The organism is Uniformispora flossi, assembly GCF_049534875.1.
GTDB classification, from domain to species: domain Bacteria; phylum Actinomycetota; class Actinomycetes; order Streptomycetales; family Streptomycetaceae; genus Yinghuangia; species Yinghuangia aomiensis.
The window spans coordinates 855,957-912,332 of sequence record NZ_JBMULZ010000001.1 but is presented as its reverse complement, the minus strand read 5'-3'; the positions used below and the strand labels follow the sequence as shown (position 1 = coordinate 912,332).

Here is a 56,376-nt window from a genome sequence, read left to right as displayed (position 1 = left end):
GCAATCGACTGGCTATGGCCATGGGCGAGCGGCTCCAGGGGTTCGTGCGGAACGTACGGCGGCTGCGGAGGCGGAGGCGCACGAACCGAATCCCGGGTGCGTACCTGCGCGTCGGTCCGCAACGCCGCGGGCCCTGCGGGAAATTCCCGCAGGGCCCGGTCGGCCGGTGAAATGTGCGCCGGGTCACGCGTGCGCCGCGCGATCCGGATACGCCCCGGACGCTGTCTAGTGCTCGCCCTCCTGGCGCGGCTCCACGCCGAGCTTGGCGCATGCCTCCTGGTAGAGCCGGACGACCTCGACGCGCACCTCGCGGCGCTCGGTGAGCGGCCTCGACCAGGGCACCCGCACCTCGGCCTCGGCGCCGCCGACGGCCGCGGCGAAGTCCGCGCCGTCGCCGTCCAGGCCGGTCATCCGCGCCGACGCGGCATCGTCCGGGCCGCCGAAGGCGCGCACGATGAGCAGGTTGTCCTCGGGGTGGTCGACGTTCATGTGCGTGCAGATCGCCGTGACGACGTCGGGCGGGAAGGGGTTCGCGGTCATGGTCGCCTCCGGGGTCCTGGCAAGACGGGCAAGACGGGCAAGACAGGCAGGATGGGCAGGATGGGCAGGTCGGGCAAGGGCGGTCGGGATCTGCGGTTCAGCTCGCGCCGCGGCGGCGGAAGAAGAACACCCCGGCGCCGCCGGCGACCACGACCACACCCGCCACCACGCCGATGATCAGCCCGGTGTTCGAGTCGGAGTCGTCGTCGGACGACGCGGCGGCGTTGTCGGCCGGAGCCGACGCGGCCGCGGAGGGTGCGGCGGCCGCCGGGGCGCTCGCGGCGCCGGCCGGTGCGGTGGCACCCGGCGCGCCCGCGTTCTCCTGCGGCTTGCTCGGCAGCGTCGGCGCGACACCGCCGGTGAAGCCGATCGCCGCCAAGGCCTCCTGGGTGCGGTCCTTGCCGTTGCCCATCCGGCTGGTCTGCACGGCGCACGGCGTGGCGGTGCAGTCGGTCTGGCCGAACTTGGCCACCAGCTTCACGTCCGCGACGAAGCCGCCGCCCGCATCGACGGTGGCCATCTTGTAGTTGGCCATGTCACACGCCTTGCCGGCCGGCTGCGCCGGGTCGCACACCGCGACGAACACCTGGATGCCCGGCGCGAAGCCCTTGCCGGTCACCGTCACGTTCTCGCCGGCGGGATCCAGACCGGTCGACTTGGACACCGTGAGCGCGGCGCCTTCCGCGCGCGCGGGGGCCGCGCCCAGCACGAGGGCGGCGGCGAGGCACGCCACCGTGAAGGACAAGAAGGCGAAGATCCCCGCGGCGCCGCGGCGCGCGGACAGGATTGTGGTCACGGTGCTAACTCCCAGGTCAACGGCCTGTACTCCGGCGTACGTTCGTTGCAGAGGTTAGGCTACCCTCATCTCCATGGCGAGCTTCCCCGGGGGCCTCGTGCGAGGTCTCCCGATGCCCCAGGATGCACCGCCGACATCATTCCGACAAGATGTCGGCAAGTTCTTGACGGCACCGTACGGACCCGAACAGACTGCGGAGCGGCAGCTTGTCGCACCGAGGCTGTTTCGCGCCTTTTGTGCCGTTCCAAGGGGACTCACCATGACCACGACCGAAACCACCGAGCAGACCGCCGAGACGTTCTCCGCGGCCATTCGCAGGCGTTCCTGGGCGGGCCACCAGAGCGCCGAGGGCGAGGGCTTCCTCGAGGTCCTGATGAAGGGTCAGCTGACGCGCGACGGCTACACGGCCATGGTCGCGCAGCACTACTGGGCCTACGAGGTCCTGGAAGAGGCCGCCGCGGTCATGCGCGGCAACGCGGTCGCCGCGCCGTTCTGCCCGCCGGTGCTGGACCGCATGGCGGCGCTGGACGCCGACATGGCGCACCTGGCCGGCGACGGCTGGCAGGAGATGTTCCCGGCGAGCCCGTCCACGGAGCGCTACATCGCCCGCATACGGGAGACGTGCTTCGACTGGCCCGGCGGCTTCGTCGCGCACCACTACACGCGCTACCTCGGCGACATGTCGGGCGGCCAGCACATCGCCAAGCTCATGCGCCGGCACTTCGGCCTGGAAGGCAACCAGGGCACCGCGTTCTACGACTTCGAGGCGGTCGGCGACCTCGACGCCTTCAAGAACGACTACCGCGCCGCGCTCGACAGCGCCCCGTGGGACGACGACGAAAAGGAACGGATCATCCAGGAAGTGCTGTACGCCTACGAGGTCAACGGCGCCGTGCTGCGCGACCTGGGCGACGAAATGGAACAGTGGCGCAAGACGGGCTGACCCCCGTCGTCCGCGCGCACTGGCCGTGGGGTGGGATACCGGAGTAGACCGGTACCCCGCCCCACACGGTGACCGGGCCCCGTCCCCGGTGCGGAAGCGGCAGACAACAGGAGCGGAACATGGGCACGTACATCCTGCGGCGCGCACTCGGCGTGCTCGTGGTGATGTTCGCCGTCGTCACCGGCATGTTCCTGCTGCTGCACGCATCGCCGGTCTCGCCCGTCAACCAGCTCGCCCCGCAGGTCGCCGCGGACCCCGTCGCGCGCGCCGCGGTCGAGCACCGGATGGGCCTCGACCGGCCGCTGCTCGTGCAGTACGGCGACTACCTCGGCGGACTCCTCACCGGAGACATGGGCGAATCCCTGTACGACGGCTCCTCGGTCGCCGACCAGGTCGGCCGCGCCCTGCCGGTCTCCCTCGAACTCGGCTTCCTGGCCACCGTCCTGGCCGGCATACCCGCGCTGCTCCTCGGCACCTGGTCGGCCCTGCGCCAAGGACGCGCGGTGGACCGCGCCACCCGGGTCCTCACCGTCCTGGCGATGTCGCTGCCCGGCTACTGGCTGGCGGTCGTCCTCATGGTGATGGTCGACGACCCCGACTTCCTGCCCGGTGCGGGCGGGTTCGTGCACTTCACCGACGACCCCGCGCGCAACCTGCAAGTCCTCTTGCTCCCCGCGCTGGTCCTGGGCCTCGCCGCCTTCGCGATGGTGACCCGGTCGCTGCGCGGCGGACTCGTCGAGGCGTACGCCTCCGACCACGTGGCGTTCGCCCGCGCGATGGGCTCCTCCCGCCTCGACGTGCTGCGACGCGTCGCGCTGCGCGGCGCCGTCGTGCCGACGCTCACCGTCGCGGGCGTGCTGATCGGCGGCCTGCTCTCCGGCACCGTGCTCGTCGAGAACGTGTTCCAGATCCCCGGGCTCGGCCAGCTCATGGTCACCGCCTTCCAACGCCAGGACTACCAGCTCGCGCTCGGCGGGTGCGTCGCGACCGCGGCGATCTTCCTCCTGCTCAACCTGGTCGTCGACCTGCTGTACCTGGTCGTGGACCCGCGCACCCGACAGGGGCTGGCCCGTGCCTGACCGAACCCCGCACCCGCGCCGCACCCCCCGCGACACCCCGCGCGCGGCCTCCGGCGCGGCCGCACACCTGCGGCGGCTCGGCGTCTCCGGCTGGACCGGCCTCGTCCTGGTCCTCGGCTACCTGCTGATCGCCACCGTCGGCCGGCTGCACGGCAGCCCCACCGAACTCGTCACGCTCGGCCCGGAAGCACCCTCGTCGGCGCACCCGTTCGGCACCGACCACCTGGGCCGCGACCTGCTGGCGCGCACCGCGGAGGGCGCCTGGACGTCGCTGTGGATCTGCGTCACGTCGATCGGCTTCGCGCTGGTCGTCGGCACCGCGATCGGGGTCCTCGCGGGCTACCGGTACGGGGGCCGCCTCGACGGCCTGCTCATGCGCAGCGTGGAAACCGTGCAGGCACTCCCGCAGTTCATCTTCGTGATGTTCGTCATCGGCCTCATGGGCACCGGCGACATGCACTTCGGGCCGGTGACGGTCGGCAACGGGCTGCGCATCGCGCTGGCGATCGGCGTCGGCTTCGTGCCGTACTTCGCCCGCGTCGCCCGCGCCGCCACGGTCGTGGAGATGCGCGAGGACTACGTGGTCAACCTGCGCGGCCTCGGCGTCCCGCCGCGCGAGATCCTCTTCCGCGAGGTGCTCGTCAACGTCCTGCCGCCGGTCCTCGGCCAGGCGTTCCTGGCGATGGCCATCGCGGTGTTCGCGGAAGGCGGCCTGAGCTTCCTCGGCCTCGGCGTCCCCGCGCCGCACGCCACGCTCGGCAACCTCGTCGCGGACGCCGGCGGGCAGATCCTCGGCGACGCGTGGTGGTACGCCACGCTGCCCGGCGCGGTGCTCGTCCTCGGCATCCTCGGCTTCAACCTGCTCGGCGAGGCGTACGGCGAACGCGGCCGGAACCGGAAGGTCCGGCCCGCACGTTCGACCGGCACGCCCGGACAGCCCGGCAACACCGGCGAGACCGGACAACCCGGCAAGCCCGGCAAGCCCGGCAAGCCCGGCGACACCAGCACGATCGGCGGCCGGTCCGCCACGTACGCGACGGAGGAGACCACGTGACGCGGGCCCGCACCAGCACCGCCGGACCCGGCCCCGAAGCCGGTCCCAGCCGCCGCGGATTCCTCGGCCTGGGCGCCGCCCTCGCGGTGGGCGGCACCGGCTTCCTGACCGCGTGCTCGAAAGAGGACTCGGCGGGCCGGGTCGCCGACCGGCACAAGGACGGCGTCCTGCGCATCGGCGTCGCCGCCGCGCCCAGCAGCCTCAACCCGCTCGACTCGGGCGCCGAGGTCACGCGGTGGATCGCCGAGCCGGTGATGGAGAGCCTGTACGCGTACGACAGCCGACTCGACTCGGCGCCGCTGCTCGCCGAGGGCGAACCGGAGATCTCCGCCGACAAGCTCACCTGGACGATCCGCCTCAAGCAGGGCGTCCTCTGGCACAACGGCGACCCGTTCACCGCCGACGACGTGGTCGCCACGCTCGCCCACATGCTCGACACGTCCGCGGGCAGCGAGTGGATCACCTACATGCTCGGCTACGTGCAGCGGTTCGAGAAGGCCGACCCGCAGACCGTCCGCATCATCCTCGCCAAGCCCTACGGCCTGCTGCGCTCGCACCTGACGAACCTGCCGGTCACCCACAAAAACTTCGTGGACCGCAAGGACACCATGATGGGGACCGGGCCCTACAAGCTCGACTCCTACGTGGCCGGGCAGAGCTTCACCATGTCGAAGTTCGACCGCTACCACGGCGGCCAGTACCGCGCGCCGTTCGCCGACATGCCCGGCGGCGCGGCGTTCGGCGGCATCCAGTACACGGTCTTCACCGACGCCAACACCCGCGCGGTTAGCCTCAAGCAGGGCAAGGTCGACCTGGTCACCGCCCCGGCCAACACCACGCTGCCGGTCCTCGCCAAGGAGAAGGGGCTCACCCTCGTCTCCACGGTCGCGCCGCTGGACGTGCTGACGTACGTGATGCTCCAGCGCGCGCCGTTCGACAACGCCGACTTCCGCAAGGCCGTCGCCTACTCGATGGACCGCGACGGCGTGCTCCAGCGCGTGTACGGCGGCAAGGGCAGCATCGGCCAAGGCCCGATCGGCCCCGGTGAGGCGGGCTACCAGCCGCTGAGCGTCTTCCCGGCGACGCCCGACCTGGCCAAGGCGAAGGCGTTCCTCGACAAGTCCGGCATCGCCAAGCCGTCGTTCACGCTCACCGTCGGCGCGAGCCAGACCGTCCGCGACATCGCGCAGGTCCTGGTCGCCGGATGGGCGAAGATCGGCATCGACGTCCGCATCGAGCAGCTGCCCGGCGGGCCTTGGTCCAACAAGTGGCTGTCGCGCGACTACGACATGCTCATGAACACCTTCATGTCCGGCTTCACGTCGGGCCCGGCGAACTACCTGACGCTGGCCCCCGCCTCCTCGACGAACGTGCTCGCCTGCGGGTACACCAATCCCGAGGTGGACAAGGCCATCGACACCGTGTGGCAGACCGCCGACCAGAACGAGCGCGTGCAAGCCCTCGCCACCGTCGACCGGGCCCTCGCCGAGGACGCGGTCATCTTCCCGCCGGTCTACCCCGAACTCGTCGTCGCCCAGCGCAACGAACTCAGCCCGCTCAACCGCGACCTGCTCAAGGTCTGCCGCCTCTCGCCGCAGACGCTGCGCTTCACCGGCTGACCGGCCCGAACCGGAGGACCACCCCGCAGTTCACCGGCACCCGAACGCACTCGCCGCACCCCCGCCGACGGACGGATCCACCCATGGCCACGACACTCGGACCGGGCACGCCGCCCGCCGCGGCCGCCCACCCGGACGACGCCGCGCGCCCCGCGCCGCCCGAACCCCTGCTGCGCGTCCGCGACCTCTCCGTCACCTATCCCTCCGCGAGGGGGCCGGTGACCGCCGTCCGCGACGTCTCCTTCGCCGTCCGCCCCGGCGAAATCCTGGGCCTGGTAGGGGAGTCCGGCAGCGGCAAGAGCAGCGTGTGCACGGCCGTCATGGGCCTCCTCCCGGACGGCACCCGCCGCGACGCCGCCGAGATCGCCTTCGAAGGCCGCGACCTCGCCCGGCTCCGCGACCGCGACATGCGGCGCCTCCGCGGCCGCCGCATCGCCCTCGTCCCCCAGCAGCCCATGACCTCGCTCTCGCCCACCACCCCGGTCGGCCGGCAACTGCGCTGGTACCTTGGCGGCCGGCTCGACGACCCCGCGGTGCGCGGTCTGCTCGCCGAGATCGGCCTCGGCCCGGTCCTCGACCGCCCCCGCGACCTGCCCGGCGCGTTCTCCGGCGGCCAGCTCCAACGCCTGGTCATCGCCGTGGCCGCACTGTCCCACCGCCCGGCGCTGCTGCTCGCCGACGAGCCGACCACCACCCTGGACGCCACCGTGCAGGCGCAGGTCCTCAAGCTCCTGCTGACGCTGCGCGAACAGCTCGGCCTGGCAATGCTCTACGTCTCCCACGACCTCGCCGTGGTCGGCCAGATCTGCGATCGCGTCGGCGTGATGTACGGCGGCCGCCTCGTGGAAACCGCCCCCGTCGCCGAGCTGTTCGCGAACCCGCGGCACCCCTACACGCGCGCCTTGGTCGCGTCGATGCCGTCGACCACCCCGGCGGACGAGCCGCTGCGCCCGATCCCGGGCACCGCCGAAGGCGCGAACGCGCTCGCCGGCTGCCCGTTCGCGCCGCGCTGCCCGGACGTCGTGGACGCGTGCCGGACGGCGATGCCGGCCACCCGCCGGATCGGTGCGGGAACGGTGGCGTGCCACACGGCGGACTACGAGGACGAGGACGAGGCGACATGACCGGCATCGCACAGCCGCGCAAGGAGCAGGCCGCCCCCGGCCGCACCCCGCTGCTCGCCGCCACGGGCCTGCGGCGCTACTTCCCGGTGCCGCGCGGACTCGGCAAGCGCGGTCCCGCCGCGCAGGTGCACGCCGTCGAGGACGTGTCGTTCGACGTCGCCGCGGGCGAAATCCTGGCCGTGGTGGGGGAGTCCGGGTGCGGCAAGTCGACGGTGGCACGCATGCTCGCCGGGCTCTCCGAGCCGACCGGCGGCACCGTCGCCCTCGACGGCCGCGACTTGCCCGCCCGGCGCGGCGCCGCCGACCAGCGCCTCGTGCAGCTGGTGACGCAGAACCCGCGCGCCGCCTTCAACCGCCGCCGCGGCATCCGCCACGCGCTCCACCAGCCGTTGCGTGTTCACGGTCTGGCCGCGGGCAAGGACGAGCGGGAGAAGGCGGCGCTGGACGCGATCCGCCGGGTGGGCCTGTCCGAGGAGCACCTCGACCGCATGCCGAGCGACCTGAGCGGCGGCGAGCTGGCCCGTCTGGTGCTCGCCCGTGCGCTGCTGGTGGGCCCGCGCGTGCTGGTGCTCGACGAGCCCACCGCGAGCCTGGACGCGAGCGTGAAGGCCACCGTCGTCAACCTGCTGCTGCGGCTGCGCGACGAGCTGGGCCTGGCGATCGTGCTGATCACCCACGAGATCGACATCGCCCGGCGGCTCGCCGACCGGGCGGCCGTGATGTACCTGGGCCGGATCGCCGAGATCGGGCCCGCCGCGGAAGTCCTGCACGAGCCCACACACCCCTACGCCCGCATGCTGCTCGCCAGCGTCCCCGAACCGGACCTGACCCGCACCGGTCCCGCCCGGGCCGCCGACGCCGTGGCGGGGGCGACGGGGGAGGTGCCCTCGGCCGTGGAGCCGCCGCCGGGCTGCGCCTTCCACCCGCGCTGCCCGCTGGCGACCGCGGAGTGCGCCGTGGACGTCCCGGAGCCGCGGCTGCTGGGCGGGGTGACGGCGGCTTGCCACCACGCGGCGGACAATGCGGTTGTGGAGGGTTAGGAGGGCTGCGCCCACCGCCGCCCGGTTGAGTGGGCCTCAGCGGTGCACGAGCCGGGCGGGATCGATGTCGAAGGCAAACGGCTCGGTGGCGGCGGTGGTTTCGCCGGCCTGCACGAGGCGGTCGGCGTAGGTACCGCGGTCGAGGCTTCCGAGGTAGAGGCGGGGTGCGGGTTCGAGCTCAAGGCGCCAGTAATGCGGGATGCCCGCCGCCGCGTACAGCGCGGGCTTCATTTTCCGGTCGGCGACCCGGGTCGACGGAGAAGCGATCTCGACGACCAGCACGACGTCGGCAGCGTGCAGGGTGGCACCGGCGGCTGCGGCGGCCTCCTCGTCGGCGACCACCAGGTCGGGGATGAGCAGGCCGTCCGGGATGACGACGTTGACCGCGTCGAGCACTTCGAGGGGCGCCGAGGCGGCCTCGATGGCGGCGTCCAGGAGGAGGTGGAGGCGATGACCGGCTCGTTGGTGCGGGACGCCGGGGCTGGGGCTCATCAGGAGGGCTCCCCCGACCAACTCGATGCGGTTCCGGGGGTCTTCGGGCAGGGCCAGGACGTCGTCCAGCGTCCACGGTCCGTGATGCTCGGCTGCTGTACCACTCACCGGTCTCCTTCACCTCCTTGGGTGCTGCCCGCCAGTGTCGCTCTTCGAAGGGGGCGTTGTCGCCTCGGTCACACGTTCGTGTGGCCCGCGCCCGGCGCAGATCTCCGGACGCCCGGCTAGTACCCCACCCGCCGCCCCGTCACGATCTCCGCCTCCACCCGGAAGAGGACCGCTTCGGGGCCCCAGGGGCGGGGCAGAAGGCCGTCGAGGCGGGTGATCTCCGCCACGTTGTCGACGCGCGTCGCGTGGCCGGTGACGGTCGCCGTCCAGCCGGTGCCGTCGACGGCGTCGTACTCGTCGGCCTCGAAGGCGACCACGGTGTTGTGCAATGCGGCGGCCAATCGTTGGTCGGCCACGATGCGGAACACCACGTCGGCGCCGTCGAAGAGGAAATGCACCGGGCGAATGGCCGGCAGCGCGCCTTCGGTGAATACCACGCGCCCGACCGGCACGCCGGCCATCAGCCGGAGCGCCTCGACGGCGGTGAGCTGTTCGACGGTCGGCGCAGATGCCGACACGGGTGTGGTCCTCATGTGTTCCAGCATGGCCTCGCGTGCGGTTCGGCAATTAGGGGCGAAGGTCCCGCTTTGCCGATGGCGAGTTTCCCGAATGGCCGTTTGTTGCCCCCGTCGGAATTAACGGAATCCCAACCTCCGGTTGGCCGACGGGCGTGTGCGTCGCACCGTCGCGCGGAAAACCGCGGAAAATCGCAATGCCCCGGTGAAACCGCCGCCGAGGCCCCCGCGTCCTGACTGCCAAGGGGGTGACTACGCGCCCGCGCAGCTGTGGATAGCGGGATCCGATGCCGTGGATTTCGGTGGCGTTTCGGTCGGAATGGTGCGTGGAATCGTACTGACACGCGTCAGCCCGGTGCTTGATCGGCCCATCGCTGATCAGGCAAGCTGAACCGTCAGACCGACCGGGACACGCCGAGTTCCTGGCCAACTGTCGTGTTGGAGCCGTTGCCGTCCGCTGCCGTCCGCAGCCGCCGGGGACGCGGTTCACAGCAGTCCAGGGAGAGAGATGGAGCGCAATTCCGGCGTTCATGCAGGTTGCGATGACACCGGAGGCGACCCGGCGGCGGCTGCCGTCGTGCCCGACCGGGCGGTCGTCGACCCGGCGGTGGTCATGGCCCAGGCCAAGGACGAGAACTTCCCCGTCGCCTCGCGCGTGCTGCGCCCCGAGCACCGCCGCCACCTGCTCGCGGTGTACGGCTTCGCGCGGCTCGTCGACGACATCGGCGACGAGGCCCAGGGGGACCGGCTCGCCCAGCTCGATGCGGTCGAGGACGACGTGCGCCGGATCTACGCGGGGAGCGACCCGCGGCTGGACGTGCTGCGCCCGCTGCGCGGCACGGTCGAAGCCGTCGGCCTGCCCGCCGACCCGCTGGTCGCGCTGATCGAGGCGAACCGCCAGGACCAGCGCGTGGCGCGTTACGAGACGTTCGACGACCTGGTCGCCTACTGCAAGCTCTCCGCCGACCCCGTCGGCCGGATCGTCCTGTACGTCTTCGGCAAGGCGGACGACTGGCGCTTCGCCCGCAGCGACGAGATCTGCACCGCACTGCAGATCGCCGAGCACCTGCAGGACGTCGGCGAGGACTTCGGCAAGGGCCGGATCTACCTGCCGGCCGAGGACATGACCCGGTTCGGAGTCGCGGAAAGCGATCTGAAAGCCTCTACCGCAGGTCCCGACCTGCGAAAACTGGTTGCGTTCGAGGCCGCACGCGCGGCTAACCTGCTCCGCGCCGGTGCCCCGCTGGTCCATTCGCTGCGCGGGCGCGAACGCCTCGCGGTCGCGGGGTTCACGGCCGGGGGACGAGCGGCATTGGCGGCCATCGCCGCCGCGGACCACGACGTACTGGGGCAGCGCCCCAGACCCGGCAAGGCCGGCCTGCTGCGGGAAGTCGTCCGCGTGCTGGCCCGGAAACGGTGAAGGAGCGATATGGATGTAGACGCCTCGTACGCCTACTGCGAGCGGCTTACCCGTAACCAGGCGCGCAACTTCTACTACGGCATCCGGCTGCTGCCCGAACCCAAACGCCTGGCGCTCAGCGCCGTCTACGCGTTCGCCCGCGAAGTTGACGACATCGGCGACGGCGACCTGCCGCTGGAGACCAAGATCTCCGAACTCGCGCGGATGCGCGCTCAGCTCCAGGACCTCGACGCGTACCGGGACCCGGTCTGCGCGGCCCTCGGCGACGCCGCCCGCCGCTACCCCATCCCGCTGTCCGCGCTCGACGAGCTGATCGACGGCGTCGAGATGGACCTGAAAGAGACGCAGTACCACACGTTCGACCAATTGGTCGTGTACTGCCGCTGCGTCGCGGGCGCGGTCGGCCGGCTGTCGCTGGCCATCTTCGGGTCCGCCGATCCGGAGCGCGCCCCCGAACTGGCCGACACGCTCGGCCTGGCCCTCCAGGTGACCAACATCCTCCGCGACATCAAGGAGGACAAGGAGAACGGCCGGGTCTACCTGCCGCGCGAGGACCTCGCCAAGTTCGGCCTGGAAGACGCCTGGGAGGCCGACGGAACGTTCGTGCCCGGCGCCGCCTTCGACGACCTGGTGCGCTTCGAGGGCGAGCGCGCTCGCCGGCTGTTCGACGAGGGCCTGCGCCTGCTCCCGCTGCTCGACCGGCGCAGTGCCGCGTGCACGGGTGCGATGGCGGGCATCTACCGGCGCCTGCTGACCCGCATCGTGGCCGAGCCGTCCCTGGTTCTGGAAGGCCGCCAGTCGCTGCCCGGCTGGGAGAAAGCGGAGATCGCGGTACGCGGTTTGTCCGGTTTGCCGGTGGGTGAGCGATCCGCTTTCCAGAAAATTCATCGCGTGGGGAACACGAACCGGGGAAAAACCATTCAAGGGTGAGTAGGCCGAGTGATCATCTGGGTACGTGAGGGCTCATGACACGTCGTCTGATCGTGGTGGGAGGGGGACTCGCCGGCATCACCGCCGCGCTGGCCGCGGCTGATGCGGGCATGTCGGTGACCCTGCTGGAAGGCCGCCCCAGACTCGGCGGGGCCACCTTCTCGTTCCGCCGCGACGGCCGCTGGCTGGACAACGGGCAGCACGTGTTCCTGCGCTGCTGCACCGCGTACCGCAGCTTCCTCGACCGGATCGGCACCGCCCACCTCGTCGAACTCCAGGACCGGCTGGACGTCCCGGTGCTGACCCCGTGGGGCACGACCGGACGGCTGCACCGCTCCGGGCTGCCGTCGCCCCTGCACCTGTCCGCCGCGCTCTCCCGCTACCCGTTCCTCACCCTCGCCGGACGCGCCCGGGTCGGCGTCGCCGCGATGGCCCTCAAACGCCTCGACCCGGACGACCCCAAGCTCGACGAGACCACGTTCGGCGCCTGGCTGGACCGCTTCGGCGTCACCGACCGCGAACGCGCCGCGATGTGGGACCTGGTCGGCGTCGCCACCCTCAACCTCACCGCCGAGCACGCCTCGCTCGCGATGGCCGTCAAGGTCTTCCGCACCGGGCTGCTCGACACCAACGACGGCGCGGACATCGGCTGGAGCCGCGTCCCCCTGCAGCAGCTGCACGGCGACGCCGCGCAGCGCGCGCTGGAGGATGCCAAGGTCGACGTCCGGCTCCGCACCCGCGTCTCGGCGCTCGACGTGCTGCCCGACGGCGGCTTCACCGTCGCGGCCGACGGCGCCACGGTGTCCGGCGACGCGGTCGTGCTGGCCGTCCCGCACGAGGACGCCGCCCGCCTGCTGCCGCCCGGCGCCCTCCTCCTCGGCGACCGGCCCGCCGACCCGACCGTGCTGGCCGGGCTGGGCAGTTCGCCCATCGTCAACCTGCACGTCGTCTACGACCGGCCGGTCTTCGACCACGAGTTCGCCGCCGGGCTCGCCAGCCCGGTGCAGTGGGTCTTCGACCGCAGTGCCAACCTCGGCCTGCCGCGCGGCCGCTACCTCGCGGTCTCCAACTCCGCGGCGGACGCCGAGATCGACATGACGCACCAGCAACTGCGCGAGCGGTACCTGCCCGCGCTCGAACGCCTGCTCCCCGCCGCTCGCGACGCGCGCGTCGAGGAGTTCGTCGTGACCAAAGAACGCACGGCGACCTTCCGTGCCGCCCCGGGCTCCGGACGGCTGCGGCCGTACGCGCACACGGCTGTCCCGGGCCTCGCCCTGGCCGGCGCGTGGACCGCCACCGGCTGGCCCGCGACGATGGAAGGCGCCGTCCGCAGCGGCCTGGCCGCTGCCGAAGCCACGATTCCCGGGCGTGTTCTGCCGACGACCCCGCCAGGTGCTTTCCCGGAGAGGACGACGACACCGTGACCGTAGCCGACAGCTCCCTCGCGCCCGTTGTACTGGACCGCGCCCGAGAGGCCACGCAGCCCGCGCTGCGCGCGGCCGTGGCGCGGCTCGAACCGCCGCTCGCCAAGGTGAGCGCGTACCACATGGGCTGGGTGGACGTGCAAGGCCGCCCGGTGCCCGGCAACGGCGGAAAGGCCCTGCGCCCCGCCCTCGCCCTGCTGTCCGCGGAAGCGGTCGGCGCGCCGGTCGAGTTGGGCGTGCCCGGCGCGGTCGGCGTCGAACTCGTGCACAACTTCTCGCTGTTGCACGACGACCTGATGGACGGCGACGAGGAACGCAGACATCGCCCCACGGCCTGGAAGGCGTTCGGGCCCGGCCTCGCGGTGCTGGCCGGCGACGGCCTGCTCGTGCTGGCCGAGCAGGTGCTGATGGAGTCCGCCGGGCAGGGCGCCCGCGCCGCCAAGCTGCTCACCGACGCGACCGCGGCGCTCATCGACGGCCAGTCGCAGGACCTGTCGTTCGAGACGCGGATGGACGTCACCGTCGACGAGTGCCTCGCCATGGCGGGCAACAAGACCGGTGCGCTGCTCGCCGCGGCCAGCGCGATCGGCGCCGCGCTCGCGGGCACGGACCAGACCGTGGTCGACAAGCTCTACGGCTTCGGCCACAACCTCGGCATCGCGTTCCAGGCGGTCGACGACCTGCTCGGCATCTGGGGCCGCCCCGAGGTGACCGGCAAGTCCGCGTGGAACGACCTGCGGCAGCGGAAGAAGTCCGTCCCGGTCGTCGCCGCCCTCAACTCCGGCCATGCGGAAGCCGGCCGACTTGCCGAACTGTACGTCTCCCCCGGCGAACTGACTGAGAGTCAGCTCGACGCCGCGGCCCGGCTCATCGAAGACGCCGGCGGCCGCGAGCGCACCGAGGCGGAGGCGCAGCGGCACCTGGAACTTGCCCTTGGTTGCCTCGACGGACTCGGTATCCCGGAGGTGACGCGTACCGACCTGGCGGCCTTGGCGGCATTCACTACGACTCGGGAGTTGTGATCATGACGGTGACCGTCCGGACCGAAGCCGGTCACGTCCCGGACCAGGCGAAGGACACGCTGGACCGGGCCGTGGCGCACTTGCTCTCCGTGCAGAGCGACGTGGGCTGGTGGAAGGGCGAGCTGGAAACCAACGTCACGATGGACGCCGAGGACTTGCTGTTCCGCGAGTTCCTCGGCATCCGCTCCGCCGAGCAGACCGAGCAGACCGCCCGCTGGATCCGGTCGAACCAGCGCGAGGACGGGACGTGGGCGTCGTTCCGCGGCGGGCCCGCGGAACTGTCCACGACCGTCGAGGCGTACGTCGCCCTCAAGCTCGCCGGGGACTCCCCCGACGCCGAGCACATGCAGCGCGCCGCCGCGTTCATCCGCGAACACGGCGGTGTGCCGCACACCCGGGTCTTCACCCGGATCTGGCTGGCCCTCTTCGGCTGGGCCTCGTGGGACGAACTCCCGGTCATGCCACCGGAGTTGATCTACTTCCCCAAGTGGTTCCCGCTCAACGTCTACGACTTCGCGTGCTGGGCGCGGCAGACCATCGTGCCGCTCACGATCGTGAACGCGTTCCGCCCGGTGCGGAAGTCGCCCTTCCCGCTGGACGAGTTGGCGCCGACCGGGTTCGTGCCGCCCAAGCCGATCGACACCGACCCGTGGTCGAAGTTCTTCCGCACGGCCGACAAGGCGCTGCACGTCTACAGCAAGAAGCCGGTGCAGCCGCTGCGCCGCAACGCGATGCGCCGCGCGACGCAGTGGATCATCCAGCGGCAGGAAGCCGACGGCGGGTGGGGCGGCATCCAGCCGCCGTGGGTGTACTCGCTGATGGCGCTGCACCTGATGGGCTACCCGCTGAACCACCCGGTGATGGCGCAGGGCATCAAGGGTCTGGACGGGTTCACCATCTGGGAGGACACGCCCGAGGGCACCGTGCGCCGGTTCGAGGCGTGCCAGTCGCCGGTGTGGGACACCGGCCTGTCCTTGGTGGCGCTGCGTGACGCGGGTCTCCCGCGGGACCATCCGCAGGTGGTCAAGGCCGCCGACTGGCTGCTGGGCGAGGAGATCCGCGAGCGCGGGGACTGGGCGGTGCGCCGTCCGAACCTCGAACCGGGCGGCTGGGCCTTCGAGTTCGCCAACGACTACTACCCGGACACGGACGACACCGCCGAGGTGGTCATGGGGCTGCGCTACGCGGAGCACCCGGACCCCGAGCGCAAGGCCGCCGTTCTGGGACGCGCCGAGGTGTGGACCGCGGGCATGCGCAGCAAGGACGGCGGCTGGGGCGCGTTCGACGCGGACAACACCAGCATGCTGCCGTTGAAGCTGCCGTTCTGCGACTTCGGCGCGGTCATCGACCCGCCGTCGGCGGACGTGACGGCGCACATCGTCGAGATGTTCGCCGAGTCCGGGCCGGAGTACCGCGACCAGGTCGTCGAGGGCGTCCGCTGGCTGCTGCGCAACCAGGAGCCGGACGGGTCGTGGTTCGGCCGCTGGGGCGCGAACTACATCTACGGCACCGGCGCGGTCGTTCCGGCCTTGGTGCTCGCCGGTGTCGATCCGCGGCACAGCGCGATCCGGCGCGCGGTGCGGTGGCTGTACAAGGTGCAGAACGAAGACGGCGGCTGGGGCGAGGACTTGCGGTCGTACGTCGACAAGTCCTGGGCGGGCAAGGGTGATTCGACCGCCTCGCAGACCGCCTGGGCACTGATGGCGCTGCTCGCAGCCGGCGAGCGGGGCCCGGCGGTGGACCGCGGCGCGGCCTGGCTGGCGACCCGGCAGAACGCCGAAGGCGGTTGGGACGAGCCGCAGTTCACCGGCACGGGCTTCCCCGGCGACTTCTACATCAAGTACCACATGTACCGGATCGTTTTTCCGATCATGGCGCTCGGCCGCTACGTGAAGACGGCCGCGTGACCGACGCGGGGGATCGGCGGGACGCGCAGGGCCGAGGGGTCGTCGCCGCCCCGCTGCGGATCGAGGCACACGCCCTCGGCCGCGGCGGGGCGGTCCCCGTGGTGCGCACCGGCATGGGGGAGCGCAAGTCGCGCAATGCCGCGGTGCGGCTGCGGTCGGTGCCCGCGCTGGTGATCGCGGGCATGGGCGCGGGGATGCGCGGGCTCAAGCCCGGCGAGGTGGTCGTGGCCACCGAGGTACGCGATCCGTCCGGCCACGTGCGGGTCTGCCCGTGGGCCGACGAGGTGGCGGCGGCGCTGCGCGAGGCCGCGGCGTCGGCGTCGCTGGGGCCGGTGGTGCATACGGGGCCGGTGGCGACGGTGCGCAAGCTGGTGCGGCCGGCCGAGCGGGAGGCGCTCGCCGCGCGGGGCGTGGTGGCGGCGGACATGGAGTCGTCGTTCCTGCTCGGCGGGAGTGCCGAGGACCGGCCGTGGGCGGTCGTGCGGGTGGTGTCGGATGCGCCGGGGCACGAGCTGCTGCGGCCGGGGATCGTGCGCAACGGGCTCAAGGCCTACACGTCGCTGAAGGTGGTCGCCCCGGTACTGTCCGCGTGGCTGCGCGGCCCGCATCCGGCGGCGGCGCCCGACGAAACCGCGGACCCGGCGGTGTCGTCCGCACCGGACGGGCGGAACGAGGCAGACTTGACCCGGACGCCCAAGGCGCCTGGGGCACAGGCACCCCAAGCCCAGGGACCCCGGGCACCCGAGGCACCCCAGGCACCCCAGGCACCCGGCATGGTGAGCGAACAGGACGGTGGCGATGACGTTCGACCTCGGCGAGACGCTTGAGCAGTACCGCGGGCAGGAATTCGAGCTGACCGCGAAGCATCTGAACCCGCAGCTGCCGCGCGTCCTGCAGACCATCGGTTTCCACCGCGACTACGTGCGTGCCGAAGGCCCGTACCTGTACGACGAGACCGGCGCCGAATACCTCGACTTCCTGTCCGGCTTCGGCACCTACGGGGTCGGCCGCCACCACCCGGTGGTGCGCAAGGCGATGCAGGACGTGATCGCGCTCGACCTGCCGGACATCGTGCACTTCGCGACGCCGACGCTCGCCGTCGCGCTCGCGGACCGGCTGCTCAAGACGACGCCGCACCTGGACCGCGTGTACTTCTGCAACAGCGGCACCGAAGCGGTCGAGGCGGCGCTGAAGTTCGCCCGCTTCGCGACGGGCCGCAAGCGGATCGTGTACGTCGACCACGCGTTCCACGGCCTGACCACGGGTTCGCTGTCGGTCAACGGCGCGAAGGAGTTCCGCAAGGGCTTCGAACCGCTGCTGCCGGACTCCGCGATCAAGCTGGGCGACCTGGACGCGCTGGAGCGCGAGCTGAAGCGCGGCGACGTCGCGGCGTTCATCATGGAGCCGATCCAGGGCAAGGGCGTGCTGATCCCGCCGCCCGGCTTCATGGCGGCCGCGCAGAAGCTGCTGCGGCAGCACGGCGCGCTGCTGATCGCCGACGAGGTGCAGGTCGGCATGGGCCGCACCGGCAAGTTCTGGGCGTACGAGTGGGAGGACGGTGTCGAGCCGGACATCGTCACGGTCGCCAAGGCGCTGTCCGGCGGCTACGTGCCGATCGGCGCGACGATCACCAAGGACTGGATCTTCAAGAAGGTCTACTCGACGATGGACCGCGTCCTGGTCCACGACTGCACGTTCGGCGGCAACAACCAGGCGATGGCGGCCGGCCTCGCGACGCTCGCGGTCCTGGAGGACGAGGACCTGGTGGGCAACTGCCAACGTATGGGCGACGCGTTCCAGGCGGCGCTGAAGCCGCTGCAGGACAAGTACGAGCTGTTCGCCGACGTGCGCGGCCGCGGCCTCATGGTGGGCCTGGAGTTCGGCAAGCCGCGCTCGCTCAAGCTGCGGGCCGGCTGGTCCACGCTGAAGGCGGCGCGGACGGGCTTGTTCGCCCAGATGGTGGTCGTGCCGCTGTTCCAGCGCCACCGGATGCTCACCCAGGTCGCGGGCGACCACATGGACGTCATCAAGCTGCTTCCGCCGTATGTGATCGGGCAGCACGACGTGGACAACTTCACGGCCGCGTTCGTGGACGTGATGGACGACGCGCACAAGGGCACCGGTCTGATGTGGGACTTCGGGCGGACGCTGATCAAGCAGGCGCTGACCCGCTGACCGGCTGACCGGCTGACCGGCTGACCAGTCCTGCGGGGAGATGCGTGCGGCCCCGGCCTTCCAGGCCGGGGCCGCACGCGCGTCCGCCGTGGCGGAGCCGGTCGAGGTCAGCGGTGGGCCGGAGGGCTGGAAGCGGGCGGGTGTGAACCCGACGTCAGCGGCGGCAGGTCTATCGTTGCCGGGGGGCTCGGGACCCGGGTCGGGGCGCCCGTCGGTGCCGGGGGCAGCGGAACGTATGCGGTCAGCAGCGGCCGCCACGCGTCGCTGGTGACGATGCCGATGCCCTGCTCGTCGGTGAGCGGCAGCTGCGGCTGAGTGGGCGTGGCGTTGTCGGAGATCGTGCCGTTCGCATAGCTGAGCGTGACCATCGTGCCGCCGGACACGGCCTCGAAGCGCCGGTTCTGCAGCCCGGTCTTGGCGCTGGTTCCGCCGTAGGTGCCGACGAGCGTGCCGTTGGTCAGCACGCACTGCCCGTAGTTGCCCTCCACCGGCGTGGGCCTACCGTTGACCAGTTCGCAGCCGAACCACTGCTTGCCGACCAAGCCGACGACGACCTCGACGAGCCCCTGTCCGGTCTGCCAGTCCACCGTGGCGTAGATGCCGCCGTCGCGGCCCGTGTACACCCGGGTGGTCTTCGTGCCGCCGGGAAGCAACTGCTCGATGGCCGGGCGGAGTTGCGCGGCCAGGGGGTTGTCGGAGACCGGCTGTTCCGGGAACCGCGGGTCTCCTTGGAGGGTGGCCTCCTGCGGTGTCGCGGAAGCCGAGGGCCCCGCGGCGGGCCCGGCGACCGACGCCCCACTCGGGCCCAGCGCCGACACCACGGTGATGCCGCCCGCGAGGATCCCGACGGCGAGCGCGGTGCCCGCCGCCGCGGCGGCCCTGCGGCGCCGGGCCCGGCGGCGGCCGCCCGCCGCGGCGCGGTCCGCGATGCCGGGCATCGGCGGGCCGGGGGAGGCGTCGAGTTCGGCGTTCAGCAGGTCTTTGAAGCGGTCTTCGGTCAGCATGCCGGTTTCTCTTCTCGCGCTCGTCACGACGTCGACAGGGAAGGCAGGTCGGTACCCAGCAGGTCACGCAACTGCGCGAGGCCGCGCGGACCCGCGCTCTTGACCGCGGACACCGACATGCCGAGCAACTCGGCGGTGCTCTCCAGGCTTTGGTCCTCCCAATAGCGCAGGATCAGCACTGCTCGGGTGCGCGGTGGAAGCCTCATGAGCGCCGCGCGCAAGGTCAGCCGCAACTCGGCACTGCCGCCGTCGACGGCGGGCCGGTCGAGTTCGCGGACGTCCAGGCCGGTGACTTCCCCGGAGCTGCGCAATCGCCGTCTGTCCAGATAGGCGTTGAGGACGATGCGTTTCGCGTACGCCTCCGGGTTGTCGGCGCGTTCCACGCGTCGCCACGCCACGTAGACCTTCTCCAGCGCGGTCTGCGTCAGGTCCTCCGCGAGATGCCAGTCGCCGCACACCAGGTACGCGGTCTGGCGCAGACGCGGCGCGGCGGCCTCGGCGAATTCGGTGAAGCCCTCGCGGGTGCTCCTGCGCATTGCTGCTCCTTCGTGGTGGCCTTCCACAGACGAGACGGGTCGGGCGCCCCGAGAGGTCGCAGACGGAGTCGTGAAGGTTCTGCACGCAGTCTGCACATGTTGTGTGACCAGGGGCTTTACCGGCCCGGAGGGGTTGTCCGGCGGGTCTAGCGTCCGGTGCCATGACCACCCACGCGATATCCCCCGCGCACCACATGAGACGCATACGTGTCTGGCTCGCCGTTTTCCTGGCCGGCCTCGTCGTCAGCGGACTGACCGCGTTCCCGCTGGAGACCGAGACGGCTTGGCTGGCCGACCTCGCGCACCGCGCGAGCTGGCTGCCGTCCGACGTCGTGGCCTGGATCGACCGGACGCGCGAAGGCGTCGCGGTGACGAACGCGCACTATCCGTTCCTGGCGTACGGCACCGACTGGCTGGCCTTCGCCCACCTGATGATCGCCGCCGCCTTCTGGGGCCCGCTGCGCGATCCCGTGCGCAACGTGTGGGTGGTGCAGTGGGGCCTGATCGCGTGCGCGGCGCTCGTCCCGTTGGCGCTGGTCTGCGGGCCGGTGCGCGGCATCCCCGTCTACTGGTCGTTGATCGACATGTCCTTCGGGTTCTTCGGGGCCATTCCGCTGCTGTTCGCCCTGCGCCACATCCGGGCCCTGGAGCGGGCCGCCGGAGCGCCCGCACAGCAAGGCCCGGCAACCTCTCCCGCGGCCAATAGGTTGACAGAGTCAATCAACTAAGTAGAGTGAAACATGTCCCAGTAGCGGCCTGAAACCCAGGCCGGCCAAGGAGGTTTCGCGTGCCCGGTTTCCCCGCCGACGTCGGCGCTGTCGACCTGATGATCGGATTCCCGAGCGCCCAGGCACGCAGCCACTACGACTTCCTCAAGCCGCAGCTCAAGGACGCGGACAGCGCCGGCATGGAGTTCCCCGCCGAGTACATGTTCAAGGGCGTGCCCAACCAGCTCGCCGACGACGAGGACCCGATCGCCACCACCGTCGCCAAGATGGACGCGTGCGGCGTCGCGATCGGCCTCGTCGGCCTGAGCGAGACCGCCCTGAAGGCCGCCGAGCGCCACCCGGGCCGGTTCCGCTTCAGCATCGAGGTCGACCCGAACGACATCACCGCCGCGGTCCGCCGCATCCGCACCGCGCACGCCGAGCACGGCATCGCCGCGGTCACCACGTTCCCGGCCGGCTGCAACCCGCAGGTGCCGGTCAGCGACCGCCGCTACTACGCGGTCTACCAGACCTGCATCGACCTGGACATCCCGATCATCTCCAACGCCGGGATCCCCGGGCCGCGCGTGCCCGCCGCCTGCCAGGACGTCATGCACTTCGACCAGGTCTGCTACGACTTCCCCGAGCTGCGCATCGTGATGCGCCACGGCGCCGAGCCGTGGGAGGACTTGGCCGTCAAGCTCATGCTCAAGTGGCCCGGCCTCTACTACATGACCTCCGCCTTCGCCCCGAAGTACTACCCCAAGGCGATCGTCGACTACGCGAACACCCGCGGCGCCGACAAGATCATGTACGCGGGCTACTACCCCATGGGCCTCTCCCTGGACCGCATCTTCCGCGAACTGCCCGACGTGCCGTTCAAGGCCGACGTGTGGCCCAAGTTCCTGCGCGACAACGCGATGCGCGTCTTCAACCTCGACCCGAAGGCCGCCGAGGCCGCGGGGCAGCCCGACAAGAAGGAGGCGGCGCGATGACCGACCGCTACACCGTCATCTCCGCCGACGGCCACGCCGGCGCGAACATGGAGACCTACCGCAACTACCTCGACTCCGCGTGGCACGAGGAGTTCGACGCCTGGCGCGGCAAGTACCGCAACCCGTTCCGCGACCTGCAGGACGACGGCCGCACCCGCAACTGGGACGACGCCCGCCGCATCGCCGAGATGGAAGCCGACGGCGTCGTCGCCGAGGTCGTCTTCCCCAACACCGTGCCGCCGTTCTTCCCGACCGGCCAGCTCATCGCCCGTCCGCCGTCCGCCGAGTCGTACGCCCGCCGCCTCGCAGGCATCCGCGCGCACAACCGCTGGCTCGCCGAGTGGTGCGGCGGCGAGCACAAGCACCGCCGGGCCGGCCTCGCGCAGATCTTCCTCAACGACATCGACGACGCGATCGCCGAAGCCAAGTGGGCCAAGGAGCAAGGCCTCGCCGGCATCCTCGTGCCGACCACCCCGCCGGACGCGGTCGGCATCACGCCCATCTACGCCCCCGACTGGGACCGGCTGTGGGAGGTCTGCCAGGACCTCGACCTCGTCGTCGTCAACCACGGCGGATCCGGCTCGCCCGACTACGGGCCCTACCCGGCCTCGAAGTTCCTGTGGATCGCCGAAGCCGCGACGTTCTTCCGCCGTCCGCTCACCCACATGCTGGTGTCCGGCGCGTTCGAGCGTTTCCCGCGCCTGAAGTTCGTCATCACCGAGCAGGGCGCCTCGTGGATCCCGCCGCTGCTGCGCCAACTCGACGCCTACCACGCGCAGATGTCGTCCGGCCGGATCGGCGAACTCGCCTACGGCGACGCCGACCGGCTGCCGCTCAAGCCGTCCGAGTACTTCGCCCGCAACGTCTGGGTCGGCGTCAGCTTCCCCAGCCCCGTCGAAGCGGACAGCCGCCACGAGATCGGCATCGACCGGTTCCTGTGGGGCAGCGACTACCCGCACGACGAAGGCACCTACCCGTACACCCGCGAGGCCCTGCGCCGCGCCTTCCCCGGCACCGACCCGGCCGACCTGCGCCGCATGCTCGCCGGGAACGCCGCCGAGGTGTACGGCTTCGACCTCGACGTCCTGGACCGCTACGCCGCCGCCTGCGGGCCCACCTACGACGAGATCGCCACCCCGCTCGGCAGCCTGCCCGCGGACAGCAACAGCCCCGCCTTCACCCGCCCCTGAGGAGCCGACCCATGTCCGAGAAGCGGTTCGCCGGACGCCGCGCCCTGGTCACCGGGGCCAGCCGCGGCATCGGCGCCTCCCTCGCCCGGCGCCTCGCCGCGGAAGGCGCGGACGTCGCCATCACCGCCCGCAGCCTCGACACCTCGGCGAAGCTGCCCGGCACCCTCGCCGAAGTCGGCGAACGCATCGCCGCGCACGGCGGCAAGGTCGCGCTGATCGGCGCCGACCTGGCCAACGAGGACGACCGCGAGCGGATCGTCCCGGAAGCCGCCGAAGCCCTCGGCGGGCCGATCGACATCCTGGTCAACAACGCCGCCATGGGCGTGTACGCGGCCGTCGCGGACTATCCGCTGCGCCGCGCCCGCCTGCACTACGAGATCAACGTCATCGCCCCGCTGCACCTGGCGCAGGCGGCGATCCCGGGGATGCGCGAGCGCGGCGAGGGCTGGATCGTCAACGTCTCCAGCGCGACCGCGAAGCCGTGGCCCGGCCCGCCGTTCGTGCTCGGCGGCACCGGTACCGGCACGACCGTCTACGGCTCGTCCAAGGCGGCCCTCAACCGGCTGACCAACGGCCTCGCCGCGGAACTGCACGGCGCGGGCATCCGGGTGAACACGGTCGAACCGCGCGCCGCGGTGATGAGCGAGGGCGCGCAGGAGCTGGTCGGGCACATTGTGCGGCCGGACCAGATCGAGACCATGGAGCAGATGGTCGAAGGGGCGCTCGCGCTGTGCGACTGCCCGGCCGACTACACCGGGCGGGTGGGCGTAAGCCTGCACCTGATCGAGGAGTTCGGGCGCACGGTGCGCTCGCTCGACGGGGTCTGACCGGCGCGTGCCGGGGCTCCCGGCACGCGTCACACACCCATTGCATTGCAAGGTCAAGTTTCGGTGATTACGCTCCCCGACATGTCGACGGATCAGCGCAACGAAGAGTTCATCGAGCCCAGCCCGGACGAGATCGTGGCCTTCACGAAGGAACACGTCAAGGGCATGGAAGGCTCGGACGAGAACGAGTGGTGGGACGTCGCGGGGATGCTCCACGTCCTCATCCAGACGGTCGGCCGCAAGACGGGCAACGTCCACAAGGTCGCGCTCCCGTACTGGGTCGACAAGGACGGCCACCGCATCGTCGTCGCGTCGTTCGCGGGCGCGGACAAGAACCCGTCGTGGTTCGTCAACCTCGCGGACAAGAAGGCCAACCCGCAGATCCTGGTGCGCGTCCAGCGGGCGACGTACTGGAGCGATGCGGAGGTCCTCGACGGCGACGACTACACCGAGACGTGGGCCGGCCTGACCGCCGACCGCGCCTACTACAACGACTACCAGACCCGTTGCACCCGCCGCATCCCGCTGGTCCGCCTCCCGGAGACCAACCTGGTGGCGACCCGCGACTGACGTGCCGGCGCGCCCCTCGGCCCGGCCCCCGCTCAGGGGGCCGGGCCGAAGTGCGTGCGTGCCCGGCAGCCGGGGGAACCGCGGGCGGGCGGCCAGGCGTCCCTGTGGCCACGGAGCCATGTCCGTTCGGGGGCAGTCCATGGTCTTGGTCTTCGCGGTGTGGGGCTTCCTCGCCGTCTTCATGGTCGTGTCGGGGTTCGCGGTGCGGCGCGCGAAACGGGCGGCTGCGCTGCGCATGGCCGAGTTCCACGTGTACGCGCAGGCAACAGGCTGGCGCACGCTGCCGCTCGACCACCCTCTCGGCCCCGCGGGCGACGGCCCGAGAGGCGCCCGTCGCGTGCTGTGCCTGGAACGCCGCACCGGCACACGCACGGTCCGGGTGGTGTGCCACCACTGGTGGGAGACCACCAGCGACGGGACCGTCACCAGTTCCACGCCGCGTTTTGCCGCCCACTATCTGGTGCCCCTGGTCGGTGGCCCCTTCCCGGACGTGGCCTTCCGGGTCCGGACCCGGCTCGGCGGCGCGGTGGTCCCCGTGCGCGGTCCCGGCACCGGCGACGCCGGCTTCGACCGGCGATTCCTGGTGGTCGGGCCCGGTGGCGTCGCGCTCGCGAGGCTGCTCCCGCCGCCGATGCGGCACGCGATGCTGACCGGTGCGGTTCCGCCTTGGTCGATCGTGTCCGGTGTGCTGGTCACCCTCTTCCCGAGCCACCCGGCCGTCGCCGACCTGAATCCGCGTGCCGAGGCAGCCGTCAGGCTCGCCGCGCTCGTCGAGGGCGACGTTCCGTGGGCATGATGCCGGAAGGTCAGCGGCCACGCTTGCGGCTCACGAGCGTGCCCGTCACATACGGCAGTTCCACCGGATCCGGAAGCTTCGGCAGGTACGCCCGCACCCGCCCGAACAGGGCTGTCCGTTCGTGCTCAGGCATGGCCACCACGTAGCTGAACGTACCGACGCGTTCGAGCAGTTGCTCGTGTGTCAGCCGGTCCGTCCAGTGGAAGTCGCGGCGCACCGCGGGTTCGTAGCGGCCATTCGCGTCGAGGTCCGTGCCCAGATCCCGGTCGACCAGGTAGGGCCGGAACCCCTCCCAGCGCGTCGCCGCGCCCAACTCGGCCGCCCACGGCTCGCTTTGGTCGCGTTCGTTCCACAGCACCGCGAGGGCGCCGCCCGGCCGCAGCACCCGGGCGATCTCGCGCAGCGCGGCCGGCGCGTCGAACCAGTGGAACGCCTGCGCCACAACGACGGCGTCGAACTGGGCGTCACCGGCCGGGATCTGCTCCGCGGTGCCGTCCACGAGCCGCACGTCGGGCAGTTCGGCGACGAAGGTCTCGCGCATCGCGGGCGCGGGCTCGACGGCCGTCACGTCGGTCCCCAGCGCGACGAGTTCGCGGGTCATGCGGCCGGTGCCGGCGGCCAGGTCGAGCACGTGGGCGTCCGGGACCAGACCCGCGGCCTCGGCCACATAGGCGAGTACCTCGGGGCGGTAGGCGGGGCGGGCGCGGTGGTAGACGTCGGTTCCGGTGGCGAAGCCGCGGCGGGCCAGATCCTCGTTCGTCATACCGGCATCTTGCCCGATCCGTTTCGTTGGCACCGGAACTCGGCTCGGGCGCTGGGCCGTTCGCGCCCCGGGCGCGTACCCCCGGACGATCACTCGGCCGCGCGGCGCAGTAGCCCCTCCATGGCCTCGGGGAAGTCCTCGGTGATCATCGGCCCGACCTCCGGACCGGCGGCGTCGGCGCCGGGGCCGTCGATCTCCAGCCGGTGCACGACCCGGGTGCCGCCGGCCGGCAGCGCGACGAGGGTGTGGCTGAAGCGCAGGGTGAGGCCGTTGAACTCGGTCTCGTCCGCGTAGCGCTCGTTCTCCGTGATCTCGCTGATCGTCGACACGATCGCGTCCTGCCCGATCGGTGTCATCGACAGCTGCGAACCGACCGCGAACGGGCCGAGCAGTGCGACGGACTCCATCGACGTGTCCCAGCGGGCCCAGTTGTCGATGTCGGCGAGGACCTTCCAGATCGCCTCGCGGGTCAGCGGTGTTTCGGCGGTGTGCTCGTGCGTCCACATGGTGCGGTCTCCGTTCGGGGGAGTGCGTGCGGCCCGTCATTTGCTATGCGCGCATACTATCTCGCGGGACGGCCGGTCATCCAGCGCTGACTTGGCAAGCGCCGAGCAGGCGCGCGGAATGGCGGACCGATGAGTTTCCGGCGCCGGCGGAGTCGGTACAGGTGACACGTCGACCGCACCCGGAGGGCAGCATGGGTCCGAACCTCTTCGCGGGCGTTCCCGTCGCCGGTTACGCCGCGGCGCTGCCGTGGTACGAGCGGTTCTTCGGCAGCCCCCCGGCGTTTCTCCCGAACGACACCGAGGCGGTGTGGGAAGTGGCCGAGCACCGCTACGTCTACATCGTCGAGGACCCGGTAAGGGCGGGGAACGCCCTGGTGCTGACGTTCGTCGACGACCTCGACGAGCGGGTGGCCGCGATCGGCCGGCGGGGCATCGAGCCGGCGCGACGCGAGACATACGACGGCGGCGTGACCAAGGTGGTCTACCGGGACCCGGACGGCAACGAGATCGGCGTCGGCGGCAGCACGGGCTGACGCCGACGGGCCGCTCAGGCTTGCAGCTGCTTCTTCTGCACCTTGCCCATCGCGTTGCGGGGGAGGGCGTCGACGAGCAGGACGCGGCGCGGGCGCTTGTGCACGGACAGCGAGCGCGCCACGAAGTCCGCGAGCTCCGGCCCGGTGACACCCTCCGCCACCACGAACGCCACGATCTCCTGGCCCAGGTCGTCGTGCGGGACGCCCACCACGGCCGCCTCGCGCACCGCGTCGTGCGCCAGCAGCGCGCCCTCGACCTCGCCCGCGCCGATGCGGTAGCCGCCGGACTTGATGAGGTCGGTGGAGGCGCGGCCGACGATACGGTGCCAGCCGTCCGGGCCGACGTTGGCGACGTCGCCGGTGCGGAACCAGCCGTCGGACGTGAGGGCTTCGGCGGTGGCGTCGGGGCGGTTGAGGTAGCCGGCGAAGAGCGTCGCGCCGCGGACCTGGAGTTCGCCGACCGTCTCGCCGTCGTACGGAACCGCCGCGCCGTCCTCGCCGACCAGCCGCGTCTCCACGCCGTCGAGGGGGAGGCCGACGAAGCCCGGGCGGCGTTCGCCGTCCGCGCGGGTGCTCACCGTGATCAGGGTCTCCGTCATGCCGTACCGCTCGACCGGCGCATGCCCGGTCAGCGCGGCCAGCCGGTCGAACACCGGGACCGGCAGCGGGGCGCTGCCCGACACGAGCAGCCGGGCCCCGGCCAGCGCGGCCGCCGCGGCCGGGTCCTCGGCGACACGCGACCACACCGTGGGCACGCCGAAGTACAGGCTCCCGCCCGCTTTCGCGTAGGCCTCGGGCGTCGGCCGCCCGGTGTGCACCAGTCGCGACCCGGTGCGCAGCGCGCCCAGCACGCCGAGCACCAGTCCGTGCACGTGGAACAGCGGCAGCCCGTGTACCAGCACGTCGTCCGGCGTCCACGCCCAGGCGTCCGCGAGCGCGTCGAGGTCGGCCGCGAGCGCGCCGCGGGAGAGAAGAACTCCCTTGGGTGCCCCGGTCGTTCCGCTGGTGTAGAGGACGAACGCGGTGCTGTCCGGAGCGGGCTCCGGGTAGCTGCTCGCCGCGCGGGCCGCGGTGGCGACCGGGACGACGGGGAGCGTGATGTCGTCCCATGCACCCGGACCGCCGGGTTCCAGCAGCAGGGCCGCCCCGGAGTCGCCGAGGATGTGCGTGCGCTCGACCGGGCCGGAGTCCGGCGGTACCGGGACGACCGGCACCCCGGCGGTGAGCCCGGCGAGCGTCGCCACGACCGTGCCCAGGCTCGCGGTCGCGCGCACGGCGACCGCCGGGCTGCCCGCGATCTCGTCGGCGAGCGCGGCGGCCGCGCCGAAGAGGTCCTCGCGGCTCACCGACTCCCCGGCGACGGCCACCGCATCGGCGCGATCGGGCCCCCCGCCCGCGGACGGCGTCACAAGCGCGGACACAGCAGACCTCCCGGAGACATCCAACGGCGTGCCGCGAGCCTAGGGCGTGTCTGGTGGATCTTCACACCCCGCACGCCGCCTGGCACCGCATCCGGGCCTGGCGGCCCTCCCAGGCCGCGTTGCAGGCCCTTGCGAGTACGGACGAGTACGAGCTGCGGGCCTGCGCCTTGCGATGCACGGCACCAGACGACGTGAGGGGCGCGAATATCCACCAGACACGCCCTAACCGCGTATCGGCACGGCCAGGCCCGCGGCACCCCCGGCGCTGCTCAGGCCGCCACCGGCCGGGTGTCCGCCACCGGCCCGGACTGCTCGACGGGCTGCTCGGCCCGCGGCTCCGGGCGCATCAGCCAGGCGACCACCGCGGCCGAGAGGGCGAGCACCGCCGCGCCGGTCCACAGCGCCAGGTGCAGGCCGTCCACGAACGCCGTCTCGGACGCGTGCCGCACCACCGGCGGCGCCTGTCCGAGGTGTCCGACGCCCCCGCCGCCACCCGCGGTCACCGCGTCGACCGTGTGCCGCACGTCCGCCGCGGGCAGTCCCGCCGCGCCGAGCCGGTCGGTCAGGCTGTCCGACAGCCGGGCGGTGAGGACCGCGCCGAGCACCGCGATGCCGAACACACCGCCGAGTTCGCGCGCGGTGTTGCCGGTGGCCGACGCCATCCCGGCGCGCGCCGGGGCGACCCGGGACATGACGGTGATCGACACCGGCGACATCGCCAGCCCCATGCCGGCGCCGAGCACGGGAAGCACCCAGAAGTACGCGGCGTACGACGCGCCGACGCCGTACAGCGACAGCCCGCCCAACGCCACCGCGCACAGCGCGAGCCCGGCGACCAGCGGCACCCGCGGGTGGTAGCGCGCGGACAGCCGTCCGGCGACCGGCGCGGCCGCCATCAGCGCGACCGTCGCGGGCAGCCCGGTGTATCCGGAGCCGGCCGCCGACCAGCCGTAGATGTCCTGCATGAGCAGGCCGATGAAGAACAGCGCGCCGAACATGCCGAAGCTCACCGCGAATCCGCCCCACACCGCGGCGGCCACGAAGCGGTCGCGGAAGAACGCCAGGTCGAGCATCGGTGTCGCCACCCGCAGTTCGACGACGGCGAACAGCACGAACGCGACCGCGGACACCGACGCCGCGGCGAGCACCGGAGTCGACGACCAGCCGCGCGCGGGGCCTTCGACCAGCGCGTACACCAGCGAGCCGATGGCGATCACGCCCAGCACCAGGCCGGCCACGTCCAGACGGCCGCGGCGTTCGGCGAACTCCGGCAGGAACACCGCACCCAGCACGACGCCCGCGATGCCGATCGGCACGTTGATCCAGAAGATGCTCGCCCACCCGAACGCGTCGACCATCGGCCCGCCGACGACCGGCCCGAGCGCGAGCCCCGCGCCGGACACCCCGGACCACAGGCCGATCGCCCGGGCCCGCTCCGCGTCGTCGGTGAAGACGTGCCGGATGATCGCCATCGTCCCGGGCATCAGCAGCGCCCCGCCGAGGCCCTGCACGACGCGGCCGCCGATGAGCACGCCGAGCGAACCGGACAGCGCGCACAGCGCCGAGCCCGCGGTGAACAGGCTCAGGCCGACGAGGAACACCCGGCGGCGCCCGTAGCGGTCGCCGAGCGTACCGCCGGTGAGCAGGAACGCCGCGAACACCAGGCTGTACGCCTCCATGACCCACTGCAGGCCGCTGACTCCCGCGCCGAGATCGCGGTCGATGGTCGGCAGCGCGTTCGACACCACGACGTTGTCGAGCATCGCGATGAACAGCGCCACGCACAGGACGCCCAGGATCACGCCCTTGCGCGGCTCGCCGGGCGGTCGCGCCCCGTCCGGCCGGGGTCGTACTTCGGTGGCCACGGCCACTCTCCCTTACAGCGTTAGGGAACACTCTAACGCCGTTAGAGTGGCGGAGGGCGACCGATCCGGCAAGTAGATTTCAGGCGATGACACAGCCCCGGGAAGTGAAGAGCGCCGAGCGCGGCTCGGTGACCCGCGACGCGCTGGCCCGCGCCGGACTGGCCGTGCTCCAGCGCGACGGCCTCGACGCGCTGTCGATGCGGGCCGTCGCCGCGGAGCTGGGCGTCCGCGCGCCGTCGCTGTACTGGCACGTGCGCAGCAAGGAAGAACTCCTCGACCTGCTCGGCGACGCGCTGATGCTCGCCGCCGCGCCGGACCTCCCGGTGCGGTCCGGGGACTGGCGCACCGACCTGGGCGCGATCGCGTGGGGCTTCCGGGAGTTCCTGCGCGTCCGCCGCGACGCGGTGCGGGTGCTCGCCGGCCGCTTCCTGCACGGGCCCGGCATGTGGACCGTCATGGAGCAGCAGCTCGAAGTGCTGCACGACGCCGGATTCAGCCGCCAGGACGCCACGTTGGCGAGCTACACACTGGGGATCACCGTCACCGGCTTCATGCTCAACGAGCAGGCCGCGGTGTCCGCGGCCGAAGCCGAGGGGCGCCTCGGGCGGAGGGCCGCCGTCGACGAGATCGCCGATCTCATCGAGGGGTTGCCGGCCGACCGGTATCCGCACCTCGTGGCGTCCGCGCGGGCGATGGCCGGTCCCGATATGGACGAACGCTTCCGCTTTGTCGTGGACCGGTTTTTGGACGGACTGGAAGCACTGCCGCGCACCCTGCCAACGTGATCGTTTTTCTCCATGGCGCACGTCGGCGCCCCGGCGTACGCTTCCGCACGGCACGTCGGGTGGGGCGTGCGTGAACAGCGGGGGAGAGCGGTTTTCCATGGGTGCACAGCGGGTCGGTGGCCCGGTCATACGCACGGTCGCGGTCGCGGTGACGGGGGTCGCGCTGCTCACGTCGTGCGGGCGGTTGCAGGCCAAACAGCATCCGTTCCCGGAGGCGGTAGGCCAGTCGTCGGCATCGCCCGGCCCGTCGGCCACGGCGACGCCGCGCGGCAGCGCGTCCCCGATACCGACGGGATCGCTGCCGCCGGACCGGCTGGCGGAGCTGCCGGCCGACGAACTGCTCAAGCGGGCGCGGAAGGCCGCCGGGTCCACGCCGACCGTCCGGGTCGCGCTGCGGGCCTCCGGCGAGGGCGAGACCGTCGCCTACGACATGCTCGTCGACCTGAACACCGGTGACTTCCAAGGCAGCATGAGCCTCGGCTCCGCACACGCCGAAATCCGCAGAATCGACGGCGACGCCTGGATCAAGGCCGACAAGGCGTTCTGGGTGTCGTCGGCGAAGGCGCCGAGCAGCGTCGCCGAGACCCTCAGCAAGAAATACGTGCACGTCAGCCAATCCATGGCCGGCTGGGAGAAGTTCGTCGGCATCGCCGAAATCGCCAACCCGACGCTGCCGCTGAACGTGTTCCGCCCGAAGGAGAAGCTGTCGGTCCGGACACTTGCCGGGCAGCAGGTGATTCCGGTGGTCGGGCGCAGCGGCCCGAACACCGCGATCCTGTCGCTTGCCCTGTCCCAAGGGCTGCTGCCGGTGCGCTTTGAAGAATCGGACGGCGCCTACATGGAATGGCAGTACGGCGTCGTCGTCAACGTGGCCAAGCCGCCCGCCGGTTCCACGGTCGAGGCCCCGCAGGGGAGCGGCGTCCACCTGCCCGGAGCCTGATCCGGCCGAGGGCCCGGGGCCTCCCGGCGGTCTCCGGCCGACTACCGCCGCCCGTAGCGCTCCGCGAAATTCCGCAGGTCCGCTTCGCGTTCGGCCGGGCGGCGGCCCGGGCAGCTGGTGCACATCGGCTGGCCCGGGGCGCGGTAGAGCAGGCAGCACGAGGTGCGGTGCACGAACGTCATGCCGGGGAACGCCGTGAACCGCGGCCGCGGGACCGCGACGCCCGCGGCCTTCCCGGCCGCGGCGACCAGCGGCGCGGCGAGAGCCGCCGCGGCGTCCGGTTCGCCGATCGTGGTCCCGGCGCGCAGCAGCGCGCCCGCGATCGTGTCCACCGCGATCGCCCACCCGGCACGCGGCCGCAGCGGTGCGGCCTCCGCGAGCGCGTCGATGTACGCCGCCACCGCCTCGCCCACCACCGCACCCACGGCGGCCGGGTCCTGCCCGGCCACGCCCGAGGAGCGTGCGCCGGACGGCAGCCCGTCGCGCCGCATGTGCAGCACCGTCGCGGCCGGCCGCGGGTCGACCGCCCAGCGGGTGACCACCAGCGTCGCCAACGCCGGCGTCAGCAAGGCCGTGCTCGCCGAGAACCACCACAGCGTCGCGGCGACCCGCGCGTCGTCGATGCGGTAGCGGCGGTGCGACGCGGCCACCCGGGCGGCCAGCCACGCCGGATCGGACCAGGCCGCCATGGACACCGGTTCCTCGCCCGGCGACGGCGTCACCAGCGGCCGGTATTCGGGGCACCAGTCGGCCAGCGCCGCCTGCACCGCCTCGGCGTCGGGAGTCCGAGGGGCGTCGGAGGCGTCGGAGGCGTCGGGGCCGGCCGCGGGGTCCGGCGGAGCAGTGGGCACGGCCACCGACCGTAGCGGCCCGCTGCACACCGCGCTCACCCGGCACCGGCCTGGTCATGATCGTCCCAACATCCGACCAAGTCGCCCGCGGCGGCCGATCCCGGGTCCCAGGATTGCTGCTGGACTATGCCCCGCGGATCGCGCGGGAGCGGTACGACGACAGGGGCGCGAAGCGCCCACGGGGGACTCAGGGAGGGGTTGCGAGATGGCGGTAGTACTCGCCCAGGGCGCGCGCGTCGCGCTCGGCAAGGACGGCGAGGAGCTGGGCCGGGTGCACATGGGCCTGGGGTGGGACCCGGTCAGGCACACGACTCTGCGCCCCGGGCTGCAGGCGCTGACCGGTGTCGACCTGGACGCCGCCTGCCTGCTGTTCGACGCCGACCACCACATGGTGGACAGCGTGTGGGCGCGGCAGCTCAAGTCGAAGGACGGCGCGGTCTCGCACAGCGGCGACAACGTGACCGGCCAGGGCGACGGCGACGACGAGACGGTCACCGTCGACCTCGCCGCGCTGCCCTCGCGCGTCACCGCGCTGGTGTTCACGGCCAGTTCGTTCTCCGGCGCGGACTTCTCGAAGATCTCCGCGGCGTACTGCCGGCTGATCGAGGACGCCACCGGCGCCGAACTCGCCCGGTACGAAGTCGTCCCGACCGGCACGCACAACGCGAAGATCTTCGCCAAGATCGTCCGCGACGGCGACGGCGGCTGGACGATGACCGCGATCGGCGCCCCGGCCGTCGCGCACACGATCGACGCGCTGGTCCCGGCGATCCTGCCGCACCTCTGAGCCCAGCCGGTCCCGGACCGGTCCCGAGCTGATGCGGGGCCGGTTCAGGAGCCGATTCGGAGCCGGTTGGGAGCCGGTTCGGATCCGTTCCGTGATGCCCGGGGCTCCGCCGAACGCGGAACCCGGGACGCCACGGCCGTGGTTCGGACACGGTCCGTCAGCGTCCCGCCGGTTTGCCACGGCACCGTGACACGGACGGTGACGGCACCGCTCAACTGGTCCGAACGTCGATCAACACGGACATAACTCGACCGCGGCGTAACTGTACGTCGTTTTTCGGGTAACATTACGCTGTCGAAATGGGCAGCGGCAGTGCTGGGGCGACACGCGCGGTCACATGCGGGGTCGAAGAGGAGTTCCACCTCGTCGGGCTCGACACCAGGCATCTGGTGCCGGGCGCCCGCGAGGTCCTCGACCGGTTGCCCGCCAAGGGCTTCACGGCCGAACTCCACCAGTCCGAGATCGAGACCAACAGCCACCCGCACACCGAACTCTCGGACTTGCGCGCGGACTTGGTCCGATCCAGAAACGAAGTCGCGGACTCCGCGGAACAATCCGGGCTCGCGATCGTCGCGGCCGGCACCGTCCCGCTCGCCCGCTTCGAGGAAATCCCCGTCACGGCCGACGCCCGCTACCTGGGCATGGTCGACTCCTTCCAGCGGCTCGCGCACGAGCAGCTCATCTGCGGCGCGCACGTGCACGTCGGCGTCGCGGACCGCGACCTGGCCGTCGCCGCGCTTCCCTGGCTCGCCCCGTGGCTGCCGGTTCTGCTGGCGCTGTCCGCGAGTTCGCCCTACTGGCTCGGCGGCGACACCGGCTATGCGAGCTGGCGCAGCACCGTGTGGCGGCGCTGGCCCACCTCCGGCCCGGCCGGCACCTTCGCGTCGGCCGCCGAATACGACGAGATGGTCGAAGGCCTGCTGCGGTCCGGTGTGATCGCCGACGCCGGGATGGTCTACTACGACGCCCGCCCGTCCCGGCACCTGCCCACCCTCGAACTCCGCATCACCGACTCGTGCCCGGACGTCGACGACGTCGTGATGCTCGCCGCGCTGTTCCGCGCCCTGGTGGTGCGCGGCTGCCACAAGGCCGTCGACGGCGCCCGGCCGCCGCGGATGCGCGAGGAGTGGCTGCGCGCCGCGACGTGGCGCGCGGCCCGGTCCGGGCTGGAAGGCGAACTCGTCCACCCGATCCGGCTGCACACGGCGCCCGCGGCCGACGTCGTGGACACGCTGCTGACCACCGTCCGCCCCTACCTGGAAGACCTCGGCGACTGGGACACCGCGTCCGGCTGCGCGCTCGCCGCCCTCGGCCGGGGCAGCTCCGCCGCCCGCCAGCGAGCCGCCGTCGCCCGCGGCGGCTCGCTCGCCGACGCCGTCGACCTGGTCGCCGCACAGACCCGGGCCGATGCCACGGTCCCGCTCGCCGGCTCGGTGCCCGCGCCGCGCACCCCCGGCCTGTTCGAGGGCTACCGCGCCGCGTTCGACGAAGCGCTCGGCCCGGACGGCCGGGTCCGCCCCGCCTACGCGGCCCCCGTCGCCGCGCTCACCCGCCTCGGCGCCGCCCGCCTGCGGGTCCGGGCCCGCGCCCGCGACGAACTCCAGCGCGTCGACGGCACCCTGTTCCGCCCCGACGGCGCCGACGAACCCCGGCTCTACCCCTACGACCTGCTGCCCCGTGTGGTGGCCGGCGACGACTGGGCCCGGCTGCGCGGCGGCCTCGCCCAGCGCGTCGCCGCCCTCGAAGCGTTCCTGCACGACGTGCACGGCGAACGCCAGGTCGTCCGCGACCGGATCGTGCCCGCCTGGGTCGTCGACGGCGCACCCGGCCTGCGCGGCACCGGCGGGCACCTGCCGCCCGACACCGTGCGCATCACCCTCGCCGGCATCGACCTGGTGCGAGACGGCACCGGGGAATGGCTCGTCCTCGAAGACAACCTCAACATGCCCGCCGGGCTCGCCTACGCGCTCGCCGCCCGTCGGCTCGCGGCCACCGTGCTGCCCGAACTCGACCCGGGCACCGCCGTCCTGAAACCCGATCAGGTGCCCGCGCTGCTGCACGCCGCGCTCACCGCCGCGGCCCCGCCGCGCACCGCGGGCGACCCCGTCGTCGCGGTGCTCAGCGAAGGACCGGACAGCCCGGCGTGGTTCGAGCACCGCTTCCTCGCCGACGCGCTCGGCGTGCCCGTGGTCACCCCCGGCGACCTGAGGTTCGTCGGCGGACGGGTGGTCGTCACCGGCGGCCGGCACGGCACCTACCCCGTCGACGTGCTGTACCGGCGCGTCGACGAAGACGTCCTCGCCGCCGCCATCGGTGCCGACCGCCGCCCGATCGGCCCCGGCCTGCTCGCCGCGGTGCGCACCGGGACCCTCGCGATCGCCAACGCGCTCGGCAACGGCGTCGCCGACGACAAGGTGCTGTACGCCTACGTGCCCCGCCTCATCGAGTACTACCTCGGCGAGCAGCCGCTGCTGCCGTCCGTGCGCACCTACCTGTGCGGCGACCCCGACGACTTCGCGTACGTCCTCGACCACCTGCACGAACTGGTCGTCAAACCCGTCGACGGCTACGGCGGCGAAGGCATCGTCATCGGCCCCGACGCGGGTGACCAGGAACTCAAACAGGCCCGCACCGACATCACCGCCGACCCCCGGCACTGGGTCGCGCAGGAGACCGTGGCGCTGTCCACCCACCCGACGTTCACCGGCGAACGGTTCGAACCCCGCGCGGTCGACCTGCGCGCCTTCGTCTGCCAGTCCGGCGGCCCCGTCGTGCTGCCCGTCGCCCTCACCCGGTCGGCGCCGTTCCGCAGCCTGCTGGTGCATTCGCTGCGCGGCGGCGGCGCAAAAGATACCTGGATCATGCGGTGAACATTCCGCGGAAATCCCGGTGATCCCGCAAAATCTCCGGCCGCGACGCGCCGCGACACCCTTGAGAGCAAGGTCACAGAACCGCCCGAACCACGGGAAATAACGGCATTCCCGCTGGTCAGAAGCGTTGTCCCATAGTCACACTCGGTGCCCGGCATATGGACCGGGCCTGCGGGGGAGCAGTACTCCTGTCCTAGGGTTCGGGGCATTCCGACCGGAATCCCCGGGCGACCGGGCAAGGAGGGTAGGTAGCACGTGATCCGCAAGTTGCTGGTGGCCAACCGCGGCGAAATCGCCGTGCGAGCGCTGCGTGCCGCAACCGAGCTGGACATCGCCACGGTGGCTGTCTACGCATACGAGGACCGCCACTCCCTGCACCGCCAGAAAGCCGACGAAAGCTACGAGATCGGCGAGCGCGGCCACCCGCTCCGCGCGTACCTGGATGTGGACACCATCGTCAACGCCGCCATCGCGTGCGGAGCCGATGCGATTTACCCGGGCTACGGGTTCCTCTCCGAGAACCCGCTGCTCGCGGAAGCCTGCGAGGCCAACGGCATCACCTTCGTCGGCCCCAACGCCGACGTGCTGTCGCTCGCCGGCAACAAGGTGCGGGCGCTGGAAGCCGCGAAGAGCGCCGGCCTGCCGACGCTCCGCACGGCGGACCCGCAGGACGACATCGAGGCGCTGCTCGCCGCCGCCGACGAGATCGGCTTCCCGATCTTCGTCAAGGCCGCGGCCGGCGGCGGCGGCCGCGGCCTGCGCCGGGTCGACCGCCGCGACGACCTGCGCGCCGCCGTCGAGACCGCGATGCGCGAAGCGCAGACCGCGTTCGGCGACCCGACGGTCTTCCTGGAAGAGGCCGTCGTCCGCCCGCGGCACATCGAGGTGCAGGTCCTCGCCGACGCCGACGGCAACGTCGTGCACCTGTACGAGCGGGACTGCTCCGTGCAGCGCCGCCACCAGAAGGTCGTCGAGATCGCCCCGGCACCGCACCTCGACCCCGAGCTGCGCGCCCGCATCTGCGCCGACGCCGTCCGCTTCGCCGAGACCATCGGCTACCGCAACGCGGGCACCGTGGAGTTCCTCCTCGACGAGCGCGGCCGCTACGTGTTCATCGAGATGAACCCGCGCATCCAGGTCGAGCACACGGTCACCGAAGAGGTCACCGGCATCGACCTCGTGCAGTCCCAGCTGCGCATCGCGTCCGGCGCCACGTTCGCCGACCTCGGGCTCGCCCAGGAGAACATCCGGGTGCAGGGCGCCGCGCTGCAGTGCCGCATCACCACCGAGGACCCGTCGCTCGAGTTCCGGCCGGACACCGGCACGGTCTCCGCGTACCGCTCGCCGGGCGGCGCGGGCGTGCGGCTCGACGGCGGCACCTTCACCGGCGCCGAAGTCCTGCCGTACTTCGACTCGATGCTGGTCAAGCTGACCTGCCGGGGCCGCACCTTCGGCGACGCCGTCGCCCGCGCGCGGCGCGCGGTGGCCGAGTTCCGCATCCGCGGCGTGGCCACCAACATCCCGTTCCTCCAAGCCGTCCTCGACGACCCGGAGTTCCGCGACGGCAAGGTCACGACCTCGTTCATCGAGGACCGCCCCGACCTGCTGCGCGCCCGCGCCGGCGCGGACCGCGGCACCCGCCTGCTCGCCTACCTCGCCGACGTCACCGTCAACCGGCCGCACGGGCCCGCGCCCGCGCTCGCCGCCCCGCGCACCAAGCTGCCGGAACTCCCGGCTGGGGATGCCCCGTCCGGGAGCCGGCAGCGGCTGCTCGAACTCGGCGCCAAGGGCTTCGCCGACGCGCTGCGCGCCCAGGAGGCGCTCGCCGTCACCGACACCACGTTCCGCGACGCGCACCAGTCGCTCCTCGCGACACGTGTGCGCACCTTCGACTTGGCCGCCGCGGCCCCGCATGTCGCGCGGCTGACGCCGGAGTTGCTGAGCGTCGAGGCGTGGGGCGGCGCGACGTACGACGTCGCGTTGCGCTTCCTCACCGAGGACCCGTGGGAGCGGCTCGGCACGCTGCGCACGGCCATGCCGAACCTCAACATCCAGATGCTGCTCCGCGGCCGCAACACCGTCGGGTACACGCCGTACCCGGACAAGGTGTGCGCGAAGTTCGTCGAAGAGGCCGCCGCCACCGGCATCGACATCTTCCGCATCTTCGACGCGCTCAACGACATCGAAGCCATGCGCCCCGCGATCGAAGCGACCCTCGGCACGCACGCCATCGCCGAAGGCACGCTCTGCTACACCGGCGACCTCGCGAACCCGGGCGAGCGGCTCTACACGCTCGACTACTACCTGCGGCTCGCCGAGCAGCTCGTCGAGGCCGGCGTGCACGTGCTGTGCATCAAGGACATGGCCGGCCTGCTCCGCGCGCCCGCCGCCCGGACCCTGGTGTCCGCCCTGCGCGAGCGGTTCGACCTGCCGGTCCACCTGCACACGCACGACACCGCGGGCGGCCAGCTGGCCACCTACCTGGCCGCGATCGAGGCGGGCGTCGACGCGATCGACGGCGCGTCGGCCGCGCTGGCGGGCACCACCAGCCAGCCGCCGCTGTCCGCGATCGTCGCCGCGACCGACCACACGCCGCGGGCCACCGGGCTGTCGCTGGACGCGCTGTGCGACCTGGAGCCGTACTGGGCCGCGGTGCGCGAGGTGTACGCGCCGTTCGAGTCCGGCCTGCCCGCGCCGACCGGCCGCGTGTACCGCCACGAGATCCCCGGCGGCCAGCTGTCCAACCTGCGCCAGCAGGCGATCGCGCTCGGCCTCGGCCACAAGTTCGAGCAGATCGAGGACGCCTACGCGGCGTCCAACCGGATCCTCGGCAACATCGTCAAGGTCACCCCGTCGTCCAAGGTCGTCGGCGACCTGGCGCTGCACCTGAGCGCGGTCGGTGCGGACCCGGCCAAGTTCGAGGACGACCCGGCGGCGTTCGACATCCCGGACAGCGTCATCGGCTTCCTGCAGGGCGAACTCGGCACGCCGCCCGGCGGCTGGCCCGAGCCGTTCCGCACCCGCGCGCTGGCCGGCCGCAACACCACCGCGCCGCGCACCGTCGCGCTGACCCCCGAGCAGGACGCCGCCCTCGACGGCGACGACCTGCGCGGGACGCTCAACCGGCTGCTCTTCCCGGGCCCGGCGCGCGACTTCGAGGAAGCCCGCCGCCTGTACGGCGACGTGTCGGTGGTGCCGACCCAGGCGTTCCTGCACGGCCTCAAGCCGGGCGAGGAACTGACCGTCGAGCTGTCCCCGGGCGTCGCGCTCTACCTCGCGGTGGAGGCGATCGGCGAGGCCGACGAGCGCGGCTACCGCACCGTGTACTGCCGGATGAACGGCCAGCCGCGCGTGCTGTCGGTCCGCGACCGGTCGGTCAAGCCGGCCCGCCCGGAAAGCGAGCGCGCCAACCCGGACAACCCGAACCACGTCGCCGCGCCGTTCAGCGGCGTCGTCACCCTCCAGGTGGGCGTCGGCGACGCGGTCGACGCCGGGCAGACGGTGGCCACCATCGAGGCGATGAAGATGGAGGCGTCGATCACCGCGTCGGCGGCGGGGACGGTGCAGCGCCTCGCGATCGACACGGTCGCGTCGGTCGAGGCGGGCGACCTGCTGGTGGTCGTCGGCTAGCCCGTCCGCGGTCGCCCGGCTGCGTGCCCGCCGGGTGTGAGACCCAGCGCCGCGCGGGGACGTCGGGTCCCGGAGTCGTCCGACTCCGTGGGCCGGACGTCCCCGCGCGGCGTTTTCGTTGCGCCGATCGGGGGGCGTCTCATCGGATTTTTTGTAGCTTTTCGGACCCGCCGTGGGCGCGTTTTCACCGGTAGCATCCGTTTTTGTGGTGTTTTGGTGGCTTCCGTAACTCTTCGGGGCTCTTGCTCTTGCGTGTCCGACGTCACAGACTCGGGTCCGCTCGGGGTTTCGGTATATGTCCGTCCGGTTTGGGAGACCTTGTATGGCTGTGCGCCTCGACGACGCCGCCGTGACCCGGGGCCAGCGCCCCCGGCTCGCGAAGGCCGAGCCCACGAGCGTGCCCGCTGGTGCCGACCCCCGCGCGCTTGCCGACGACCTCGCCGACGACCTGGCCGAAGAACTCGCCGGAACGCCCGCGGGCGAACCGTCCGAGGGCCTGGCCGACGACCTCGCCGAGCTGCCGCCCGGCGACCTCGCCGACGAGCCGGCCGCCGAGCCGGGCGTCAACGTCGACGAACTGCTCGCTTATCCGCAACTGCTCCACCACCTGCCCACCCCGCTCGCCCGGGAGGCCGGCGACGCTTTGCTCGCCCGGCTGGCCCGGCTGGAGCCGGGCACCGCCCAGCACAGCTACGTGCGCGGCCTGCTGGTCGAACTCAACCTGCCGATGGTCCGGCACGCCGCGGGCCGCTACCGGCGGCGCGGCGAACCCGTCGAGGACATCGTCCAGGTCGGCACGATCGGCCTGATCAAGGCCATCGACCGCTACGAAGCCGACCGCGGCAGCAGCTTCATGGCCTATGCCATGCCGACGATCATCGGCGAGATCAAACGTTTCTTCCGCGATACGTCGTGGTCGGTCCGGGTGCCGCGGCGCCTCCGCGAACTCCGCACCGAACTGCTCCGCGCCACCGACGAACTGACCGCGACCCTCGGCCGCACCCCGACCCCGCGGGAACTCGCCGAACGGATCGGGATCACCGAGGAGGAGGTGGTCGAAGGCCTCGACGCGTGCACGGTCTACACCGCGACCTCCCTGGACGAGACGGCCTACGGCGACGCCGAAGGCCAGGAGACGGTGGGCGACCGCCTCGGGGCCGAGGACCACGAGCTGGACCTGGTGGAGTACCGCGAGGCTCTGCGGCCGCTGCTCGCCGAGCTGCCCGGGCGTGAGCGGGCGATCCTGGTGATGCGCTTCTACGGCAACCTGACCCAGGCCCAGATCGGGGAGCGGGTCGGGATCTCGCAGATGCACGTGTCGCGGCTGCTGGCCCGGACGCTGGCGTCGCTGCGGGAGCGGCTGATGGTGCCGGGGTGAGGCCGGCAAGGCGGCGATCCGTGCCGTGAGGCGCGTCGACCTGGAGAACCGGGCGGAGCCGCAGGCCTGAGCGCGGCACACGCACAGGCTCAGGCCCCGGTGTCCGTCTCGCTCTCCGTTCCGGTCCCGCTCTCCGTCCCGGTCTCGATCAGCCCGGTGACCTTCTGCACGTGCCGGAGGCTCGGCTGGGCGAGGCGTTCGTGCAGCTCCGTGAACACCCGCCGGGCCTCGACCGCGTTCCAGTCGTCCGGCAGCAGCTCGGTGGGCAGGCCCGGGTCGAGGTACGGCAGCCGCCGCCACTCGGTCAGCATCGGCACGTAGTCGCGGAACGCCCGGTCCGGCTCGGCCTCCTCGGCGGCGCGCAGCGACTCGGCCATGGGCCCGTAGCGGGCGGTGAAGGCCGCGTACTGTTCTTCGATCGCCGGGAAGTCCCACCACGCGCTGACCGCGGCGGGCAGGTCGGCGAACGCGGCGTAGTCGCCGGCGAAGAGGTGGACGTAGTCGCTCAGGCCGACCCGCTCCAGGGTCGCGCGGGTGCCGTCGAGGAGGCGGCCCGGGGCGACCCACACCCCGGGCGACACCTTGCCGAAGCCCAGCCATGTCAGCCGCGAGCGCAGCTGGTGGCGGTGCGCCCGCTCGCTCTCGGGGACCGAGAAGACCGCGACGACCCAGCCGTCCTCGAGCCGGGCCGGGTCGAGGTTGCCGAAGATGCGCCGGTCGCCTTCGTCGAAGACCGGGCCCATCGCCGGGCTCAGGCGGTAGCCGGTGCCGGTCCGCCGCTCCCCGACGAGCGTGCCGCGCTTCTTCAGGCGGGCGATGGCCGACCGCACCGCCGGCGCGTCGACGTCGAGTTCCGCCATCAAGGTGATCAGGTCGGCGATCGAGACCCACCCGCCGCACGGCCTGACGAACCCGCCGTAGATGGTGTTGATGAGTGAGCTGGGTCGGGTGGTCGCGCTCTCGGCCATGATCGCCTCCAGGACGTGTGCGGCGGCGATCCTACCGGCCCGCGGGCCGCCCAACCGTTCGCTCCCGGCACGGCCGGGGGAGAGCCGGCGTACGCACCCGGTAGGTGCGGGGTGTGCCCGGCATGGCGGGCTCCGACCCCTCAGCGGGCGTCGACGACGGGGTTGGCGAGCGTGCCGATGCCCTCGACGGTCGCCTCGACCAGGTCTCCGGGCCATAGGAATTGCGGCGGCACCATGCCCGCGCCGACGCCGGACGGCGACCCGGTCGAGATGACGTCGCCCGGTTCGAGGGTCATGCCGGAGGTGATGTCCGCGATCAGGCGCGGGATCCGGAACAGCATGTGGCGGGTGTTGGACTTCTGCTTGGTCTCGCCGTTGACGCGCAGCGACACGTCGAGGTCGAGCGGGTCGGCGATCTCGTCGGTGGTGACGACGGCGGGACCGAAGGGGCAGTAGGAGTCCTGGCCCTTGGAGAAGAACCACTGGCCCGAGCGGCGCTGGTCGCGGGCACTGATGTCGTTCATGATCGAGTAGCCGAAAATGTGGTCCCACGCGTCTTCTTCGGCGACCCGGAACGCCGTGCGGCCGATGACGACGGCAAGTTCGCATTCCCAGTCGAGCTGCCGGGTCAGGTCGCCGTTGTGCAGGATCGGCTGCCCGTGGCCGGTGACGGCGGTGGCGGGCTTCCCGAACAGGACCGGCCGGTCCGGCAGTTCCTTGGCGGTGTCGAGGCTGCGGCTGGATTCCTCGACGTGCTCGACGTAGTTGAGGCCGATGCCGACGACCTTGCCGGGACGGAGCGGGGCACGCAGGCCGACGTCCGCGAGGGCGTGGGCCGCGTCGGACGGTGAGGCCGAGGCCAGCAGAGTCCGCAGCCGGTCCCAGGCGTCGGGCCCGGCCTGGACGACGGACAGCAGGTCGGGGGGCACGTCCGCGCCGTGGGCGGCGGCCAGGGCCGCGACATCGACGACGCGGTCGCCGGCCACGGCACCGAACCGCGGCGCACCGGTGCCGAGGGTGTACGTGATCAGTCGCATGGGGGGTCCTTGGTCGGGCCGGTCAGAGGGTCGGTTGGTGTCCGTGGTCGTCGGCGTAAGCCTCTTCCCGCCAGAAGCCCAGGGAGCGCATGACGGGGAAGTCGTCGAAGGAGAACAGGCAGGCGTCGTCCGCGTCGTCGAGGTTGGCGTGCTCGTGCCACGCCCAGGACGGGACGACGAAAATGTCGCCCTTGCTCCACGGGAAGCGCTGTCCCGCGACGACCGAGACGCCCCGGCCCTTCGCGACGGTGTAGACGACCGAGCCGGTGTGGCGGTGGGCGCGCGTGGCCTGTCCGGGGCGGAGCAACTGCATCCGGGCGCCCATGGTGGGCATGACCGGGCCGCCCGTGACGGGGTTGGTGTACTCCGCGATCACACCGTCGTACGGGGAGCCCTCGGCCGCGTCGGCGAGGCCGCGCAGGGCCGCGTAGGTGGCTTCCCACGGCCAGGCGAGCAGCGGCGAGTACGGCCGCGTCCACTTCTCCGCGCCGTACGGCAGCAGGTTGCCGCCGTACGTGGCCACGGATGCGTTGACGACCTTGCCGGGCTGCTGGTGCAGGTCGGGGTGTACTTCGTAGAAGCCGGCGTCGAGCGCGTTGACCAGGGGGATGTCGAGGCCGTCCTGCCAGATGACCGGCCCGTCGTCGCCTTCGTTGCCGTGCTCGTGCCACGTGCCGTTGGGGGTGATGGCGAAGTCGCCGGGGCCGACGCGGAGTTTCTCGCCGTCGACGATGGTCCAGGCGCCGGTGCCTTCGTGGACGAACCGGAGTGCCGCGGCCTGGTGCCGGTGGGCGGTCATCGACTCTCCCGGGCCCATGATCTGCAGGCCGGTGTAGAGCAGTCCCACGGCGGCGCTGACGTCGCGGCGACCGGGGTTGACCAGCATGACGACACGGCGGCCTGCGTCGTCGGCGGAGACCAGGTCGAGGGCTTTGCGGACCAGCGGGCGCAGTTCGGCGTAGCGCCAGAGCACGGGGGCCGACTGCGGCTGCGGGTACCACGGCTCGATCTTGTTGGCGACGGTCCACAGCGCGCCTGCCCCGCGGTCGGCGAGTTCGGCGTAGTAGGCCTCCAACTCCGGGGTGCCGGACACGCGTGCGCGGCCGAGCATGGTGTCGTCCTGACGGGTTCCCCGCGGTGTCATGACTCCTCCTCTGCGCCGGCGCCGTCCCCGGCGGGGGCGGCTGCCGCGGTGTGGGTTTCGGGGTCGACGGCGAAGGTCACCGGGCGGCGCGGCGTGTTGTCGACGTGCAGGCTGAAGATGTCGAAGCGGTTGTAGTGGCCGAGGATGTCGTGCATCTGCTTGGGCTGGATGCAGCGGTTGAGGTCGATGTCGGCGTAGACGATGCCCTCGTCGTCGACGAGCGGTTCGGTGACCGGGCGGCCGTCCGGGCCGAAGATGCCGGACAGCGCGCTGCGGGGGCGGGAGAGCTGCTTGCGGACCGCGTCGTCGTCCCCGGCGATCGCGTCCACGATCTCGGGGGAGATGGTCGAGCAGGCGACGACGGTGAAGACCTTGCCTTCGAAGCAGTGCGCGGCGGCGCGGACGGCGATGGCCTCCGCCATGTCGTAGTCGGCGGGTGCCACCGGGAGGGCGATATAGCTCGCCGCGTGCACGAGTTCGCCTTGGGCCAGGAGGGTGAAGCGGGCCAGGGTGTTGGTGTTCTCGCCGCATGCGAGCACGCCGAGCGGGCCGACGGGCGTGGGGTGGACGCGCAGGGAACTCGCGTCGCCGCCGGTCCAGGTGAGCTTCTCGGCCCACGTCGGGACGAGCTTGCGGTGGACGCCGAGGACCGTCCCGTCCGCGCCGATGGTGACCATCGTGTTGTACAGCTCGCCGACGCTGTGCGCGCCGCGTTCGTTGACCCCGACGACCACCACGGCGCCGGTCGCGCGCGCCGCGGCGCTGAGCCGGTCGATGTGCGGGCCGGGGATGTCGACCGAGGAGCGGTAGAGCCTCTCGAACCAGGGCGAGCCCTGGACGGGGTTCATCGTCCAGTTCCAGTACGGGTATCCGGGGACGAATACCTCGGGGAAGACGACGAGCCGTGCGCCTCGCCCGGCGGCCTCGTGGACGAGGGCGACGGCCTTGTCGACGGTGGCGGCGGCGTCGAGGAAGACCGGCGCGGCCTGCACGGCGGCGGCGGTGAAGCGCGGCAGGTCGTCGCGCTGGTGGTCCATCAGGTTCTGCATGCGGGCTCCTCGGCGGTCCACGGTCGGGCGGCGGCGGTCACCCGCGCGAGGCGGCGGACAGGACGGGCGGTTGCGGTGTCCAGCGCGCCGGGACGTCCCCGGCGGCGTCGCGGAGCAGGTGCAGCCGCGGCGGCACCCGGTCGGTGCGGGCGCCGGGCGGCTTCCGGCTGCCCGGGCGCCAGGCTTCGGGCCAGACGGCGCCGGGTCCGGCGTACCCCTGTTCCGCGGCGGCGTGCAGCGTCCACAGCGGGTCGTACAGGTGGGCCCGCCCGACCGCGCACAGGTCGGCGCGGCCCGCGAGCAGGATCGAGTTGACGTCGTCGTAGGTGGAGATCGCGCCGACGGCGATGGTCGGGATTCCGCAGGCGTTGCGGATCAGGTCGGCGAAGGGGGTCTGATAGCTGCGGCCGTAGGCGGGGCGTTCTCCGGCCACGACTTCGCCGGTGGACACGTCCACGGCGTCGGCTCCGGCCGCGGCGAGCGCGCGGCAGATCGCGACGGCGTCGGCCTCGGTCGTCCCGCCGTCGGCCCAGTCGCATGCGGAGATCCGCACCACGAGTGCCTTGTCGGCAGGCCAGACCGCGCGCACCGCGTGCAGCACTTCGAGGGGGTAGCGCAGGCGGTGCGGCAGTGAGCCGCCGTAGGCGTCGGTGCGCCGGTTGGTGAGCGGCGACAGGAAACCGGAGACGAAGTGGCCGTGTCCGAATTGCAGTTCGAGGGCGTCGAAGCCGGCCCGGTCGGCGCGGTGGGCGGCGGAGGAGAAGGCGTCGCGGATGCGGTCGAGGTCCGCGCGGGTCGCTGCGCCCGGGGTGCTGCTCGTGTCGTCCCACGGGAGCGGCGAGGCGGCGACCGTCGGGCCGCCGAGGTCCCGCAGGGCGCTGCTGGTGCCGTCGGGGCCGGGGACCGTGCGTGCGGCGCGGCGCCCCGCGTGGGTGAGCTGGATACCGAGGACCGCGTCGGTCTGCGCGGCGGCGGTGTCGACGATGCGGCGCCAGGCGGCTTCCTGCTCGTCGTTCCACAGTCCCGGGCACTGCGGGGTCGCGCGCCCTTCGGGCGTGACGGCGGTCATGCCGGCGAAGACCAGCCCCGCGCCGCCGAGCGCGAGGGCGCCCAGATGGGCGGCTTCGAACGCGCCGGGCACACCGCGCGCCGCGGAGTAGGTGGCGATCGGCGGCACCACCACGCGGTTCGAGAGCGTGACTCCGCCGATGCGGAAGGGCCGGAACATCGGCGGCGTGGAGCCGTCCCCGCGCCCGCCGAACCAGCGGTCCACCGCACCGACGAAGCCCGCGTCGCGGGCCCGGAGGTTGTCGTAGGTCACCCGGCGGCTGCGGGTCAGCAGGTTGAACGCGAACGGTTCGGCCGGGCGGCCCGCATACCGGTCGATGTTCTCGAACCACTCCAGGCTCGCCTGCGCGGCGCGCTGGGTGGATTCGACGACCGGGCGCCGCTCGGCCTCGTAGGCGGCGAGGGCGGTGCCGATGTCCGCGTGCTCGTGCAGGCAGGCCGCGAGGGCGAGGGCGTCCTCCATGGCCAGCTTCGTGCCCGACCCGATGGAGAAGTGCGCGGTGTGCGCGGCGTCGCCGAGCAAGACGACGTTGCCGTGCCGCCAGGTGGCGTTGCGGACGGTGGTGAAGCGGATCCACCGGGAGTTGTTCGGCAGCAGCCGGTGCCCGTCCAGGTGCTCGGCGAGGATCTCCGCGCAGCGGTCGATGCTCGCCGTGTCGCTCCGCCCCACGGGCAGGTCGCGCGCGGCGAGGTCGGCGAATCCCGCGCGGTACCAGGGCTCTTCGGCCATCTCGACGATGAACGTGCTGTGTGCGGCGTCGAAGGGGTACGCGTGGACCTGGAGGACGCCGAAGTCTCCTTCCGCGACGATGAAGGTGAACGCCTCGAAGACCTTGTCGGTCCCCAGCCACATGTAGCGGCAGTTGCGCTCGTCCAGGTCGGGCCGGAACACGTCGGCGTACTGCTCGCGGGTTGCCGAGCGCACGCCGTCCGCGGCGACGACGAGGTCGTAGGCGGGGGAGAGTTCGTCGACAGGTGGGGCCGGGGTGCGGTAGCGCACGTCGACGTCCAGCTCGGCGCAGCGTTCCCGGAGGATCCGGAGCAGCCGCTTGCGGCCGAGGGCGGCGAAGCCGTGCCCGCCCGAGGTGAGGGTGCGGCCGCGGTAGCGGATGTCGATGTCGGTCCAGCGGGCGAACTCCGCGGACATGGCCGCGTGCACGCGCGGATCGGCGTCGGCGATGCCGTCGAGGGTCTCGTCGGAGAACACGACGCCGAAGCCGAACGTGTCGTCGGGCGCGTTGCGTTCCCAGACCGTGATGTCCCAGTCCGGGGACAGCTGCTTGGCCAGGACGGCGAAGTACAGTCCGCCCGGTCCACCGCCGACGACTGCTACGCGCACGGTTCCTTGTGGTGGCGCCATGACACGAATCTATCGCGCAATATTGTCGGTCGCTATATTTTCGCTATATGTCGGAGGGGGAGGGCTCCCGAAAGGGGCGTCGGTTCGAGAGTCAGACGCGGTGCAGCGTCACGATGTACGGCGTGCCGTCCGGGTGGGGCGCGGCGAGCGCGGGCCCGGGCCGCATTGCGCGGCCCGGGCGGCGGCTCAGTTCGCGGCGGCGGTTCCGGCCGCGGTTGCCGCCGTCGTTCCGGCGGGAGCTTCCGCGGCGGCGGGGGCGACCGGCGTACTGGAGGCCAGGGCGGTGTCCGCCTCGGCGCCCGCCGGCTTCCGCCCCGGGATCAGCAGGCTGACCAGCGCGGCGGCCGCGGCGGCGGCGAAGCCGACCCACAGGGCGGTCTTGAAGCCGCCCAGCGACGGGATCGAACGCCCGCCGAGGTCGGAGGTCATGTTGGCGAGGATCATGCTGATGACCGCGGCCGACGACGACGTGCCGATGGAGCGCATGAGGGTGTTGAGGCCGGTGGCCGAGCCGGTCTGGCGCATCGGGACGGCCTGCATGATCAGCGCGGGCATCGCCGAGTAGGCGAGGGCGCAGCCGGCCGCGGAGACGCTGGTGGCGATGACGATCTTCCACACCGCGTCGAGCATGACGAGCGAGATCAGGTAGCCGACCGCGGTGACGACGGCGCCGACGAACAGCGAGACCTTCGGACCCTTCGCCGCGGAGAGCTTGGCGGACATCGGCGAGACCACCATCATCACCAGGCCGGCGGGGGCCATGACGAGGCCGGTGACGACCATCGACTTGCCGAGGCCGTACCCGCTGACCTCGGGGAGCATGAGGACCTGGGGGAAGACCAGCGACTGGGCGTACATCGCGAAGCCGATGACGACGGACGCGAGGTTCGTGAAGAGCACCTGCGGGCGGGCGCTGATGCGCAGGTCGACGAGCGGTTCGCGCGTGCGGAGTTCGCCGAGGCCCCAGAGCGGCAGGATCACCAGCGCGGCGGCGAACATGCCGAGCGTGGTCGGGCTGCCCCAGCCCCAGTCGGCGCCCTTGGACACCGCGAGGAGGAACGCGACGAGGCCCGCGGACAGGCCGAGCGTGCCGAGGAAGTCGAAGCGGGCGGGGGTGCGCACCGGGGACTCCGGCACGAACATCAGTACGAGCACGATGTCGAGCGCGCCGAGTGCGGCGGCGCCCCAGAAGAGCATGTGCCAGTCGGCGTTCTGGGCGACGACGGCGGCGACCGGGAGGCCGACCGCGCCGCCGATGCCGAGCGTGGCGCTCATCAGCGCGACGGACGGGCCGAGGCGGGCGGGCGGGAGTTCGTCGCGCATCAGGCTCATGCCGAGGGCGATGACGCCGAAGGAAGCGCCCTGCAGGATGCGCCCCATCACCATCGGGACGAGCGAGTCGCTGAGGCCGCATATCGCGGAGCCGAGGGTGAGGAGGGCGAGGCAGAGCGCGAGGATGCGGCGCTTGCCGTACATGTCGCCGAGTCGGCCCATGACCGGGGTGAAGACGGCGCCGGAGAGCAGGGTCGCGGTGATCACCCACCCGGCGTTCGACGCGGAGGTGTGCAGGAGGTTCGGAAGGTCGGTCAGGAGCGGGACGACGAGCGTCTGCATCAGGGAGACGACGATGCCGCAGAAAGCGAGGACGGCGACGATCAGACCGGGACTGCGGTCACGCGTCGCCGGGGGTGCTGCTGCGGTCATGTGGTGCCCTCCGAGGCTGGGTCGGTACCGTATGCACGATACACATGATATGTATCGTGCATATAACGGGGGGTCGGAATAGGCTTTCCGTGCCCGCGCGGCCCTGGCCGGGGTCGGAACCCCGCGCGGTGCGCGGACGTTGGCGGGGCGACAGGGTGGGCGACAGGGTTGCCGGAGATCCGGCGAACCGATTCGGCAGCCCGCCGCGGAAGACCGGAGGGATGCGACGTGCCGGGAGGCGACGTGACGGAGGACGGCGAGCGGGACGCCATGCTGGCCGGCATCGAGCGCGAGTGCATGCTTCTGGCGCGGCATCAGGTGATGGTCAACCGGCACGTCGACGGGCCGCTGCTGGAGCGGTCGGCGTACCTGCTGATCAGCCGCCTGGAGGCGGCGGGCCCGATGTCGATCGGCCAGCTCGCGGAAGCGTTCCAGTTGGACACGTCGACCGTCAACCGCCAGGTTGCCGCGCTGCTGCGCGGCGGGCTGGCGGAACGCATCCCCGACCCGGACGGCGGCCTGGCCCGCAAGCTCCGCGCCACCGACGAAGGCCGCCGCCGCTTCGCCGCCGACCGCGAGCGCTACTACCACGGCCTGGAACGCGTGCTCACGGGCTGGACGGACGAGGACCGCGCGGAGCTGTTCGACGTCCTCATGCGGCTGAACCGCTCGATCGAAGACATGCAGGGCAACGCCTGGCCCCGCCCGGAGGCGACGGTGGAGGCGGGGCGGTAGAGCGCCGGCGGGGGTGAGAGACGACCTGCCAGGGGCAACGGCGACGGGGGAGGCGGGCGGTATCCGACAGCCGAGCGCGTCCGCTCCGGCGGGTGGCCTCGCCGCGTTCGGGGTCCGGGCAAAGCGGCCCGTGAGGCGGGGCGGCTGGTGACGTCGCGGGGGCGTCGGGGCGCGACACGGCTTGATGCCTGGCGGGACCGTGGGTGTCCGAAGGCGCCCGGCAAGCGCCCCTGCACGGTGGGCTGTTCTCGGCGCGCAGGGGCGGGTGTTCGGCTACTTCGCCGACCCGGTCGGCTTCTCCGGGTCCGCGGGCGGTGTCGCGGGGGAGTCCGTCGCGGCCTTCTCCCCCTCGGGGGCCGGGTGTTCCGGTGATGCGGACGGCTTCCGAGGTGTCGGCTTGGCGGGCGCGGGCGCGGGCGCGGGCCCGGAAGCGGACGTAGGCGCAGCCGCGGGTGCCTCGGGGGCGGCCTCGTCTGCCACGGGCTTTCCCGCGGCCGCCGGTTCCGGTCGGCTCTCGGTGCCCGACTCCTCGCCCTCCGACTCCTCGCCCTCCGGCTCCTCGCCCTCCGGCTCGGCGTCCTCGGCGTCCCCGGCGTCCTCCGAGTCCTTGTCGAACTCGTCGAGTTCGCCGTCGAACTCCTCGTCCCAGTCCTCGTCTTCGTCTTCCGCGCCGGCCAAGCGGTAAGCGCGGTACTTCGCCGCGCCGACCACCACCGCGCCGCCCGCGAGCATGGCGACGCCCACGGTCAGGATCAGCGGTTCGTTGCCGGACGCGCCCGTGTCGGCCAGGACCGGCTGGTCGTCGGACGCTCCGGGCAGGGCGCGTACGCCGACCGGTGCCGCGATCGCGAGGACGCCCGCGATCATCGCTATGACGGCGGCGCGGCGCAGTGTCCGCGCTGACGTGTTCTCCTGCATGCCCTCGCTCTTCGGTCGATGGCCGACGACGTGTCGGACCCCTTCCTAGCAGCCGCGCGCGCCCGGTGGGAGGCCGGGCGGGGTGCCGCGGCCGATGAGCCGGATCCGGGCGTTCCGGTATGCGTCGAGTGGGATGACTTGCGGAGTACGGGAGCGTGTCCGCAGGAGAGTTCGCCGTCCGCCGGCCGTCGTCCCGGAAACCCAACCGAGCGAGGAAATTTTCCTCCCCGTAACACGGCGCCGGGAGGCTTGGCCGCGCGGTAGGCCGCTCCGGGGGCGAGCGCCCGTAGCCGGAGGAGAGGACCGCGATGGCTGCCATGGCGACTCGGGCCACCCGGCCCGCACCCGAATGGGAACGGCAAGTCGACGACGTACCCGCCGCATTGGCGGTCTCCGGTGGCCTGTGCGTGGTTGCGTGTGCGCGCGGCGGCGTGCATCTGCTCGATGTCGTGACCGGTCAGGCGATTGCCAAGCTGTGGCTGCCGGGCGGCGCGCACCGCGTCGGGTTCTCGCCGGACGGTGCGGTGGCCGCGGTCGCGGGGCCGTGCGGGTACGCGTTGTGGCGGGTGGCCGACGGCGCGGTGCTGATGCGTGCCACCGACGCCCCGGCCCGGTTCGCGTGGGCGGACGCCAACCTGTGCGCGGTGGCGTACGGCGGCGCCGTGGTCGTCTACGACGCCGCGTCCGGGGTGGAGCGCTGGCGCCCCCTCGACGGCGCGGTGCCGGTGGACGACCTCGCGTGGTTCGACCGCGGCCGCACGGTGGCCGCCGCGGTCGGCGGCGACGTGTACGCGTACTCGGCCCGCGGCCGGGTCGCCGCGTGGTCGTACCCGGCTCCGGTGCGCGTGCTGGCGGGCGGCACCGACGGGGCGTGGCTGTGCGCGGCGGGCGACGGCCCCGGGGTGTTCATCCGCGGCGTCGGCGGCACGTCCGAGGACTTGCCGACGCCCGGCCCGGCCCTCATCGACGGCCTGGCACTGGACGGGTCCGGGCAGTGGCTGGCCGCGCAGAGCGACGGCGGGCTCACCGTGTGGGACTTGGCGGCCCGTGGCGGGCGGATGCGCCCGAAACCGCGCCGCCTGGAGGCGTCGATCGGCCTGGGCGTCGCCGCGTGGCGGCCCGCCGCCCGGGGCGCGGTGATCGCGACGGGCGGGGGCGACGGGGCGGTGGCGGTGTGGGACGCGCGTGCGGGCTCGGTGCGGCGGGCGGCGTCGCCGTCGGTGCGCTGGTACGCGGGGGCGCCGGTGACCGCGCTGGCCTGGGCCGGGTCCGAGGTGCTGGTGTACGCGGACGCCGCGGGGCGGGTTACCGCGCGGGCCCCGGAATGACCCACGCCACGGTGCTTTCGCGCCGCGTCCGGTAAGTTGCCTACGCAATGTGACGGTGGGTCAGATCCGGTCGGTCCGCGGGTCCGCGTGGTGCTTTCCCCGGGACCGGTCCGAGGCCGGTGCGATCCGGGAGAACCCGGATGAAAAGGTAGGTGGCGATGTTCGGCAAGAAGAAGGCGGCCGCGGCGGCAGACGGCACGGGCAAGGACGTTGCTGCCCTCGTGCTGCGGGCCACCCTCGGTCCGATGCTCTTCGCACACGGTTACAACAAGGTCGCCGGCCCCGGCGGACTCAAGGGCACGACCGGCTGGTTCGAGGCGCTCGGCCTGAAGCCGGCCGAGGTGCACGCCAAGATGGCCGCCGGCACCGAGATGGCCGCGGGCGTCGGCCTCACGCTCGGCATCGCGAACCCGCTGCCGGCCGCGGCGACCGTCGGCCTGATGTCCGTGGCGGCGCGTACCGACCACCGCGGCAAGGGCTACTTCGTCTTCAAGGGCGGCTGGGAGTACTGCGCGGTCGTCGGCGGTGCCGCCGTCGCGCTGGCCGGCCTCGGCAACGGCAAGTACTCGGTCGACCGGCTCTTCGGCCGCCAGTCGTCCGGCGTGAAGCCCGCGCTGGTCGCCGCCGGCCTCGGTGTCGCGAACGCCGCGCTGCTCCTCAAGCTCTGCTACAAGCCGGAAGAGAAGCCGGACGAGAAGCCGGACGAGACGGTCTGATCCGGCCGCTCGCCAGGTACGCCGCCGCGCCCGCACCCGCCGCAAGGCCGGTGCGGGTGCGGCGTTTTCGCACCGTTTCGGACCCGGTGCCGACCCGGGCGGGAGCGCGAGTTCCCGCCCGACCCCGCGCTTGTCGGCCGCGGCGACTACGTTGGGGCTCACCGGAATCCGCCTGTGCGGGTTTCGCCCGTACCGTCGTCGTGGAGGTTGTGCTGTGCAGACGTTGCCCGAGTCGTGGCGTCCGGTTCTCGCGGAAGAGCTTTCCGCGGACTACTACGCCGCGCTCACCGCGTTCGTCGACGCCGAGCGCGCGGCACACCAGGTGTTCCCGCCCGAGGACGAGGTCTTCGCGGCCCTGGCGGCGACGGCCTACGACGACGTGAAGGTCCTCGTGGTCGGCCAGGACCCGTACCACGACGACAACCAGGCGCACGGCATGTGCTTCTCGGTGCGCCCCGGCGTGAAGGTCCCGCCGTCGCTGCGCAACATCTACAAGGAACTCGGCACCGACCTCGGGCTGACCGTGCCGGACAACGGCTACCTCATGCCGTGGGCCGAGCAGGGCGTGCTGCTGCTCAACACCGTCCTCACGGTGCGCGCGCACGAGGCCGCCTCGCACAAGAACCAGGGCTGGGAGAAGTTCACCGACGCGGTCATCAAGTCGGTCAACGACCGCGACAAGCCCGTCGTGTTCGTGCTGTGGGGTGCGCACGCCCGCAAGAAGGCCGCGCTCATCGACGCCTCGCGGCACGTGATAGTCGAGGGCGCGCACCCGTCGCCGCTGTCCGCGAAGAAGTTCTTCGGCAGCAAGCCGTTCTCGCAGATCAACACGGCGCTGGAGGAGATGGGGCACGAGAAGATCGACTGGCAGATCCCGAACCTGGGCTGAGTCTGCCAGCCTGCCAGGCCTGCCAGGCCACCGACGTACGGAACGGCGGGACCCCGCACCGGGGTTCCGCCGTTCCGCGTTTTTCCGCGTGGTCTCGGGGCGTGCCGCGGCTCAGGCCGGGACGATCCGCACCGGCATGTCCTTCACGCCGTTGAGGAAGTTGGACCGCATGCGCCGTGCCGGGCCGGTGAGTTCGACCCGGTCGATCTTCTGCGCGAGGGTCCGGAACATGATCTCCAGCTCCAGCTTGGCGAGATGCCGGCCGAGGCAGAAGTGCGGGCCGCCGCCGCCGAAGCCGAGCATCGGGTTCGGGTCGCGGCCGATGTCGAACGTGTACGGGTCGGCGAACACCGACTCGTCGCGGTTCGCCGAGCTGTAGAACACGATGACCTTGTCGCCCGCCGCGATCTTCTGCCCGCCCAGCTCGGTCTCCTGGACCGCGGTGCGGCGGAACGCGTTGACGGGGGAGACCCAGCGCACGATCTCGTCCGCCGCGGTGGCCGCGAGGCCCTCCGGGTCGGCCTTGAGCCGGGCCCATTGGTCCGGGTGCTCGATCAGCGTCAGCATGCCGCCGGAAATCGCGTTGCGGGTCGTCTCGTTGCCCGCGACGGCCAGCAGCATGAAGAAGAGGTCGAACTCCAGTGCCGTCAACTCGTTGCCGTCACGGTCCGGTTGGACGAGCTTGGAGACGATGTCGTCGACCGGGCAGGCGCGCTTCTCGGCGCCGAGCTGGTCGGCGTACTGGAACATCTCCATCTGGATGGCGGCGCCGGCCTCCGGGCCCTCGCCCATGTCCGGGTCTTCCGCGCCGACGAGCTTGTTCGACCAGTGGAACAGCCGGTGCCGGTGCTCCTGCGGGACGCCCATCAGGTCCGCGATGACCACGAGCGGGAGTTCCGCCGCGCACATCGTGACGAAGTCGCCCTCGCCCTGCTCGATCGCCGCGTCGACGATCCGCTCGCACGCCGCCTCGACCTTGCCTTCGAGGGTCAGCGTGGTGCGGGGCGTGAAGCCGCGGTTGACGATGTTGCGCAGCCGCGAGTGCTCCGGCGGGTCCATGTTGAGCATCATCATGCGCTGCGTGTCGAGCGAGTCGCCGACGGGCTCCTGGAGCAGCGAGAGGCGCTCGTAGGAGGAGAACAGCTCCGGGTTGCGGGACACCTGGACGACGTCCGCGTGCCGGGTCACCGCCCAGAAGCCGTCCGGGACTTCGGGGTCCGGGTGGCGGTGGACGGGGGATTCGCGGCGCAGCGTCGCGAAGGACTCGTGCGGGATGCCGTCCTCGTACGCGTCGGCGGAGTAGATGTCTATCTCGCCGAGGCCGGCGGTGGTGGGCGCGGGGTGGGACACGGCGTACCAGGACCTTTCATGGACGGAAAAGGTGCGGTTGCGCGTGGCCCCGGCCGGCGGGGCCGGCGGGCAGGGCCTCGTGGCATGGCGCGGTTGTCGGGAGCATGCCATGTGGTTGCCCCGGGCGGAAGACAGACAGCCTGTCGATTTTGCCTGCCGGGGGCGTGCCGTCGCGGCGGTTGAGGTGGTCCGGGTCGCGCCGGGTTCCGGGTGCGCCGCGGAGGGAGCCGTCCGGGTGATCTCGGCGGACACGCCGCCGCCCGGTGCGTCGGAATCGTCCCGAAAGATAACGTTTTGCTACTTTATAGACACTTTCGGTAGCGAAGGTGTTGTGGTGCCACAAGCACTGAAGCCACACATCCCCCTTTCGGCGTGAGCGTGCCGTCCCCTGCGCTTCCTGCGCCCCTTCGAGGAGTCGTCCCCATGGCTTTGAACATCTCCACCGTCGTCCTGCTCGGCGTCATCGTGTTCCTCTTCATCAAGAAGGGCGGCATGAAGGTCTGGCATGCGATCGTCTGCGCGCTGCTGGGCTTCTACCTCGCCGGCACGACAATCGCGCCGAGCATCCAGTCGAGCGGGAACAGCGTCGCGAACCTGCTCAGCAACCTGAACTTCTAGCGCCGCGGCACCCTGTCCCCGCGCCGGCTGCCCGGCGCGGGGACGGTCGTGCGGGTCGTGCGGGTCGTGCGGATCGGACGGATCACCCAGGTCGCTTGGATCACGCAGCCCGCGTGGGTCAGACGACGAGGCGCAGCCGTCGTGCCGACGCCCCCAGGTCGACGCGTTCGCCCCAGGACAGCGTCAGGCGGTCGGCTTCGATCCCGTCGCCGAACGCCACCAGGCCCTCGGACTCCACGACCAGCGACAGCCGCCCTCCCGCGGCCAGGGTGCCGTGCGTCAGCGTGGTCCCGGTCGACGGGGAAGCCCACGCCTCGCGGACGAACCAGGACAGCCGGTCGTCGGCCGGC

The 56,376-nt window shown here is 72.2% G+C and carries 52 protein-coding genes (2 of these 52 running past the window's edge); 31 read left to right on the top strand and 21 right to left on the bottom strand.

The window, feature by feature from the left end; all coding sequences use genetic code 11:
* The 3 genes from ACPA54_RS04080 to ACPA54_RS04070 form a co-directional block, all read right to left on the bottom strand.
* Positions 1-22 carry the 5' portion of an MDR family MFS transporter gene (locus ACPA54_RS04080; RefSeq protein WP_423526800.1) on the bottom strand. The gene continues 1,451 nt to the left of window position 1, outside the view, so 22 of the gene's 1,473 nt are visible here — the first part of the coding sequence; its start codon is at positions 20-22; its stop codon lies off the left edge, out of view.
* Positions 23-225: 203 nt separating this feature from the next.
* Entirely contained in the window at positions 226-540 is a 315-nt protein-coding gene (locus ACPA54_RS04075; protein WP_423526798.1) for a DUF2470 domain-containing protein, read from the bottom strand.
* Positions 541-637: 97 nt separating this feature from the next.
* Positions 638-1,336, bottom strand: a complete 699-nt coding sequence (locus ACPA54_RS04070) for a neocarzinostatin apoprotein domain-containing protein (protein ID WP_423526796.1) — start codon at positions 1,334-1,336, stop codon at positions 638-640.
* 259 nt (positions 1,337-1,595) lie between these two features.
* Here ACPA54_RS04070 and ACPA54_RS04065 point away from each other — a divergent pair, with 259 nt between their 5' ends.
* The 6 genes from ACPA54_RS04065 (at position 1,596) to ACPA54_RS04040 (ending at position 8,195) form a co-directional block, all read left to right on the top strand.
* On the top strand, positions 1,596-2,279 hold the full coding sequence (locus tag ACPA54_RS04065; RefSeq protein ID WP_423526794.1) for a biliverdin-producing heme oxygenase: 684 nt from the start codon (positions 1,596-1,598) through the stop codon (positions 2,277-2,279).
* Between the two features lie 119 nt (positions 2,280-2,398).
* Positions 2,399-3,358 (top strand): ABC transporter permease, encoded by a 960-nt coding sequence (locus tag ACPA54_RS04060; RefSeq protein ID WP_423526792.1) that lies wholly within the window; start codon positions 2,399-2,401, stop codon positions 3,356-3,358.
* Positions 3,351-4,412, top strand: a complete 1,062-nt coding sequence (locus tag ACPA54_RS04055) for an ABC transporter permease (protein ID WP_423526790.1) — start codon at positions 3,351-3,353, stop codon at positions 4,410-4,412. Before ACPA54_RS04060 ends, ACPA54_RS04055 begins: the two co-directional genes overlap by 8 nt.
* Positions 4,409-6,031, top strand: coding sequence for an ABC transporter substrate-binding protein (locus tag ACPA54_RS04050; RefSeq protein WP_423526788.1), 1,623 nt, complete (start codon positions 4,409-4,411; stop codon positions 6,029-6,031). The genes ACPA54_RS04055 and ACPA54_RS04050 overlap by 4 nt, the downstream gene beginning before the upstream one ends.
* Before the next feature lie 83 nt (positions 6,032-6,114).
* The gene (locus ACPA54_RS04045; protein WP_423526786.1) at positions 6,115-7,155 is read left to right on the top strand and encodes an ABC transporter ATP-binding protein; all 1,041 of its coding nucleotides are present in this window, start codon (positions 6,115-6,117) and stop codon (positions 7,153-7,155) included.
* Entirely contained in the window at positions 7,152-8,195 is a 1,044-nt protein-coding gene (locus tag ACPA54_RS04040; protein ID WP_423526784.1) for an oligopeptide/dipeptide ABC transporter ATP-binding protein, read from the top strand. The genes ACPA54_RS04045 and ACPA54_RS04040 overlap by 4 nt, the downstream gene beginning before the upstream one ends.
* Before the next feature lie 36 nt (positions 8,196-8,231).
* Here ACPA54_RS04040 and ACPA54_RS04035 read toward each other — a convergent pair whose 3' ends face one another.
* Both ACPA54_RS04035 and ACPA54_RS04030 read right to left on the bottom strand, forming a co-directional pair.
* Positions 8,232-8,795, bottom strand: a complete 564-nt coding sequence (locus ACPA54_RS04035; RefSeq protein WP_423526780.1) for a Uma2 family endonuclease — start codon at positions 8,793-8,795, stop codon at positions 8,232-8,234.
* A gap of 116 nt (positions 8,796-8,911) precedes the next feature.
* Positions 8,912-9,328 (bottom strand): pyridoxamine 5'-phosphate oxidase family protein, encoded by a 417-nt coding sequence (locus tag ACPA54_RS04030; RefSeq protein WP_423526778.1) that lies wholly within the window; start codon positions 9,326-9,328, stop codon positions 8,912-8,914.
* Between the two features lie 595 nt (positions 9,329-9,923).
* On the opposite strand from ACPA54_RS04030, the gene hpnC reads away from it, so the two are divergent.
* From hpnC to ACPA54_RS03995, 7 genes are read left to right on the top strand one after another with little or no spacing between them, the layout of a single operon-like run.
* Positions 9,924-10,730: a squalene synthase HpnC gene (gene hpnC, locus ACPA54_RS04025; protein ID WP_423526890.1), complete on the top strand. Its 807-nt coding sequence runs from the start codon at positions 9,924-9,926 to the stop codon at positions 10,728-10,730.
* Between the two features lie 9 nt (positions 10,731-10,739).
* Positions 10,740-11,660, top strand: a complete 921-nt coding sequence (gene hpnD, locus ACPA54_RS04020) for a presqualene diphosphate synthase HpnD (RefSeq protein WP_423526776.1) — start codon at positions 10,740-10,742, stop codon at positions 11,658-11,660.
* A gap of 35 nt (positions 11,661-11,695) precedes the next feature.
* Positions 11,696-13,084 (top strand): hydroxysqualene dehydroxylase HpnE, encoded by a 1,389-nt coding sequence (gene hpnE / locus ACPA54_RS04015; protein ID WP_423526774.1) that lies wholly within the window; start codon positions 11,696-11,698, stop codon positions 13,082-13,084.
* Complete coding sequence (locus ACPA54_RS04010) at positions 13,081-14,106, top strand: polyprenyl synthetase family protein (RefSeq protein ID WP_423526772.1); 1,026 nt, start codon at positions 13,081-13,083, stop codon at positions 14,104-14,106. Before hpnE ends, ACPA54_RS04010 begins: the two co-directional genes overlap by 4 nt.
* A 2-nt stretch (positions 14,107-14,108) precedes the next feature.
* Complete coding sequence (gene shc / locus ACPA54_RS04005; RefSeq protein WP_423526770.1) at positions 14,109-16,013, top strand: squalene--hopene cyclase; 1,905 nt, start codon at positions 14,109-14,111, stop codon at positions 16,011-16,013.
* The gene (locus tag ACPA54_RS04000; protein ID WP_423526768.1) at positions 16,010-16,840 is read left to right on the top strand and encodes a phosphorylase family protein; all 831 of its coding nucleotides are present in this window, start codon (positions 16,010-16,012) and stop codon (positions 16,838-16,840) included. The genes shc and ACPA54_RS04000 overlap by 4 nt, the downstream gene beginning before the upstream one ends.
* Positions 16,812-18,188, top strand: coding sequence for an aspartate aminotransferase family protein (locus ACPA54_RS03995; protein ID WP_423526766.1), 1,377 nt, complete (start codon positions 16,812-16,814; stop codon positions 18,186-18,188). Before ACPA54_RS04000 ends, ACPA54_RS03995 begins: the two co-directional genes overlap by 29 nt.
* Positions 18,189-18,295: 107 nt before the next feature.
* Here ACPA54_RS03995 and ACPA54_RS03990 read toward each other — a convergent pair whose 3' ends face one another.
* Positions 18,296-19,192, bottom strand: a complete 897-nt coding sequence (locus ACPA54_RS03990) for a hypothetical protein (RefSeq protein ID WP_423526765.1) — start codon at positions 19,190-19,192, stop codon at positions 18,296-18,298.
* Positions 19,193-19,215: 23 nt separating this feature from the next.
* A complete protein-coding gene (locus ACPA54_RS03985; RefSeq protein ID WP_423526763.1) occupies positions 19,216-19,728 on the bottom strand; it encodes a SigE family RNA polymerase sigma factor in 513 nt (170 codons plus the stop codon).
* Between the two features lie 161 nt (positions 19,729-19,889).
* Here ACPA54_RS03985 and ACPA54_RS03980 point away from each other — a divergent pair, with 161 nt between their 5' ends.
* The 6 genes from ACPA54_RS03980 (at position 19,890) to ACPA54_RS03955 (ending at position 24,813) form a co-directional block, all read left to right on the top strand.
* Positions 19,890-20,456: a hypothetical protein gene (locus ACPA54_RS03980; RefSeq protein ID WP_423526761.1), complete on the top strand. Its 567-nt coding sequence runs from the start codon at positions 19,890-19,892 to the stop codon at positions 20,454-20,456.
* 59 nt (positions 20,457-20,515) lie between these two features.
* Positions 20,516-21,430: an amidohydrolase family protein gene (locus tag ACPA54_RS03975; RefSeq protein WP_423526760.1), complete on the top strand. Its 915-nt coding sequence runs from the start codon at positions 20,516-20,518 to the stop codon at positions 21,428-21,430.
* Positions 21,427-22,620 carry an amidohydrolase family protein gene (locus ACPA54_RS03970; RefSeq protein WP_423526758.1) on the top strand — a complete coding sequence of 398 codons (1,194 nt, stop codon included), beginning with the start codon at positions 21,427-21,429 and terminating at the stop codon, positions 22,618-22,620. Before ACPA54_RS03975 ends, ACPA54_RS03970 begins: the two co-directional genes overlap by 4 nt.
* 11 nt (positions 22,621-22,631) lie before the next feature.
* Entirely contained in the window at positions 22,632-23,447 is an 816-nt protein-coding gene (locus ACPA54_RS03965) for an SDR family NAD(P)-dependent oxidoreductase (RefSeq protein WP_423526756.1), read from the top strand.
* Positions 23,448-23,528: 81 nt separating this feature from the next.
* Positions 23,529-24,017, top strand: coding sequence for a nitroreductase/quinone reductase family protein (locus ACPA54_RS03960; protein WP_423526753.1), 489 nt, complete (start codon positions 23,529-23,531; stop codon positions 24,015-24,017).
* 118 nt (positions 24,018-24,135) lie between these two features.
* A complete protein-coding gene (locus ACPA54_RS03955) occupies positions 24,136-24,813 on the top strand; it encodes a hypothetical protein (RefSeq protein ID WP_423526752.1) in 678 nt (225 codons plus the stop codon).
* A gap of 10 nt (positions 24,814-24,823) precedes the next feature.
* Here the strand turns inward: ACPA54_RS03955 and ACPA54_RS03950 are convergent, their stop codons facing one another.
* Both ACPA54_RS03950 and ACPA54_RS03945 read right to left on the bottom strand, forming a co-directional pair.
* On the bottom strand, positions 24,824-25,576 hold the full coding sequence (locus ACPA54_RS03950) for a class I SAM-dependent methyltransferase (protein WP_423526750.1): 753 nt from the start codon (positions 25,574-25,576) through the stop codon (positions 24,824-24,826).
* 89 nt (positions 25,577-25,665) lie between these two features.
* Complete coding sequence (locus tag ACPA54_RS03945) at positions 25,666-26,082, bottom strand: SRPBCC family protein (RefSeq protein ID WP_423526748.1); 417 nt, start codon at positions 26,080-26,082, stop codon at positions 25,666-25,668.
* A gap of 191 nt (positions 26,083-26,273) precedes the next feature.
* On the opposite strand from ACPA54_RS03945, the gene ACPA54_RS03940 reads away from it, so the two are divergent.
* Positions 26,274-26,615: a VOC family protein gene (locus ACPA54_RS03940; protein WP_423526746.1), complete on the top strand. Its 342-nt coding sequence runs from the start codon at positions 26,274-26,276 to the stop codon at positions 26,613-26,615.
* Positions 26,616-26,629: 14 nt separating this feature from the next.
* On the opposite strand, the gene ACPA54_RS03935 is transcribed toward ACPA54_RS03940, so the two are convergent.
* Positions 26,630-28,036 carry an acyl-CoA synthetase gene (locus ACPA54_RS03935; protein ID WP_423526744.1) on the bottom strand — a complete coding sequence of 469 codons (1,407 nt, stop codon included), beginning with the start codon at positions 28,034-28,036 and terminating at the stop codon, positions 26,630-26,632.
* A gap of 269 nt (positions 28,037-28,305) precedes the next feature.
* Positions 28,306-29,901 (bottom strand): MFS transporter, encoded by a 1,596-nt coding sequence (locus ACPA54_RS03930; protein WP_423526743.1) that lies wholly within the window; start codon positions 29,899-29,901, stop codon positions 28,306-28,308.
* An 86-nt stretch (positions 29,902-29,987) separates the two neighbouring features.
* On the opposite strand from ACPA54_RS03930, the gene ACPA54_RS03925 reads away from it, so the two are divergent.
* Positions 29,988-30,686, top strand: coding sequence for a TetR/AcrR family transcriptional regulator C-terminal domain-containing protein (locus ACPA54_RS03925; protein ID WP_423526741.1), 699 nt, complete (start codon positions 29,988-29,990; stop codon positions 30,684-30,686).
* 97 nt (positions 30,687-30,783) lie between these two features.
* A complete protein-coding gene (locus tag ACPA54_RS03920; RefSeq protein WP_423526739.1) occupies positions 30,784-31,626 on the top strand; it encodes a hypothetical protein in 843 nt (280 codons plus the stop codon).
* A 41-nt stretch (positions 31,627-31,667) separates the two neighbouring features.
* On the opposite strand, the gene ACPA54_RS03915 is transcribed toward ACPA54_RS03920, so the two are convergent.
* Positions 31,668-32,477 (bottom strand): (2Fe-2S)-binding protein, encoded by an 810-nt coding sequence (locus ACPA54_RS03915; protein ID WP_423526737.1) that lies wholly within the window; start codon positions 32,475-32,477, stop codon positions 31,668-31,670.
* 205 nt (positions 32,478-32,682) lie between these two features.
* Between ACPA54_RS03915 and ACPA54_RS03910 the strand changes: the two genes are divergently transcribed.
* From ACPA54_RS03910 to ACPA54_RS03895, 4 genes are all read left to right on the top strand, one after another.
* Positions 32,683-33,264 carry a TerD family protein gene (locus ACPA54_RS03910; RefSeq protein ID WP_423526735.1) on the top strand — a complete coding sequence of 194 codons (582 nt, stop codon included), beginning with the start codon at positions 32,683-32,685 and terminating at the stop codon, positions 33,262-33,264.
* A 299-nt stretch (positions 33,265-33,563) separates the two neighbouring features.
* A complete protein-coding gene (locus tag ACPA54_RS03905) occupies positions 33,564-36,134 on the top strand; it encodes a glutamate--cysteine ligase (RefSeq protein ID WP_423526733.1) in 2,571 nt (856 codons plus the stop codon).
* Positions 36,135-36,389: 255 nt separating this feature from the next.
* Positions 36,390-39,764: a pyruvate carboxylase gene (locus ACPA54_RS03900; protein WP_423526731.1), complete on the top strand. Its 3,375-nt coding sequence runs from the start codon at positions 36,390-36,392 to the stop codon at positions 39,762-39,764.
* A 322-nt stretch (positions 39,765-40,086) separates the two neighbouring features.
* On the top strand, positions 40,087-41,142 hold the full coding sequence (locus ACPA54_RS03895) for an RNA polymerase sigma factor SigF (protein WP_423526729.1): 1,056 nt from the start codon (positions 40,087-40,089) through the stop codon (positions 41,140-41,142).
* An 89-nt stretch (positions 41,143-41,231) separates the two neighbouring features.
* Here ACPA54_RS03895 and ACPA54_RS03890 read toward each other — a convergent pair whose 3' ends face one another.
* The 6 genes from ACPA54_RS03890 to ACPA54_RS03865 all read right to left on the bottom strand — a co-directional run bounded on the left by ACPA54_RS03890 (position 41,232) and on the right by ACPA54_RS03865 (position 49,472).
* Positions 41,232-42,110, bottom strand: a complete 879-nt coding sequence (locus ACPA54_RS03890) for a PaaX family transcriptional regulator (protein WP_423526728.1) — start codon at positions 42,108-42,110, stop codon at positions 41,232-41,234.
* A gap of 140 nt (positions 42,111-42,250) precedes the next feature.
* Entirely contained in the window at positions 42,251-43,147 is an 897-nt protein-coding gene (locus ACPA54_RS03885) for a fumarylacetoacetate hydrolase family protein (RefSeq protein ID WP_423526727.1), read from the bottom strand.
* A gap of 22 nt (positions 43,148-43,169) precedes the next feature.
* Complete coding sequence (locus tag ACPA54_RS03880) at positions 43,170-44,291, bottom strand: cupin domain-containing protein (RefSeq protein ID WP_423526725.1); 1,122 nt, start codon at positions 44,289-44,291, stop codon at positions 43,170-43,172.
* Positions 44,288-45,340, bottom strand: coding sequence for a carbon-nitrogen hydrolase family protein (locus ACPA54_RS03875; protein ID WP_423526723.1), 1,053 nt, complete (start codon positions 45,338-45,340; stop codon positions 44,288-44,290). The genes ACPA54_RS03880 and ACPA54_RS03875 overlap by 4 nt, the downstream gene beginning before the upstream one ends.
* Positions 45,341-45,377: 37 nt before the next feature.
* On the bottom strand, positions 45,378-47,768 hold the full coding sequence (locus tag ACPA54_RS03870) for an oxidoreductase (RefSeq protein ID WP_423526721.1): 2,391 nt from the start codon (positions 47,766-47,768) through the stop codon (positions 45,378-45,380).
* A gap of 186 nt (positions 47,769-47,954) precedes the next feature.
* Positions 47,955-49,472: an MFS transporter gene (locus tag ACPA54_RS03865; RefSeq protein ID WP_423526719.1), complete on the bottom strand. Its 1,518-nt coding sequence runs from the start codon at positions 49,470-49,472 to the stop codon at positions 47,955-47,957.
* A gap of 270 nt (positions 49,473-49,742) precedes the next feature.
* Here ACPA54_RS03865 and ACPA54_RS03860 point away from each other — a divergent pair, with 270 nt between their 5' ends.
* Entirely contained in the window at positions 49,743-50,207 is a 465-nt protein-coding gene (locus ACPA54_RS03860; protein ID WP_423526888.1) for a MarR family winged helix-turn-helix transcriptional regulator, read from the top strand.
* A 273-nt stretch (positions 50,208-50,480) separates the two neighbouring features.
* Here ACPA54_RS03860 and ACPA54_RS03855 read toward each other — a convergent pair whose 3' ends face one another.
* Positions 50,481-51,125, bottom strand: a complete 645-nt coding sequence (locus ACPA54_RS03855; protein WP_423526718.1) for a hypothetical protein — start codon at positions 51,123-51,125, stop codon at positions 50,481-50,483.
* 308 nt (positions 51,126-51,433) lie between these two features.
* On the opposite strand from ACPA54_RS03855, the gene ACPA54_RS03850 reads away from it, so the two are divergent.
* From ACPA54_RS03850 to ACPA54_RS03840, 3 genes are all read left to right on the top strand, one after another.
* The gene (locus ACPA54_RS03850) at positions 51,434-52,453 is read left to right on the top strand and encodes a WD40 repeat domain-containing protein (protein WP_423526716.1); all 1,020 of its coding nucleotides are present in this window, start codon (positions 51,434-51,436) and stop codon (positions 52,451-52,453) included.
* A gap of 158 nt (positions 52,454-52,611) precedes the next feature.
* Complete coding sequence (locus ACPA54_RS03845; protein ID WP_423526714.1) at positions 52,612-53,169, top strand: DoxX family protein; 558 nt, start codon at positions 52,612-52,614, stop codon at positions 53,167-53,169.
* A 214-nt stretch (positions 53,170-53,383) separates the two neighbouring features.
* Positions 53,384-54,058, top strand: coding sequence for a uracil-DNA glycosylase (locus tag ACPA54_RS03840; RefSeq protein WP_345677259.1), 675 nt, complete (start codon positions 53,384-53,386; stop codon positions 54,056-54,058).
* 111 nt (positions 54,059-54,169) lie between these two features.
* Here ACPA54_RS03840 and ACPA54_RS03835 read toward each other — a convergent pair whose 3' ends face one another.
* Positions 54,170-55,408 carry a cytochrome P450 gene (locus ACPA54_RS03835; protein WP_345677258.1) on the bottom strand — a complete coding sequence of 413 codons (1,239 nt, stop codon included), beginning with the start codon at positions 55,406-55,408 and terminating at the stop codon, positions 54,170-54,172.
* Positions 55,409-55,831: 423 nt separating this feature from the next.
* On the opposite strand from ACPA54_RS03835, the gene ACPA54_RS03830 reads away from it, so the two are divergent.
* Positions 55,832-56,026 carry a DUF2304 domain-containing protein gene (locus tag ACPA54_RS03830; protein ID WP_423526711.1) on the top strand — a complete coding sequence of 65 codons (195 nt, stop codon included), beginning with the start codon at positions 55,832-55,834 and terminating at the stop codon, positions 56,024-56,026.
* Positions 56,027-56,144: 118 nt separating this feature from the next.
* On the opposite strand, the gene ACPA54_RS03825 is transcribed toward ACPA54_RS03830, so the two are convergent.
* On the bottom strand, positions 56,145-56,376 hold the 3' portion of the coding sequence (locus ACPA54_RS03825) for an NAD(+)/NADH kinase (protein ID WP_423526709.1). The gene runs 659 nt beyond the window's last position; only the last 232 of its 891 coding nucleotides appear in the window; its start codon lies off the right edge, out of view; its stop codon occupies positions 56,145-56,147.

Bases quoted from the DNA above. Each gene is read 5' to 3' on its own strand.
- ACPA54_RS04075 (WP_423526798.1), bottom strand. From the start codon at position 540: ATGACCGCGAACCCCTTCCCGCCCGACGTCGTCACGGCGATCTGCACG.
- ACPA54_RS04065 (WP_423526794.1), top strand. From the start codon at position 1,596: ATGACCACGACCGAAACCACCGAGCAGACCGCCGAGACGTTCTCCGCG.
- ACPA54_RS04060 (WP_423526792.1), top strand. From the start codon at position 2,399: ATGGGCACGTACATCCTGCGGCGCGCACTCGGCGTGCTCGTGGTGATG.
- ACPA54_RS04045 (WP_423526786.1), top strand. From the start codon at position 6,115: ATGGCCACGACACTCGGACCGGGCACGCCGCCCGCCGCGGCCGCCCAC.
- ACPA54_RS04040 (WP_423526784.1), top strand. From the start codon at position 7,152: ATGACCGGCATCGCACAGCCGCGCAAGGAGCAGGCCGCCCCCGGCCGC.
- ACPA54_RS04030 (WP_423526778.1), bottom strand. From the start codon at position 9,328: ATGAGGACCACACCCGTGTCGGCATCTGCGCCGACCGTCGAACAGCTC.
- hpnC (WP_423526890.1), top strand. From the start codon at position 9,924: ATGGCCCAGGCCAAGGACGAGAACTTCCCCGTCGCCTCGCGCGTGCTG.
- hpnD (WP_423526776.1), top strand. From the start codon at position 10,740: ATGGATGTAGACGCCTCGTACGCCTACTGCGAGCGGCTTACCCGTAAC.
- hpnE (WP_423526774.1), top strand. From the start codon at position 11,696: ATGACACGTCGTCTGATCGTGGTGGGAGGGGGACTCGCCGGCATCACC.
- shc (WP_423526770.1), top strand. From the start codon at position 14,109: ATGACGGTGACCGTCCGGACCGAAGCCGGTCACGTCCCGGACCAGGCG.
- ACPA54_RS03995 (WP_423526766.1), top strand. From the start codon at position 16,812: ATGACGTTCGACCTCGGCGAGACGCTTGAGCAGTACCGCGGGCAGGAA.
- ACPA54_RS03990 (WP_423526765.1), bottom strand. From the start codon at position 19,192: ATGCTGACCGAAGACCGCTTCAAAGACCTGCTGAACGCCGAACTCGAC.
- ACPA54_RS03985 (WP_423526763.1), bottom strand. From the start codon at position 19,728: ATGCGCAGGAGCACCCGCGAGGGCTTCACCGAATTCGCCGAGGCCGCC.
- ACPA54_RS03980 (WP_423526761.1), top strand. From the start codon at position 19,890: ATGACCACCCACGCGATATCCCCCGCGCACCACATGAGACGCATACGT.
- ACPA54_RS03970 (WP_423526758.1), top strand. From the start codon at position 21,427: ATGACCGACCGCTACACCGTCATCTCCGCCGACGGCCACGCCGGCGCG.
- ACPA54_RS03965 (WP_423526756.1), top strand. From the start codon at position 22,632: ATGTCCGAGAAGCGGTTCGCCGGACGCCGCGCCCTGGTCACCGGGGCC.
- ACPA54_RS03960 (WP_423526753.1), top strand. From the start codon at position 23,529: ATGTCGACGGATCAGCGCAACGAAGAGTTCATCGAGCCCAGCCCGGAC.
- ACPA54_RS03955 (WP_423526752.1), top strand. From the start codon at position 24,136: ATGTCCGTTCGGGGGCAGTCCATGGTCTTGGTCTTCGCGGTGTGGGGC.
- ACPA54_RS03950 (WP_423526750.1), bottom strand. From the start codon at position 25,576: ATGACGAACGAGGATCTGGCCCGCCGCGGCTTCGCCACCGGAACCGAC.
- ACPA54_RS03945 (WP_423526748.1), bottom strand. From the start codon at position 26,082: ATGTGGACGCACGAGCACACCGCCGAAACACCGCTGACCCGCGAGGCG.
- ACPA54_RS03940 (WP_423526746.1), top strand. From the start codon at position 26,274: ATGGGTCCGAACCTCTTCGCGGGCGTTCCCGTCGCCGGTTACGCCGCG.
- ACPA54_RS03925 (WP_423526741.1), top strand. From the start codon at position 29,988: ATGACACAGCCCCGGGAAGTGAAGAGCGCCGAGCGCGGCTCGGTGACC.
- ACPA54_RS03920 (WP_423526739.1), top strand. From the start codon at position 30,784: ATGGGTGCACAGCGGGTCGGTGGCCCGGTCATACGCACGGTCGCGGTC.
- ACPA54_RS03910 (WP_423526735.1), top strand. From the start codon at position 32,683: ATGGCGGTAGTACTCGCCCAGGGCGCGCGCGTCGCGCTCGGCAAGGAC.
- ACPA54_RS03905 (WP_423526733.1), top strand. From the start codon at position 33,564: ATGGGCAGCGGCAGTGCTGGGGCGACACGCGCGGTCACATGCGGGGTC.
- ACPA54_RS03895 (WP_423526729.1), top strand. From the start codon at position 40,087: ATGGCTGTGCGCCTCGACGACGCCGCCGTGACCCGGGGCCAGCGCCCC.
- ACPA54_RS03890 (WP_423526728.1), bottom strand. From the start codon at position 42,110: ATGGCCGAGAGCGCGACCACCCGACCCAGCTCACTCATCAACACCATC.
- ACPA54_RS03885 (WP_423526727.1), bottom strand. From the start codon at position 43,147: ATGCGACTGATCACGTACACCCTCGGCACCGGTGCGCCGCGGTTCGGT.
- ACPA54_RS03880 (WP_423526725.1), bottom strand. From the start codon at position 44,291: ATGACACCGCGGGGAACCCGTCAGGACGACACCATGCTCGGCCGCGCA.
- ACPA54_RS03875 (WP_423526723.1), bottom strand. From the start codon at position 45,340: ATGCAGAACCTGATGGACCACCAGCGCGACGACCTGCCGCGCTTCACC.
- ACPA54_RS03870 (WP_423526721.1), bottom strand. From the start codon at position 47,768: ATGGCGCCACCACAAGGAACCGTGCGCGTAGCAGTCGTCGGCGGTGGA.
- ACPA54_RS03865 (WP_423526719.1), bottom strand. From the start codon at position 49,472: ATGACCGCAGCAGCACCCCCGGCGACGCGTGACCGCAGTCCCGGTCTG.
- ACPA54_RS03860 (WP_423526888.1), top strand. From the start codon at position 49,743: ATGCTGGCCGGCATCGAGCGCGAGTGCATGCTTCTGGCGCGGCATCAG.
- ACPA54_RS03855 (WP_423526718.1), bottom strand. From the start codon at position 51,125: ATGCAGGAGAACACGTCAGCGCGGACACTGCGCCGCGCCGCCGTCATA.
- ACPA54_RS03850 (WP_423526716.1), top strand. From the start codon at position 51,434: ATGGCTGCCATGGCGACTCGGGCCACCCGGCCCGCACCCGAATGGGAA.
- ACPA54_RS03845 (WP_423526714.1), top strand. From the start codon at position 52,612: ATGTTCGGCAAGAAGAAGGCGGCCGCGGCGGCAGACGGCACGGGCAAG.
- ACPA54_RS03830 (WP_423526711.1), top strand. From the start codon at position 55,832: ATGGCTTTGAACATCTCCACCGTCGTCCTGCTCGGCGTCATCGTGTTC.